Annotated in this window: 50 protein-coding genes and 1 tRNA gene (2 of these 51 cut by a window edge); 25 read left to right on the top strand and 26 right to left on the bottom strand. The window is 70.7% G+C overall.

Annotated features, from left to right (window positions below; translation table 11 throughout):
• On the bottom strand, window positions 1–888 hold the 5' portion of the coding sequence (locus ASF58_RS20915) for a PAS domain-containing protein (protein WP_055957074.1). It extends 189 nt beyond the left edge of the window; 888 of the gene's 1,077 nt are visible here — the first part of the coding sequence; it begins with the start codon at window positions 886–888; its stop codon lies off the left edge, out of view.
• Between the two features lie 1,174 nt (window positions 889–2,062).
• On the opposite strand from ASF58_RS20915, the gene ASF58_RS20910 reads away from it, so the two are divergent.
• Entirely contained in the window at window positions 2,063–6,928 is a 4,866-nt protein-coding gene (locus ASF58_RS20910; protein WP_055957174.1) for an NAD-glutamate dehydrogenase, read from the top strand.
• Between the two features lie 61 nt (window positions 6,929–6,989).
• Here the strand turns inward: ASF58_RS20910 and ASF58_RS20905 are convergent, their stop codons facing one another.
• Window positions 6,990–8,471 (bottom strand): PAS domain-containing methyl-accepting chemotaxis protein, encoded by a 1,482-nt coding sequence (locus ASF58_RS20905; protein WP_055957072.1) that lies wholly within the window; start codon window positions 8,469–8,471, stop codon window positions 6,990–6,992.
• A gap of 556 nt (window positions 8,472–9,027) precedes the next feature.
• Between ASF58_RS20905 and rpsU the strand changes: the two genes are divergently transcribed.
• On the top strand, window positions 9,028–9,342 hold the full coding sequence (gene rpsU, locus ASF58_RS20900) for a 30S ribosomal protein S21 (RefSeq protein ID WP_055957071.1): 315 nt from the start codon (window positions 9,028–9,030) through the stop codon (window positions 9,340–9,342).
• A gap of 141 nt (window positions 9,343–9,483) precedes the next feature.
• Here rpsU and ASF58_RS20895 read toward each other — a convergent pair whose 3' ends face one another.
• Window positions 9,484–9,876 (bottom strand): response regulator, encoded by a 393-nt coding sequence (locus tag ASF58_RS20895; RefSeq protein ID WP_055957069.1) that lies wholly within the window; start codon window positions 9,874–9,876, stop codon window positions 9,484–9,486.
• 471 nt (window positions 9,877–10,347) lie between these two features.
• On the opposite strand from ASF58_RS20895, the gene ASF58_RS20890 reads away from it, so the two are divergent.
• Both ASF58_RS20890 and ASF58_RS20885 read left to right on the top strand, forming a co-directional pair.
• Window positions 10,348–11,139 (top strand): class II glutamine amidotransferase, encoded by a 792-nt coding sequence (locus ASF58_RS20890; RefSeq protein ID WP_055957068.1) that lies wholly within the window; start codon window positions 10,348–10,350, stop codon window positions 11,137–11,139.
• A gap of 289 nt (window positions 11,140–11,428) precedes the next feature.
• Window positions 11,429–12,871: an NAD-dependent succinate-semialdehyde dehydrogenase gene (locus ASF58_RS20885; RefSeq protein WP_055957172.1), complete on the top strand. Its 1,443-nt coding sequence runs from the start codon at window positions 11,429–11,431 to the stop codon at window positions 12,869–12,871.
• 95 nt (window positions 12,872–12,966) lie between these two features.
• Here ASF58_RS20885 and ASF58_RS20880 read toward each other — a convergent pair whose 3' ends face one another.
• From ASF58_RS20880 to ASF58_RS20865, 4 genes are all read right to left on the bottom strand, one after another.
• The gene (locus ASF58_RS20880) at window positions 12,967–13,176 is read right to left on the bottom strand and encodes a SlyX family protein (protein ID WP_055957066.1); all 210 of its coding nucleotides are present in this window, start codon (window positions 13,174–13,176) and stop codon (window positions 12,967–12,969) included.
• The gene (locus ASF58_RS20875) at window positions 13,173–14,030 is read right to left on the bottom strand and encodes a rhodanese-like domain-containing protein (RefSeq protein ID WP_162242089.1); all 858 of its coding nucleotides are present in this window, start codon (window positions 14,028–14,030) and stop codon (window positions 13,173–13,175) included. The genes ASF58_RS20880 and ASF58_RS20875 overlap by 4 nt, the downstream gene beginning before the upstream one ends.
• A gap of 70 nt (window positions 14,031–14,100) precedes the next feature.
• Window positions 14,101–15,024, bottom strand: coding sequence for an AprI/Inh family metalloprotease inhibitor (locus ASF58_RS20870; RefSeq protein ID WP_055957065.1), 924 nt, complete (start codon window positions 15,022–15,024; stop codon window positions 14,101–14,103).
• Window positions 15,021–15,986, bottom strand: a complete 966-nt coding sequence (locus tag ASF58_RS20865) for a 2-hydroxyacid dehydrogenase (RefSeq protein WP_055957064.1) — start codon at window positions 15,984–15,986, stop codon at window positions 15,021–15,023. Before ASF58_RS20865 ends, ASF58_RS20870 begins: the two co-directional genes overlap by 4 nt.
• 252 nt (window positions 15,987–16,238) lie before the next feature.
• On the opposite strand from ASF58_RS20865, the gene leuC reads away from it, so the two are divergent.
• From leuC to ASF58_RS26280, 3 genes are all read left to right on the top strand, one after another.
• Complete coding sequence (leuC, locus tag ASF58_RS20860) at window positions 16,239–17,654, top strand: 3-isopropylmalate dehydratase large subunit (RefSeq protein WP_055957062.1); 1,416 nt, start codon at window positions 16,239–16,241, stop codon at window positions 17,652–17,654.
• 106 nt (window positions 17,655–17,760) lie between these two features.
• Window positions 17,761–17,845 (top strand) — tRNA-Leu (locus tag ASF58_RS20855).
• A gap of 898 nt (window positions 17,846–18,743) precedes the next feature.
• Window positions 18,744–19,346: a hypothetical protein gene (locus ASF58_RS26280; RefSeq protein ID WP_156375825.1), complete on the top strand. Its 603-nt coding sequence runs from the start codon at window positions 18,744–18,746 to the stop codon at window positions 19,344–19,346.
• Window positions 19,347–19,875: 529 nt separating this feature from the next.
• Here ASF58_RS26280 and ASF58_RS20850 read toward each other — a convergent pair.
• The 4 genes from ASF58_RS20850 to ASF58_RS20835 all read right to left on the bottom strand — a co-directional run bounded on the left by ASF58_RS20850 (window position 19,876) and on the right by ASF58_RS20835 (window position 23,382).
• Window positions 19,876–20,595 (bottom strand): acyltransferase family protein, encoded by a 720-nt coding sequence (locus ASF58_RS20850; protein ID WP_055957061.1) that lies wholly within the window; start codon window positions 20,593–20,595, stop codon window positions 19,876–19,878.
• A gap of 283 nt (window positions 20,596–20,878) precedes the next feature.
• Window positions 20,879–21,466 carry a DUF2721 domain-containing protein gene (locus ASF58_RS20845; protein WP_082513213.1) on the bottom strand — a complete coding sequence of 196 codons (588 nt, stop codon included), beginning with the start codon at window positions 21,464–21,466 and terminating at the stop codon, window positions 20,879–20,881.
• 656 nt (window positions 21,467–22,122) lie between these two features.
• The gene (locus ASF58_RS26275) at window positions 22,123–22,374 is read right to left on the bottom strand and encodes a hypothetical protein (protein WP_156375824.1); all 252 of its coding nucleotides are present in this window, start codon (window positions 22,372–22,374) and stop codon (window positions 22,123–22,125) included.
• Window positions 22,375–22,563: 189 nt separating this feature from the next.
• Window positions 22,564–23,382 (bottom strand): FkbM family methyltransferase, encoded by an 819-nt coding sequence (locus ASF58_RS20835; RefSeq protein WP_055957057.1) that lies wholly within the window; start codon window positions 23,380–23,382, stop codon window positions 22,564–22,566.
• Between the two features lie 362 nt (window positions 23,383–23,744).
• Here ASF58_RS20835 and ASF58_RS26270 point away from each other — a divergent pair, with 362 nt between their 5' ends.
• A complete protein-coding gene (locus ASF58_RS26270) occupies window positions 23,745–23,906 on the top strand; it encodes a hypothetical protein (RefSeq protein WP_156375823.1) in 162 nt (53 codons plus the stop codon).
• A 425-nt stretch (window positions 23,907–24,331) separates the two neighbouring features.
• Here the strand turns inward: ASF58_RS26270 and ASF58_RS20830 are convergent, their stop codons facing one another.
• The 3 genes from ASF58_RS20830 to ASF58_RS20820 form a co-directional block, all read right to left on the bottom strand.
• The gene (locus ASF58_RS20830; protein WP_055957055.1) at window positions 24,332–24,598 is read right to left on the bottom strand and encodes a hypothetical protein; all 267 of its coding nucleotides are present in this window, start codon (window positions 24,596–24,598) and stop codon (window positions 24,332–24,334) included.
• 168 nt (window positions 24,599–24,766) lie between these two features.
• A complete protein-coding gene (locus ASF58_RS20825; RefSeq protein ID WP_055957170.1) occupies window positions 24,767–24,949 on the bottom strand; it encodes a DUF3606 domain-containing protein in 183 nt (60 codons plus the stop codon).
• 105 nt (window positions 24,950–25,054) lie between these two features.
• Complete coding sequence (locus ASF58_RS20820) at window positions 25,055–25,330, bottom strand: hypothetical protein (protein ID WP_055957053.1); 276 nt, start codon at window positions 25,328–25,330, stop codon at window positions 25,055–25,057.
• Window positions 25,331–25,531: 201 nt separating this feature from the next.
• Between ASF58_RS20820 and ASF58_RS20815 the strand changes: the two genes are divergently transcribed.
• The 4 genes from ASF58_RS20815 (at window position 25,532) to ASF58_RS20800 (ending at window position 28,590) form a co-directional block, all read left to right on the top strand.
• A complete protein-coding gene (locus tag ASF58_RS20815; protein ID WP_055957052.1) occupies window positions 25,532–26,326 on the top strand; it encodes a transporter substrate-binding domain-containing protein in 795 nt (264 codons plus the stop codon).
• Window positions 26,327–26,470: 144 nt separating this feature from the next.
• The gene (locus ASF58_RS20810; RefSeq protein WP_055957051.1) at window positions 26,471–27,133 is read left to right on the top strand and encodes an amino acid ABC transporter permease; all 663 of its coding nucleotides are present in this window, start codon (window positions 26,471–26,473) and stop codon (window positions 27,131–27,133) included.
• Between the two features lie 9 nt (window positions 27,134–27,142).
• Window positions 27,143–27,799: an amino acid ABC transporter permease gene (locus tag ASF58_RS20805; protein ID WP_055957049.1), complete on the top strand. Its 657-nt coding sequence runs from the start codon at window positions 27,143–27,145 to the stop codon at window positions 27,797–27,799.
• Window positions 27,796–28,590 carry an amino acid ABC transporter ATP-binding protein gene (locus tag ASF58_RS20800; RefSeq protein WP_055957047.1) on the top strand — a complete coding sequence of 265 codons (795 nt, stop codon included), beginning with the start codon at window positions 27,796–27,798 and terminating at the stop codon, window positions 28,588–28,590. Before ASF58_RS20805 ends, ASF58_RS20800 begins: the two co-directional genes overlap by 4 nt.
• 16 nt (window positions 28,591–28,606) lie before the next feature.
• Here ASF58_RS20800 and ASF58_RS20795 read toward each other — a convergent pair whose 3' ends face one another.
• From ASF58_RS20795 to ASF58_RS20775, 5 genes are all read right to left on the bottom strand, one after another.
• Window positions 28,607–28,819 carry a hypothetical protein gene (locus tag ASF58_RS20795; protein WP_055957045.1) on the bottom strand — a complete coding sequence of 71 codons (213 nt, stop codon included), beginning with the start codon at window positions 28,817–28,819 and terminating at the stop codon, window positions 28,607–28,609.
• A 169-nt stretch (window positions 28,820–28,988) separates the two neighbouring features.
• A complete protein-coding gene (fdhF, locus tag ASF58_RS20790; protein ID WP_156375831.1) occupies window positions 28,989–31,760 on the bottom strand; it encodes a formate dehydrogenase subunit alpha in 2,772 nt (923 codons plus the stop codon).
• A 283-nt stretch (window positions 31,761–32,043) separates the two neighbouring features.
• Window positions 32,044–33,762, bottom strand: coding sequence for an NAD(P)H-dependent oxidoreductase subunit E (locus ASF58_RS20785; protein WP_055957042.1), 1,719 nt, complete (start codon window positions 33,760–33,762; stop codon window positions 32,044–32,046).
• Window positions 33,763–33,872: 110 nt separating this feature from the next.
• On the bottom strand, window positions 33,873–34,196 hold the full coding sequence (locus ASF58_RS20780; RefSeq protein WP_055957041.1) for a hypothetical protein: 324 nt from the start codon (window positions 34,194–34,196) through the stop codon (window positions 33,873–33,875).
• 91 nt (window positions 34,197–34,287) lie between these two features.
• Entirely contained in the window at window positions 34,288–35,109 is an 822-nt protein-coding gene (locus ASF58_RS20775) for a fumarylacetoacetate hydrolase family protein (protein ID WP_055957040.1), read from the bottom strand.
• A 183-nt stretch (window positions 35,110–35,292) separates the two neighbouring features.
• Here ASF58_RS20775 and ASF58_RS20770 point away from each other — a divergent pair, with 183 nt between their 5' ends.
• Genes ASF58_RS20770 through ASF58_RS20760 form a run of 3 tightly spaced genes read left to right on the top strand, consistent with a single transcriptional unit; the run spans window position 35,293 to window position 38,318 of the window.
• A complete protein-coding gene (locus ASF58_RS20770) occupies window positions 35,293–36,027 on the top strand; it encodes a GntR family transcriptional regulator (protein WP_055957037.1) in 735 nt (244 codons plus the stop codon).
• Between the two features lie 60 nt (window positions 36,028–36,087).
• A complete protein-coding gene (locus ASF58_RS20765) occupies window positions 36,088–37,398 on the top strand; it encodes an MFS transporter (protein WP_082513212.1) in 1,311 nt (436 codons plus the stop codon).
• A 38-nt stretch (window positions 37,399–37,436) separates the two neighbouring features.
• Window positions 37,437–38,318: an amidohydrolase family protein gene (locus ASF58_RS20760; protein ID WP_244477424.1), complete on the top strand. Its 882-nt coding sequence runs from the start codon at window positions 37,437–37,439 to the stop codon at window positions 38,316–38,318.
• A 14-nt stretch (window positions 38,319–38,332) separates the two neighbouring features.
• On the opposite strand, the gene ASF58_RS20755 is transcribed toward ASF58_RS20760, so the two are convergent.
• A complete protein-coding gene (locus ASF58_RS20755) occupies window positions 38,333–39,178 on the bottom strand; it encodes a transporter substrate-binding domain-containing protein (protein ID WP_244477423.1) in 846 nt (281 codons plus the stop codon).
• Window positions 39,179–39,267: 89 nt separating this feature from the next.
• On the opposite strand from ASF58_RS20755, the gene ASF58_RS20750 reads away from it, so the two are divergent.
• Window positions 39,268–40,602 carry an MFS transporter gene (locus tag ASF58_RS20750; protein WP_055957034.1) on the top strand — a complete coding sequence of 445 codons (1,335 nt, stop codon included), beginning with the start codon at window positions 39,268–39,270 and terminating at the stop codon, window positions 40,600–40,602.
• Window positions 40,603–40,723: 121 nt separating this feature from the next.
• Here the strand turns inward: ASF58_RS20750 and ASF58_RS20745 are convergent, their stop codons facing one another.
• Both ASF58_RS20745 and ASF58_RS20740 read right to left on the bottom strand, forming a co-directional pair.
• Window positions 40,724–40,972, bottom strand: coding sequence for a hypothetical protein (locus tag ASF58_RS20745; protein ID WP_055957032.1), 249 nt, complete (start codon window positions 40,970–40,972; stop codon window positions 40,724–40,726).
• 196 nt (window positions 40,973–41,168) lie between these two features.
• Complete coding sequence (locus tag ASF58_RS20740; protein WP_055957030.1) at window positions 41,169–42,107, bottom strand: glyoxylate/hydroxypyruvate reductase A; 939 nt, start codon at window positions 42,105–42,107, stop codon at window positions 41,169–41,171.
• A gap of 141 nt (window positions 42,108–42,248) precedes the next feature.
• On the opposite strand from ASF58_RS20740, the gene ASF58_RS20735 reads away from it, so the two are divergent.
• On the top strand, window positions 42,249–43,838 hold the full coding sequence (locus ASF58_RS20735) for an amidase family protein (RefSeq protein ID WP_082513211.1): 1,590 nt from the start codon (window positions 42,249–42,251) through the stop codon (window positions 43,836–43,838).
• Here the strand turns inward: ASF58_RS20735 and ASF58_RS20730 are convergent, their stop codons facing one another.
• From ASF58_RS20730 to ASF58_RS20715, 4 genes are all read right to left on the bottom strand, one after another.
• Entirely contained in the window at window positions 43,839–44,462 is a 624-nt protein-coding gene (locus ASF58_RS20730; protein ID WP_055957028.1) for a hypothetical protein, read from the bottom strand. It abuts the gene before it with no gap.
• A 74-nt stretch (window positions 44,463–44,536) separates the two neighbouring features.
• Complete coding sequence (locus tag ASF58_RS20725) at window positions 44,537–44,809, bottom strand: hypothetical protein (protein WP_055957026.1); 273 nt, start codon at window positions 44,807–44,809, stop codon at window positions 44,537–44,539.
• A gap of 537 nt (window positions 44,810–45,346) precedes the next feature.
• A complete protein-coding gene (locus tag ASF58_RS20720; protein WP_055957163.1) occupies window positions 45,347–46,348 on the bottom strand; it encodes an asparaginase in 1,002 nt (333 codons plus the stop codon).
• Window positions 46,349–46,447: 99 nt separating this feature from the next.
• Window positions 46,448–46,825, bottom strand: coding sequence for a helix-turn-helix domain-containing protein (locus tag ASF58_RS20715; RefSeq protein WP_055957024.1), 378 nt, complete (start codon window positions 46,823–46,825; stop codon window positions 46,448–46,450).
• A 134-nt stretch (window positions 46,826–46,959) separates the two neighbouring features.
• Here ASF58_RS20715 and ASF58_RS20710 point away from each other — a divergent pair, with 134 nt between their 5' ends.
• The 8 genes from ASF58_RS20710 to ASF58_RS20675 form a co-directional block, all read left to right on the top strand.
• Window positions 46,960–48,024: an SDR family oxidoreductase gene (locus tag ASF58_RS20710; protein WP_055957022.1), complete on the top strand. Its 1,065-nt coding sequence runs from the start codon at window positions 46,960–46,962 to the stop codon at window positions 48,022–48,024.
• A 26-nt stretch (window positions 48,025–48,050) separates the two neighbouring features.
• On the top strand, window positions 48,051–49,064 hold the full coding sequence (locus ASF58_RS20705) for an EthD domain-containing protein (RefSeq protein ID WP_055957020.1): 1,014 nt from the start codon (window positions 48,051–48,053) through the stop codon (window positions 49,062–49,064).
• A 132-nt stretch (window positions 49,065–49,196) separates the two neighbouring features.
• Window positions 49,197–50,816 carry a gamma-glutamyltransferase family protein gene (locus ASF58_RS20700; protein ID WP_055957018.1) on the top strand — a complete coding sequence of 540 codons (1,620 nt, stop codon included), beginning with the start codon at window positions 49,197–49,199 and terminating at the stop codon, window positions 50,814–50,816.
• Between the two features lie 135 nt (window positions 50,817–50,951).
• Window positions 50,952–52,442: an ABC transporter substrate-binding protein gene (locus ASF58_RS20695; RefSeq protein ID WP_055957016.1), complete on the top strand. Its 1,491-nt coding sequence runs from the start codon at window positions 50,952–50,954 to the stop codon at window positions 52,440–52,442.
• Window positions 52,443–52,458: 16 nt separating this feature from the next.
• Window positions 52,459–53,403, top strand: coding sequence for an ABC transporter permease (locus ASF58_RS20690; protein ID WP_055957014.1), 945 nt, complete (start codon window positions 52,459–52,461; stop codon window positions 53,401–53,403).
• Between the two features lie 319 nt (window positions 53,404–53,722).
• Entirely contained in the window at window positions 53,723–54,646 is a 924-nt protein-coding gene (locus ASF58_RS20685) for an ABC transporter permease (protein ID WP_082513210.1), read from the top strand.
• A gap of 2 nt (window positions 54,647–54,648) precedes the next feature.
• Complete coding sequence (locus ASF58_RS20680; protein ID WP_055957013.1) at window positions 54,649–55,707, top strand: ABC transporter ATP-binding protein; 1,059 nt, start codon at window positions 54,649–54,651, stop codon at window positions 55,705–55,707.
• On the top strand, window positions 55,704–56,133 hold the 5' portion of the coding sequence (locus ASF58_RS20675) for an ATP-binding cassette domain-containing protein (protein ID WP_055957011.1). 500 nt of this gene lie beyond the right edge of the window; 430 of the gene's 930 nt are visible here — the first part of the coding sequence; it begins with the start codon at window positions 55,704–55,706; its stop codon lies off the right edge, out of view. Before ASF58_RS20680 ends, ASF58_RS20675 begins: the two co-directional genes overlap by 4 nt.

Raw genomic sequence — 56,133 nt, 5'->3', positions numbered from 1 at the left:
GCCCGAGACCTCGGCGGCCGCCGCGAGGTCCGGGATCGACCAGTTGAGCATCGCCCGGGCGCTCCGGATCAGCGGCCCCGAAATGTCGAACAGCGCCAGGTCCCGGGGCTGGGTCATCACGCTGGCCGTGCTGGTCATGTCGATGACGAGGCCGATCCACTCCCGGACCGAGCGGTCGGGATTGAGCACCGGGACGGCCCGGCTGCTGACCCAGCGGTAATCCCCGTCGGCGCGCCGCAGGCGGTAATTGGCTTCGTAGGGTTCCTGCCGGCGGAAGGCCGTCGCCCAGGCGCTGGCCGCGCGCTCCCGGTCCTCGGGATGGATCGCCGAGGCCCAGCCGCCGGCATGCCACTCCTCCGGGGTCTGACCCGTCAGGGTGCACCAGCTCGGGGACGGCTGATGGACCCCGTCCGGGCTCATCAGCCAGACCACGGCCGCGATCGCCTGGACCAGACCCTCGTAGCGCGCCTGGTTGCGCAGGACCGATTGCGTGGTCTCATGCCGGCTGGTGACGTCCACGATCAGGCCGTCGGCCCGGACCGGACGGGAATCCGCCCCCAGCACCACGTTCCCCTTGAACTCGACCCAGCGCACGGTTCGATCCGGCCGAACGATCCGGAATCCGCGGTCGACCGGGATCCCGGTCCGCAGCGCGGCCGAGACCTCCTCGAAGATCGGGCTGTCCTCGGGATGGACGAGGGCGCGCAGCGCCTCCATCCGGGTGGTCTGCTGGGAGAGGCCGGTGAGCCGGGCGACGCCGTCCGAGAGCGAGAGCACGCCCGACCGGAGGTCGATGGACCAGAGCCCGATCTGCGCCAGTTCCTCGACCAGCCGGAGAATCTGCGCGAGCGAGGCGGGAACGGGCTGACGCGGTTCCTCTCTCGGCACAGAAATTCCGGAACGGATCAGACTGGCGGAAAACAAGGAATCATCTCTCATGACTACGTAAGTGCAGGCACACGTTGCCTGCACCTTGCTGGATTATGAGAGCCCATCGCGGCAAGTCCAGTTAAAAGCCGGGGCGCTACATTAAAAATCATTCACAATAGCTCTGATATGCTACAAGACCGAGGAGGTGTTGCCGCGCCGCAGAGGCGTTTCCCGGCCGCAGCATTGCCGCGGAGCGACGCGCTCGGCCTGAGCCGCAGGCGCCATGCCCTTGGATGTTTGTCTTCGATCGCAACGCGATACGCCGACGCGACGGCTGCCGGACCCGTCCCGGAGCCGCGTCCGCCCGGTGGCTGGTCCTGAACCGGCTCCCTTGCGTGCAGAGCCGTACGTCTGCTCCCGCCCCTTGCCGGAGACCGGGCTGCGCGCTCGGCGCGGGGTCGAATCGGGTCGGAGTCGGGCGGTGCATCGGGGGACGCGGTGTCCGCCCGATCGCGGTCGCAGGAATTCTCTCCTCGGGTGATCGCAAGCTCTTCGCGTCTCCCAACTTTCGCGGACGGATGAAGCCTTCGCAGACAGTCGGACATTGTAGTTGCGTGAAAATGACCATCTTCCAAGACTGAAAATGGCCGATAAAACCCTGGGTTGTCTTCAAGAATTCGTGAGAATTCGAGAATAGAGGACGGGAATAGCACGCATGGATAGGGTCGTTCGTCGCGGGTCGACTTGCCGGACGAGCCCACGCGTCGGGCTGTGGGACCCGCCCCGGATGGCCCGGATACGCTTCAGGCTTCGCGGGCGTGCTTCGGACCGCCTGCTCCAGACCGCTTGCTGCAGACCGCGTGCCGCGGCCACGGCCGCTCTCGGGCCGCACCCGTGCCGTGCGCGGCCCACAAAGCCTGACATCGACCGCCGGTCGTAGCCGCCCGGGCCCGATCCGGCCGTCCGGCCCTGGCAAGAGCCGGAGGCCGATGCTCAAGTGGGGCGCGGCGGCCACCGCGGGCGAATCGCGGGCCGGCAGAGAGATCGGCGACCCGACGATGCGATCCAGCCCCCGTCCCCCCGCCTCCCTCCGCCCAACGGGCCGGCCCCGCCCGAACGCCGCCGCGGCCTGCCGGGAGCGGGACCAGCCCCGCGCGAGCGCGCCGACGCCCGCCGCAAGGACACGATGACCATGGCCCTGGAACGGAACGCCGCCCTGTCCAGCCCCGAGGCCCGGGGTGCCCGCACGGACCTTCTCGGCGCCGCGGCCGACCGGGTCGCGGAGCAGGGCGGCCCCGGCGGCTTCGTCACCGACCTGTTCGGGCGCGTGCCCCCCGAGGACCTCGCGCCCTACACGGCGCAGGATCTCGCCGATCTCGCCCTGGCGGCCCGGGGGCACCTCGCCGCGCCCCGGCATCCGGGCGCAGCCGCCAACCTGTCCGTCAGTGACCGTGCCGTTCTGCGCGAGGGACGGATGCGCGACCTGACCATCGTCGAAGTCGTCAACGACAACCGGCCGTTCCTGCTCGATTCCGCCCTGGCCGAGCTGACGGAGCAGGGGTTGGCGCCCCACCTCGTCGCCCACCCGATCCTCGGCGTCGAGCGCGACGACGCGGGCGCCCTGGTCCGGGTTGTGGGGGAGACCACCGCCGACACGCAGGCGGGGTTCGCGCGGGAGAGCTTCATCCACATCCATCTCGACCGGCTCGATGCCGGCGAGGCCCGCACCCGCCTCGTCGAGGGCCTGGCCCGCGTGTTCCACGACGTCGCCTTGGCCACCGACGACCAGGACGCCATGGCCAGCCGGCTGGCCGGCCTCGCGGAGGCCTACGCCGCCGCCCCGCCGCCCCTGCCGTCGGAGGAGGTCGCGGAGGCGCGCGCTTTCCTGGCCTGGCTCGGCGCGGGGCACTTCACGGTGCTGGGCCTGCGGGAGCACAGCCTCTCCGGGGCGGAGCATGCCCTGGTGGAGGGCTCGGGCCTGGGGTTGCTGCGCGATCCGGCGGTGGCGGTGCTCCGGCGCGGCGGCGCCCTCGTGGACATGACGCCGGAGATCCGCGCCTTCCTCGAGGGTCCGCAGGCCCTCATCATCACCAAGGCCAGCGTGAAGTCCCGGGTCCACCGGGCCGCCCATCTCGACTACATCGCCTGCAAGCTGTTCGGCGCGGACGGCCGCCTGACCGGCGAGGTCGGCATCGTCGGCCTGTTCAACGCGAGCGCCTACACCCTGCCGACGCGGGAGATCCCGTACCTGCGCGAGAAGGTGGCGCAGGTGGCCCTGCGCGCGGGCCTCGATCCCACGAGCCATGCGGGGCGCGGCCTCCTCGACGTGCTGGAGACCTACCCGCGCGACGACCTGTTCCAGATCGACGCCGACCGGCTCTACCGCTTCAGCCTCGCCATCGCCCACCTCGCCGACCGGCCGCGCCTGCGGGTGCTGTCGCGGCCCGACCGCTTCGGCCGCTTCGTCTCGCTCCTCGTCTACGTGCCGAAGGACCGCTACGATTCCACCGTGCGGGCGCGGATCGGCGCCTACCTCGCCAGCGAATACGGCGGCCGGGTCTCGGCGGCCTACCCGTATTTCCCGGACGGGCCGCTCGCCCGCACCCATGTCATCATCGGCCTGCCCGAATCCGGCGCGCCCGAGCGCGATCCCGCCGCCCTGGAGGCCGGCATCGCCGCCCTGGTCCGCACCTGGGGCGACGAATTGCGGGCGGCCCTCGCCGAGACCCTGGACGGCGCGGAAGCCCGGATCCTGGCCGCCCGCTACGGCGAGGCCTTCTCGGCGGCCTATCGCGAGAGCTTCGCCCCCGCGGTCGCCATCGCCGACATCATGACCCTGGAGCGCCTCAGCCCCGAGCGGCCCCGGGCGGCCGATATCGGCCGGCGCGCCACCGACCCGGAGGCGCAGATCCGCCTGAAGGTGTTTTCGCGGGGCGCCTCGCTCTCCCTGTCCGAGCGGGTGCCGGTGCTCGAGAATCTCGGCTTCCGGGTCGTCAACGAGCGGACCTACCGCATCCTGCCCCCCGGGGCCGACGAGGCCGGCCGGGTCTGGCTGCACGACATGCTGCTGGAGCGCGCCACCGGCGCGGCCATCGATCTCGGCCGTCTCGAGACCCTGCTGGAGGAGGCGCTCCTGGCGCTCGGCACGGGGCTCGCCGAATCCGACGGCTACAACCGCCTCGTGCTGGAGGCCGAGCTGCCCTGGCGCGACGTCGCCCTGCTGCGCGCCCTCGGCCGCTACCTGCGCCAGCTCCGCATCCGCTACGGCCAGGACTACCTTGCCGCCACCCTCAGCGCGCATCCGGGCGTCGCCCGCGCCCTGGTCGCGCTGTTCCGGGCCCGGTTCGACCCGGCCGCCCCCGGCGACCGCGAGGCGGCCCAGGCCGAGATCCGCGCCGGGATCGAGACGGACCTCGCCGCCGTGACCAGCCTCGACGAGGACCGCATCCTGCGCCGCTTCGTCAACCTGATCGAGGCGGCCCTGCGGACCAACTTCTTCCAGGTCGCCCCGGGCGGCGGACGCCGGGAGGCCATCGCCTTCAAGTTCGCCTGCGCCAAGGTCAGCGGCATGCCGCTGCCGCGCCCGTTCTTCGAGATCTTCGTCTATGCGCCCCGGGTCGAGGGCGTGCACCTGCGCTTCGGCTACGTCGCCCGCGGCGGCCTGCGCTGGTCCGACCGGCCGGAGGATTTCCGCACCGAGGTGCTCGGCCTGGTGAAGGCCCAGCAGGTGAAGAACGCCGTGATCGTGCCGGTGGGCGCCAAGGGCGGCTTCTTCCCCAAGCGCTTGCCCCCGGCCTCGGACCGGCAGGCCTGGATGGCCGAGGGCACCGAGAGCTACCGGATCTTCATCCGCACGCTGCTCGAACTCACCGACAACATCGTCGGCGACGCCATCGTGCCGCCGGCCGACACGGTGCGGCACGATTCCGACGACGCCTATCTCGTAGTGGCGGCCGACAAGGGCACCGCCACCTTCTCGGACATCGCCAACGCCCTCTCGGCCGAGCGCGGCCACTGGCTCGGCGACGCCTTCGCCTCGGGCGGCAGCCAGGGCTACGACCACAAGGGCATGGGCATCACCGCCCGCGGCGCCTGGGAGGCGGTGAAGCGCCACTTCCGCGAGATGGACATCGACACCCAGAGCGACCCGATCACGGTGGCGGGCGTGGGCGACATGTCCGGCGACGTCTTCGGCAACGGCATGCTGCTGTCGCGCGCCCTGCGCCTCGTGGCGGCCTTCGACCACCGCGACATCTTCCTCGACCCGAACCCCGACGCGGCCGCGAGCTTCGCCGAGCGCCGGCGCCTGTTCGACCTCGGGCGCTCCTCCTGGCGCGACTACGACGCCGGCCTGATCTCGCCCGGCGGCGGCCTCTACGCCCGCAGCCTGAAGACCATCCCGCTCTCGCCCGAGATCCAGGCGGTGCTCGGCCTCGCCCAGGACACGGCGACGCCGGCGGAGCTGATGCAGGCGATCCTGAAGGCGCCGGTGGACCTGCTCTGGTTCGGCGGCATCGGCACCTATATCCGCGCCGCCGCGGAATCCGACGAGGAGGCCGGCGACCGCGCCAACGACGCGGTGCGCATCACCGGCGCGATGGTCCGGGCCAAGGTCATCGGCGAGGGCGCCAATCTCGGGGCGACCCAGCGCGGGCGCATCGAGGCGGCCCGCAACGGGGTCCGCCTCAACACCGACGCCATCGACAACTCCGCCGGGGTGAACACCTCCGACGTGGAGGTGAACATCAAGATCGCGCTGATGACCCCGGAGCGCGACGGCCGCCTCGACGGGCAAGCCCGCAACGCCCTCCTGGTGGCGATGACCGACGAGGTCGCCGCCCTGGTGCTGCGCAACAACCAGCTCCAGACCCTGGCGCTCTCCCTGGCCCAGCACCGGGGCCTGCCCGAGACGGGCTTCGCCATGCGGACGATGCAGGCCCTGGAGGCGGAGGGGCGCCTGGACCGCGGCGTGGAGCTGCTGCCGGACGATGCCGCCATCGCCGAGCGGATGCGCCGGGGGGAGGGGCTGACCCGGCCGGAATACGCGGTGCTCCTCGCCTACGCCAAGCTCGCCCTCTACGACGCGCTCCTGGCCAGCACGGCGCCGAACGACCCCTATTTCGACCGGGAGCTGCAGCGCTACTTCCCCGCCGCCCTGCGCCAGCAATTCCCCGACGCGGTGAACGGCCACCGCCTGCGCCGGGAGATCATCAGCACCGCGCTCTCCAACATCATCGTCAACCGCGGCGGGCCCTCCCTCGTCACCCGCCTCGTGGAGGAGACCGGCGCCGATGCGAGCGCCATCGCCAAGGCCTACGCCATCACCCGCGACGCCTACGGCCTGATGGAGCTGAACCTCGCCATCGACGGGCTGGCCGGCGCCATCGCCGGGCAGGCGCAGATCGCCCTCTACGCCGAGGTGCAGGACCTGCTCGTGGGCCGGATCGTCTGGTTCCTGCGCAACCTCGACCTCTCGGGCGGCGTCGCCCCCATCGTCGCCCGCTACCGCGAGGGCATCAGCGCCCTGCAGGCGGCCCTGCCGGAGGTGATGGGGGAGGCGGTGAACGGACAGCTGGCCGCGCGCGAGGCCGAACTCGTCGGCCTCGGCATGGCCGCGGCGCCGGCCCGCCGCCTCGCGGCGCTCACCGCCCTGACCTCGGCCCCCGACATCGTCCGGATCGCCGAGACCGGCGGCGGCGCGATGCCCGACATCGCCGCGACCCACTTCGCCCTGGACCGGGCCCTCCGGCTCTCCGAACTCGCGGCGGCCGCCCGGGCGGTCGCCACCGGCGACACCTACGACCGCATCGCCCTGGAGCGGGCCGTCTCGACCATCGCCACCGCCCACCGCCGGCTGACCGCCGAGGTCATCGGCACGGTGGGGGCCGGGCCCGAGGCGGTGACGGCCTGGAGCCGGAGCCGCGGCGCGGCCCTCGACCATGCCCGCGCCACCCTGGAGGCGGTGACGGCCTCGGGGCTCACGGTCTCCAAGGCGACGGTGGCGGCGAGCCTGCTGGCCGACCTGGCGCGTCCCAAGGGGGCGCCGGCCCAGGGCTGAGCGCCGGCCCAGGGCTGAGCGCCGGCCAAGGGCTGAGCGTCGGCGCGGGGGCGGGCGGCCCCTAGCGGGCGAGGACCCGGGCGGCGTCCTTGGTGGTCTCCACCGCGCGGGAGACCTGGCCGATCGAGTGGCCGATCGCCTGGATGTTCTGCGAGATCGCCGCGACCGCGCTGGCGGCGTGCTGCATGTTGCCCGACATGTCCTGGGTGACGACGCTCTGCTCCTCCACCGCCGCCGCCGTGCTGATGGCGTAGTCGCGCATCTGCGTCACGGAAAGCTGGATGGTCTGGAGCGACTCGCCGACCTGCTTGGACACCGCCTGCACGTTGTCGATCTCGCCGGTGATCTGCTCGGTGGCGCGGGCCGCCTGGTTGGCGAGGTTCTTCACCTCCTGGGCCACCACCGCGAAGCCGCGGCCGGCCTCGCCGGCCCGGGCCGACTCGATCGTCGCGTTGAGCGCCAGCAGGTTGATCTGGCCGGCGATGGTCTGGATCAGCCCGACGATGCCGCTCATCGCGCCGGCGGCCTGGGTCAGCTTCTGGGTCGCCTCGGCGGCGGCGACGACCTGGCCCTGGGCCGCCTCGGTGGCGACCCGCGAATGGGCCATGCTCTGCGAGATCTCGGCGACGGAGGCGGCGAGTTCCTCGGAGGCCGCCGCCATGGTCTGGACGTTGCTGGAGGTGGTGCTCGCCGCCGCGTCGGCCTCCCGCGTCTGGCTGTTCGTGAGCAGCACCGCGCCGTCGATCTCGCCGAAGTTCTGAGCGATCAGCCGGCGCAGGTCGTTGAGAAGCGTCACCTGCGCGGTGATGTCGGTGGCGAACTTGACGATCTTGTAGGGGTGCCCGCTGGCATCGAGGATCGGGTTGTAGGAGGCCTCGATCCAGACCTCGCGCCCGCCCTTGGCGACGCGCTTGTACTGGGCGGCCTGGTAGGTGCCCTGGCGCAGCCGGTCCCAGAACTCCGCATAGGCCGCGCTGTCGCGCTCGCCGGGCTCCACGAACATCCGGTGATGCCGGCCGACGATCTCCGGCAGGGTGTAGCCGACGGCGGCGAGGAAGTTCGCGTTGGCGTCGAGGACGGTGCCGTCGAGGTTGAAGGAGATCACCGCCTGGGCCTTGTGCAGGGCGGCGAGCTGGCCCTGCACGTCGGCGTCCTGCCTCTTCTGCTGCGTGATGTCGGTGGCGAACTTGACCACCTTGTAGGGCTTGCCGGCCCCGTCGAGGATCGGGTTGTAGGAGGCCTCGATCCAGACCTCGCGCCCGCCCTTGGCGACGCGCTTGTACTGGGCGGCCTCGTACTCGCCCCGGCGCAGCTTGGCCCAGAACGCGGCGTAGGCGGCGGTGTCGCGCTGGGCGGGCTCGACGAAGAGGCTGTGATGCTGCCCGCGGATCTCGGCCAGGTCGTAGCCGATGACGGCGAGGAAGTTCGGATTGGCACTGATCACCGTGCCGTCGAGGTTGAACTCGATGATGCCCTGCGACTTGTCGAGGGCCGCAAGCTTCGCGTCCGTCTCGGCGGCCGACTTCTTCCTTAGACCCAGCATCGAACGCCCCAGAATCAGAACCCCGGACGGGTTCAGGTCGCAGCATTCGATCGTCGCACCGGATGATCCTGCCTGCTGCGCAGAGAAACTGCGACACAAACATTAAAGATCGGAAAATCCGCGCAATCCGGCCGACGATTGGGCAACCATTCGCGCCCCGCACGAAGCAGGTTCTCCGCGCGAAACCTCGGGAAGGCGCGCGTCATCTTATGGAGCGCCCATCATTGCCGCACCGGACGCCGGCGACCACTTCGGAATCCTTGGGGCAGGCGCGCCCGGTGCTGCGTGCGTCTCTGGGGCGACAAGGCGCGCGGTTTGTCCCGCCGCCGCCGCGATAATGCGCCCCGGCCGCGGCAAGGCGTGTTGGAACTCGCGGGCGGTTGGTGTATGAGCCTGCCCCAAGTGCAGTTTCTGCGCCGATTCGAGGCCGTCTGACGGACGTCCCGCCCGGGTGAAATCCTGGGTCCGGGACGTTTTGCAGTTCGCGTCGCGGGGCTCCGGGAGGGTCTCAGGGTCGGCGCCGCCCAACAAACATCGTTTCAGAGGATTGAAACCGTTGCAGGTACTCGTTCGCGACAACAACGTCGACCAAGCCCTCCGCGTCCTGAAGAAGAAGATGCAGCGCGAGGGCATCTTCCGCGAGATGAAGCAGCGCAAGGCCTACGAGAAGCCTTCCGTCCGCAAGGCTCGTGAGAAGGCCGAGGCCGTGCGCCGCGCCCGCAAGCAGGCCCGCAAGACCGCGATCCGCGAGGGCCTGATCGCCGCGCCGAAGCCGAAGCCCCGTTTCGGTGCCGGTGCGCCGCGTCGTCCGGGCGGTTCGCCGTTCGCCCCGACCGCTCCGACCGTGCTGCCGCCCGCCGGCAACGCCTGACTCCAGCCGCGCGGAATTTTCGCGCGCGGACTCCCGGCGGACGACGGCAGCGCGAAATCGCGCCCGTCGCCCGTCATCGCCTACGAAAACAGCCCGGTCGCTCAGCGGCCGGGCTGTTTCGCGTTGAGCTGGCGAGACCCGTCAGGCGGCCCGGGCCGCCACCGTCGCGTGCTCGGCCTGGACCAGCACGTCGAGGGCGCGCCAGGGCTTCTGCATGTAGACCGCCTGGGCCGGCAGGGCCTCGCCGCCGCGGGCGTCGCCGCCGGAGGTGAGGACGACGCGGACGTCCGGCCAGCGCCGCTCGACGGCGCTCGCCAGGGCGATCCCGTCCATGCCGGCGCCCAGCCGGACGTCGGCGAAGAGCAGGGCGACGTTGCCGCCGGAGCGCTCCAGCACCGAGATCGCGGCCTCGGCCGTGTCGCAGGCGATGACGTCGAGGTCGCTTTCCTCCAGGACGGCGGTCGCGAGGTTGCGGACATCGGCATCGTCCTCGACCACGAGGGCGATCGGGCAGGGGGCGTGTGAGCGATCCATGAAGTCTCCTCAATCGGGCATCGGGCGTGGCGAACGCGGGGAATGGACGGGCGGGACGCGATACGCGGGCACAGGCCAGCCGTGTCCGGCCCGGCCTGATCCTTTCGGGGTACTGATTCTCTCGAAGTGATGCTGCGCCGCCACGGTACAGGGGGCAAGAGTTCGAATCGTTGTTCCGGCTATGCGGTTCCCGCATCGATGATCGGTTCCGGCGCCGCATTCCCGCCGGGCTCGCATGATGAATGCCCCGCAGGCCGCCGCCCGCCGGACTCGCCCGGGTCCGCGACGGTGCGCCTCTTGCATGGCTGGCTCGGCGCGAGGCCGGGACCGCGGTGGATGTTAACCATGCGTTCACCACGTTAGGCTGAACGTCGGGGGCGTGGGGATCGAAGAGGTTGCACGAGACGGACGCCGCCCTAGCGCGGCGACCGGGTCGGTCGCGTCGTTGAGATCAGGGGGTGTTTGTCCGTCATGTGCCGCTTTCTCGCCTATTCCGGTGAGCCGGTCTTCCTGACCGACCTCGTCTGCGCACCGACGCACTCGCTGGTCCACCAGTCGCTCCATGCGGCCGAGGCGAAGACGGAAACCAACGGCGACGGCTTCGGCATCGGCTGGTACGGGGAGCGGGTCGATCCGGGCCTGTACCGCGACGTCTGCCCGGCCTGGTCGGACGAGAACCTGGTCAACCTGTGCCAGCAGGTGCGGGCGCGGATGTTCTTCGCCCATGTGCGGGCCTCCACCGGCACCGCCACCACCCGGGCGAACTGCCACCCCTTCGCCCATGGCCGCCACCTGTTCATGCACAACGGCCAGATCGGCGGCTATCACCGCATCAAGCGCCGGATCGAGGCGCTGATCCCCGACGCGCTCTACGACGACCGGCGCGGCACCACGGATTCCGAGGCGATCTTCCTCCTCGCCCTGGCCAACGGCCTCGCCGAGGACCCGATCGGCGCCATGGCCCGGACGCTGGCCACCGTGCGCGAGCTGATGCGGGCGGCCGAGGCCACCGAGCCCCTGCGCTTCACCGCCGTGGTCACGGACGGCGAGACCCTGACGGCCTATCGCTGGGCCTGCGACGGCTCGCCCCCGAGCCTCTACTACCGCCAGACCGAGACCGGCCTCGTCGTCGTCTCCGAGCCGATCGACGGCTGTCGCGACGGCTGGAAGGTCGTCCCCAAGGGCGGCACGCTCCAGGCCCGCCGCGGCGGCCCGGTGACCCTCACCGGCCCCGAAGCGGTGGCCGAGCGCATCGCCGCCTGACGCGAGCCGCGCGCGGTCACGGCGGCCGCCGTGAGAGCGGCGGCCCTGAAACCGTCGGCGGCTCGGGATCGCACGCCGCCGGCGCGCCCCTCCGGGTCCGGAAACGCCTGCGGCGCCCCGGGATGACGGCTGGGTGGCATCCGCGATCGGATCGCCCGGGAGACGGGAGGTCCGGTCGGCTCGGCGTGATGGCGGCACGCGGCCGTCGACCCAGCCATCCCCCGACGTGGGTTGCGGCCCGCGCCTGAAGGGCGGACAACCCGGCATCATGGCCATGCGGGAGCCGCCGATGACGTATCCGAACGTGACGCTGCACATCGCCGGGGCCTGGACCGACGGGTCCGGCTCGGAGACTCTGCCGGTGCTGAACCCGGCCACCGGCGAAACCCTCGGCACCCTGGCGGTGGCGACGCGCGACGACCTCGACCGGGCGCTGGCGGCGGCCGAGCGGGGCTTTGCCGCCTGGCGCAAGGTCTCGGCCTACGAGCGCGCCAAGGTGCTGCGCCGGGCCGCCGACCTCCTGCGCGCGCGGGTGGAGGACATCGCCCGCCTCATGACCCTCGAGCAGGGCAAGCCCCTCGCCGAGGCCCGGGTGGAGATCCTGGCGGGGGCCGACGTCACCGACTGGTTCGCGGAAGAGGGGCGCCGCGCCTACGGCCGGATCATCCCGGCCCGCGCCGACGGCGTCGTGCAGATGGTGCTGCGCGAGCCGGTCGGCCCCGTGGCGGCGTTCACGCCCTGGAACTTCCCGATCAACCAGGCGGTGCGCAAGGTGGCGGCCGCCCTCTGCGCCGGCTGCTCGGTGATCCTGAAAGGACCCGAGGACACCCCGGCGAGCTGCGCGGCCATGATCCGGGCCTTCCTCGATGCCGGCGTCCCGGGCGACGTGCTCTCCCTGGTGTACGGCGACCCGGCCGCGATCTCGGGCTACCTCATCCCGCACCCGGTGATCGCCAAGATGTCGTTCACGGGCTCGACCCCGGTGGGCAAGGAACTCGCCGCGCTGGCGGGCCGGCACATGAAGCGGGCGACGATGGAGCTCGGCGGCCATGCGCCCGCGATCGTATTCGAGGATGCCGACGTCGACACCGCCGTGGCGGTGCTCGGCGCCAACAAGTTCCGCAATGCCGGCCAGGTCTGCGTCGCCCCGACCCGGATGCTGGTGCACGAGGCCGTCTACGACCGCTTTCGCGATGGCTTCGTGGCCTTCGCGGAGGGCCGCCGGGTCGGCGACGGGCTCGACCCCGAGACCACCATGGGACCGCTCATCCATGCCCGGCGCCTGGAGGCGATGGAGACCCTCTGCGCCGACGCAGTGGCGCAGGGCGCCGCGCTCCGCACCGGCGGCAAGCGCATCGGCAACCGCGGCAACTTCTTCGAGCCGACCGTGCTCTGCGACGTGCCGTTGACCGCCCGGATCATGAACGAGGAGCCCTTCGGCCCGGTGGCGCTGATCCAGCGCTTCTCCGACGACGCGGACGCCTATGCGGAGGCCAACCGGCTCCCCTATGGCTTGGCCGCCTACGCCTATACCCGCTCGGCCTCCCGCGCCGTCGAGATCGCGGCCCGGGTCCAGAGCGGCATGGTCGGCATCAACCATCACGGCCTCGCTTTCCCGGAGACGCCCTTCGGCGGCGTCAAGGATTCCGGCTACGGCAGCGAGGGCGGCTCGGAGGCCCTGGAGGCCTACCTGACCACGAAGTTCGTCAGCCAGGCGCGCGTCGGGGGGTAGGGGGCGTACGGGTCCGGGATCGCGGTTCGACCCTCCCCCCGCAGAGCGGGGAGGGTTGTCGCTGCCGCCGGCGCGCCGGCGCGGACGATCACCCCTCAATAATGCGGCGGCGGCGGCTCCGGGGCCCCCGAGCCCGGCCGGTTGGCGGCGGCCTCGACCTCTTCCACCAGCTTGGCCATCTGCCGGGTGAGGGCGTCGATCTGGCGCCACTGGGCCGTGATCGTGGTGTTGAGGTCGTCGATCACCACGTCCTGCTCAGTCAGGCGCATCTCCAGGGCGTCGATGCGGGCGGAGAGATCGGTCATCGCGGCGTCTCGGAAATCGGAGTCTCGGGGATCTTGAGCTTGGAGATCGGGGGCTTGGAGACCGGAGTCTTGGAGATGGGGGTCTTGGAGATCGAGGATTCGGACATCAGGGTTTCGGGCGCGTGGTCGGGCCGCTCGACCAGGGCCGGGCCGAGGGCGATGCGGCCGTCGAAGACGAAGCAGTCGCCCGTCCAGCGGTTCTCGGAGTCCGGCACCGTCTCCAGGTAGCGCAGGATGCCGCCTGCGAGGTGGCGCACGTCGGCGAAGCCCTTGGCGCGCATGTAGGCGCCCGCCTTCTCGCAGCGGATGCCGCCGGTGCAGAACATGGCCACGCGGGGATGCGCCGCCGGGTCGAGGCCGTCGACGTAGGCGCGGAAGTCGCTGAACCGGGTGATCCCCGGATCGACCGCGCCGGGAAAGCTGCCGAGCGCCACCTCGAAGGCGTTGCGGGTGTCGATCAGCAGGAGGCCCGGCGTCTCCAGCAGCGCGTTCCAGGCCTCCGGCGCCACGGGCGTGCCGGCGCCGGTGGCCGCATCGGTGGCGCCGTCGTCGAAGGTGACGATCTCGCGCTTCACCCGGACCTTGAGCTGGCGGAACGGCGGCGCCTCGGCCTGCGAGCACTTGCAGTCGAGCTCGGCGAGCCGGCCGCCGAAGAGCGGGCCGGTGCGCAGCGCCACCAGGAAGGCTTCGATCGCCGGGGCCGGGCCCGCCACCGTGCCGTTCACGCCCTCCGGCGCCAGCAGCAGGGTGCCGGTGAGGCCGAGCTCCGCGCACAGGGCCTCGAGGGGGGCCTGCAGGGCGGCGACGTCCGGCAGGGCGACGAACTGGTACAGGGCGGCGACGGTCAGCGGCATCGGGGGCGATCGGCAGGCGAGGAACAGGGGACAGGAACTGGGTTCAGGGGCAGGGTCTACGGCACAGGGCTCACGGGGCGGCGGGATCGACCCGGCGCAGCACGAAGGTGGTGCCGACCTCCGGGTCGCGGCGCCAGCGCCCGTCCCCGGCGGCCACCAGGTTCACCATGTGGCCGCGGCGGGCGTTCAGGGTCAGGTGCCCGTTGGCGAAGCGCCAGGAGACGGGGTCGAACACCGTCAGGCCGCCGTCGCGGCAATTGTCGAGGATGCGCACCGGCGCCGGCGCGGTGCCCGGCGTCAGCTCGATGCGGCAGACATCCTGCTCACGGTAGCGGTCGAGGGCGTAGGTACCGGGGGCCGGGCCCTCGCCGGCGGGCACGGCCGCGGGCGCCGCGGCGCTGCGCGCATCCGGGGCGGCGCTGCCGGCCCCGGCATCGCCGGCCCCGGCGTAGCCGGCACCGGGGCTGGTGGGGACCGCGTCGGTCGGCGGCACCATCGCGACGATCTGGAGCGGCACCAGGCTGAAATGCTCGTCGGCCGCGGCGGCCACGAGGCTGCGGGCATCGACCCGGGTGCTGAACTGCAGCACCGGCCGGACGTCCTTGTCGACGAGGCGCAGGTTGCCGTCGGCGAAGAGCCAGCCGGCGATGTGGTTGAGGATCGGCAGGGCCCGGCGGCACCCGGCCGGGAAGGACAGCCGCCGCCCGGCGGGCCCGCTCGCGCCCGACAGGGTCAGCACGCAGCGCCGGGTGCTGCCGTCCCGCGACAGGTCCCAGGTGCCCGGCACCCCCGCGATGTCGCGGGGCAGGCTCGCGACGAACGGTTGCTCGGGTGCGGCGGCCGCCGGCGCGGGCGCCTCCTGCGGCCGGGCGCTCTCCTGCGCGGGGGCGGTCTCCTGCGCCGGGGCGCTGTCCTGGGCGACGGCGGCCTCCTGGGCGAGGGCCGATGTCGCCAGCGCCAGGGCGAGGGCGGCGGTGTGGCGCGCGCGGATCATGCCCGGGCCGTCCAGGGCGTCTCCGGCACCGGGGTGAGGGGGCCGCGTCCGTCGAACCAGGCGACGAGGTTGTCCACCACGAGCCGGCCCATGGCGGCGCGGGTCTCGACCGAGGCCGAGCCCACATGCGGCAGGAGCACCACGTGGTCCATGGCCACGAGCGCGGGCGGCACGTGCGGCTCCCGGGCGAAGACGTCGAGGCCGGCCCCCAGGATGGTGCCGGCCTGGAGGGCCCGGATCAGCGCCGCTTCGTCGATGAGGCTGCCGCGCGCGACGTTGACGAGGAGGCCCTGCGGTCCCAGCGCCTCCAGCACCGCGGCGTCGACGATCCCGTGGGTCTCCGGCCCGCCCGGGGCCACCACCAGGAGCACGTCGGACGCCTCGGCGAGGCCGAGCAGGGTGGGGTGATAGGCGTAGGGCACGTCGGCCTGGGGCCGGCGGCCGTGATACGCGATGGCGACGCCGAACCCGTCCAGGCGCCGGGCGATGGCCCGCCCGATCCGCCCGAGGCCGAGGATGCCCACGGTGCGGCCGCGCAGGGTCGGGGTCAGCGGGTAGGTCCGCTGCGGCCAGTGCCCGGCGCGCAGGTGGCGGTCGGCCTGGGGGATCTGGCGCACGGTGGCCAGCAGCAGGCCGAGGGCGAGGTCGGCGACCTCGTCGGTAAGGACGTCCGGCGTGTTGGTGACGACCACGCCCTGCGCGGCGGCCGCCGCCGTGTCGATGGTGTCGTAGCCGACGCCGAAGCTCGCGACGATCTCGAGGCCGGGCAGGCGCGCCAGCAGGGCCCGGTCCACCGGCGCCTGCGCCCCCGTGGCGAGGCCGCGGATGCGCGGGCCGGTCTCGGCCAGGAAGGCTTGCGGATCGGGGACGGTGTCGAGCCGGTGCAGGGTGAAGCGCGCGGCGACGGCGTCCATGACGTCGGGATGCATCGCCTTGAGCATCAGGATGTCGATGGGCGGCATGGGGGTCTCGGTGACGATCGGGATCTGGCGGAAGCCTCGGGGCTCCGTGCCGACAGCTTTAGGCCGCGGCTCCGGACCGGTCCAGTGACCTTGACCAGTGACCTTGAGCGACCCGCGCCCGGCCCCATGCGGGCGCCTCCGGGCTGCCATCCGCCCGGCGCAGTCGGGTCCCCACTTTCGCTGCGCGCCTTGGAACACTACTAAAGGGACACCGCACTCCGTTTCCCGACGAACAACCAGAACAGCCACGCCATGACAGCGCCGCGCACCCTCTACGACAAGATCTGGGACGACCACGTCGTCGATGTCGAGCCCGATGGCTCCACGCTCCTCTACATCGACCGCCACCTCGTCCACGAAGTCACCAGCCCCCAGGCCTTCGAGGGCCTGCGCGTGGCCGGGCGCCGGGTGCGCCACCCTGAGAAGACCCTCGCGGTGGTCGATCACAACGTGCAGACCTCCGACCGCCGCTTCGGCATCGAGGACCCGGAGAGCCGCATCCAGCTGGAGGCGCTGGCCGAGAACGTGCGCGACTTCGGCATCGAGTTCTACGACGCCCTCGACCGGCGCCAGGGCATCGTCCACGTCATCGGGCCGGAGCAGGGCTTCACCCTGCCGGGCCAGACCATCGTCTGCGGCGACAGCCACACCTCGACCCACGGCGCCTTCGGGGCGCTCGCCCACGGCATCGGCACCTCGGAGGTGGAGCACGTGCTCGCCACCCAGACGCTGCTGCAGAAGAAGGCCAAGAACATGCGCGTCAGCGTCGACGGCACCCTGCCGCCGGGCGTGACGGCCAAGGACATCATCCTGGCGATCATCGGCGAGATCGGCACCGCCGGGGGCACCGGCTACGTCATCGAGTATGCCGGCTCGGCGATCCGCGCCCTCTCGATGGAGGGCCGGATGACCATCTGCAACATGTCGATCGAGGGCGGCGCCCGCGCCGGCCTGGTGGCGCCGGACGCCACCACCTACGCCTATGTCGAGGGCCGGCCGAAGGCGCCCCGGGGCGAGGCCTTCGCCCGCGCCAAGGCCTACTGGGAGAGCCTCGTCACCGACGCGGGCGCCCATTTCGACCGCGAGGTGCGCCTGGACGCCGCCAACCTGCCGCCGATCGTCAGCTGGGGCACCAGCCCCGAGGACGTGGTCTCGATCTCCGGCGCCGTGCCCGACCCGTCGCGGATCGCGGACGAGAACAAGCGCCAGTCGAAGGAGAAGGCCCTGAGCTACATGGGCCTGACCCCCGGCACCAAGATCACCGACATCACCCTCGACCGGGTCTTCATCGGCTCCTGCACCAACGGCCGCATCGAGGACCTGCGGGCGGTGGCCCAGATGGTCGAGGGCCGGAAGGTCCACGCCAACGTCTCCGCCATGGTGGTGCCGGGCTCCGGCCTGGTGAAGCAGCAGGCGGAGGCCGAGGGGCTCGACCAGATCCTCAAGGCGGCCGGGTTCGACTGGCGCGAGCCGGGCTGCTCCATGTGCCTCGGCATGAACGCCGACCGCCTGAGCCCGAACGAGCGCTGCGCCTCGACCTCGAACCGCAACTTCGAGGGCCGCCAGGGCCATCGCGGCCGCACCCACCTCGTCTCCCCCGCCATGGCGGCGGCGGCGGCCGTGGCCGGGCGCTTCGTCGACATCCGCGAGTGGCGCCGCGAGGCCTGAGCCACAATCGAATGGCCGGCCGAAAAATCCGCTGCGATCCGGATTGACGGCCGGCCCCACCCCGCCTAAACGAAACCCCGTCGGCGCCGCAGAGCGGCCCCGGCGAGCCCAGGTGGCGGAATTGGTAGACGCGCTGGTTTCAGGTACCAGTCTTGCAAGAGGTGAAGGTTCGAGTCCTTTCCTGGGCACCACTTGATTTCCAAGCTTTGAAATCGAGACGTTTTCCGCAGTTTCCCCTGTCCTGTGTCGACCGGTACAGGATCGTTCAAACCCGACGCACCCGCGCGATTTGATCAGCGGTTCGCGTCCCGGTCGCACTCTCCCGATCGCTCGACGTTCATCCAGACAGCTCCGCGCCGTGCTGCTGTCGCACCGGGCTGTGTGACGCGGCTCGGCGCCGCTGAGCCCGTCCGCGGCCGCCGGATGCTCGGAGCGGGTTCGTCGCACCCAACTCCTGACCACGCGCGCTGAAGGTGCCGCCGCAGTTTGGGACGGCGGGGCCCTGGACTCGTCCGCGGTGCGGGGCGCACTCACCTGTCCCCCAGGCGGTTCGGCCGAGGCGGGTTTCGGAGGTCCAGCCAGCCGCGCCCCTGCGGCCGTTCACGCGACCGGCTGCGGCCTGCTGCGTCACTTCATGACCGCTGAGGGCGCATTCGACGGTCGCTAGGGCTGCCATGATTCCGTTCGCAGCCCAGACCCAGGCCGCCCCTGAAGCGGTCTCGACGCAGTCGATCCGGCCGACCGAGACGCCATCATCCGTTGCCGCGTAGTCGCGCCGCGCATCGGCTCGGCCGGGCCATGTACGAGCCCATGTGATGGTCATCGCTACAGCGTTTTCTACAGCATGAACTCATCCGCCATGCCGCTCCAAGAGCGCCGGCAGCATGAGTTCGTCCAATCCATCATAGGACCGATTCGCGGTGGGCTCTGATGCCATTTTCTGGCCATAGGTCAAACCGGAAACGTAAGTTTCAACTCGAACTAGAAAAAGCGGTGCCGATTGAAGGACTTGAAGCCTCGATTTAACGCTTACAAAGCCATTATCTATCGCTCTGATGTACCGGCAAATTCGAATGAGTGAGGCGATCGGTGGCCCTGCAAACAAATTCCCATCAGATCTATGCTAATCTTATGAATGAAATCCGGGTCCGGATCAATTTCCTCGGAAGTATGATAGCTAGTAGGGATACTTGGCCGCCGCGACTATTTCAAGAATTCGCTTACTTGCAATTGCGAATGCTGTGCGAACAGATTGCGTTGGGGTGTCTTATCGCCCATGGGGATATTAAAGATAAAGGGACACTAAGAGAATGGCATACGCCGCGGATAATGCGAGAAATGGAAAAGTTAAACCCTGATTTCTATCCAAAAGGTATAAGGGTAAGGCGAGAAGGCGAAAATTTTGCTCTTGACGAATACCTAGTGCCACAACTCAAAAGGGAAGAACTCATCAAGTTATGGCAAATTTCCGGCAACTTTCTTCATAGAGGAAGTGGTAAAACTTTAGTAAATGAATCTCCTGAAGGTCCAGAAGTTGATATCGACGAAATACTTTCTTGGTCAAATAAGATATTGAACCTTATGGAACAGCATATTATCTCTTCATCGGATAAAAAGTCGCACTTGGTTGTGGCGCTATCTAGTGAGGATCACGGAAGGCAATCCTTGATAACTATCCTTGCTTCTCCTTGAGATATTGCGAGTGAACGGTGGAGGGGCATTGGTAAGGAACAGTTAGTAGCGGTCCTGAAGCTCGATCGGTGCGAGAGGCTCGAGAAAAAGCCTATCGCGATCAAAGGCACTGTTTATCCCGCACATGAGCCGATTGCGTCTGAAATCACTGGCTTATTCGATAACTTTCCTGGCCACCACTTGATTTCCGACTTTTGAAATCGAGACGTTTTCTGCAGTTTCCCCTGTCCTGTGTCGACCAGTACAGGAGCGTTCGGAACCTGACGCACCCGCGAGATTTGCTCAGCGGTTCGCGTCCCGTTCGCGATCTCCCGATCGGTTGGCATTCATCCAGGCAGCTCCGGGCAGTGCTGCCGTTGCATCAGATGCGTGACGCGGCTCGGCGCTCAGGCTCGGGTGGCCTTGCCGACCCCTCTGCTTGCACACCCGCGGAGCGGTACGAGACGGCGGCATCTTCGAGAGCCGGCGACCACCGCCAGTTACGCCCAATCATCCCACGCAAAGTCCAAGTTCCATCGCGTGACCAGCCTCAGCGTTCTATGAGCCGGGCTGGGGCGAGGCTGCCCGCCGGCGACGGCACGCGTGCCGTGAGCGATCGCAGCCGAATGAGGATGGGTTTCTCGTTGAACCAGGAGATGGCTCCCCCGCCGACGGAACAGGCCAGCCGAGAGGCGGCCAGGGAGGGCATCCATCCGGATGGCCACGCCCCCAGCCGGTCCCATGCGTGTTTGAGGGCCGTCAAGATGAAGCCGTGGACCAGATAGATGCTGGAGGAGGCGTCGCCCAACAGGCTCGTGGTCTGGCTGACGCGGTCCGAGGGACGCCGTGGCCCGGCGAACAACAGGGCGACCGCGACGATGATGCCGGCGCCGATCATCGCGAGGAGTTCGCTATCCAGGGCGCGCGTTTCGACCAGACGCGCCTGACCCGCCACGACGCGGACGAGACAGGCGACGACGGCCGTGAACGGCCTGGACGGATGCGTGAGACCCCCGGTTCGACCGTCGATCTCGCTCAACAGGGCGCCCAGAAAGATCATCCAGACGATCTTCTGCGTCTGGAACGTCAGGATCGGCGACGATGACACGGGGTGGGGAAGCCGTGACGGCAGGAGCGCGAGAGCCCCGAAGGCGCTCGTTCGGTGCGCCACGCCCTTGCGCCGCGGGAACGCGAGCGAAACCGCGAACAGCGCGTAGAAGAACATCTCGTACTGGGCAGCGGAGTCTTGCGTTGGGCGCGGTCCGGCCATGGCAGGCTCCGCACCACGGCCCGGCGATGACGTCTCGGCTGCCGGCTGCCAGCGACGCGGCGGCGCCCTCTCCGCAGCGCCAGGGGCTGCCGGGGCAGGGCGATCCGAGGCACGCGGCCGGCCTGAGGCGTCTCCGGTTCAGGCGGCAGGCGCCGCCCGGAGGTCGGCGGAGGTCAGAGCATCCGCGCGTGCGCGACGCTCGCGCTCCCCGCTTCGTCTCCTGCTCCAAGCCTCCAGTCTCCAAGCCTCCAGACTTTGAGTCTCCAGGCGCCGGAGGATCGCCTCAGGACCGCGTCGGGACCCGGTCCTGCCCGCGTCGGTGCGGATCGTTGATGTCGCCGGCACCCTGGTCGATGCCATGCGCCAGCTCCGGGATGTCCAGAAGTTCCGTGTGGATCTGCCGGCGGATGATCCGACCTTCCATGATGACCATGGCGGCCCCGACGATGACGAGGATGAGCCCGAGCGTCGCCGTGCCCATGCTGACGAGCTTCAGGGCTTCGCTGTCCTGGAACACGAGCGAAAACCCACCGAAGATCATCGTCGAGATCAGCAGCATGGCCGAGATGAGCCCGCAGCCGATCGCCCGGTTCATCAATTCGCAGCGGCGCTTGTAGTTGAGGATCTCATCCCGCATGTTCGCCTTTCTGCTGTCGGAAAGGTCTGGGGATCTGAACTTCTCGATCAAGTCGCGATAGCGATCGATGGCCGCATCGTAGCGGGTCTGTAGGAACGCTACAAAGATCCAGGCCGCGAAAATAATCGAGGCGGCTGGTCCAACCGTCGTCAGCACCTTGGCAAGGTCAAGGTTCATCGAGATCCAACTTTCTTGGGGCAATTTTCTTGGGGTAACGTTCTTGGGGTCTGTCATTTGTCTCTGACACACCCTCCATCAAACCTGTCGCGCACGACCGTGTTCCCCGTCTGGGCCTGCTGACCGGCTGAGACGGAACGTCCGCTGCGGCGCCGACGACCGAGGTCGGAGCGCGGGCCTTCCCGAACGGTACCGGATGCGCCCCTGAGGCGCGGTGGAACGCGCGGGTTCGCGATGGGGCGGGTCATCCTGTGATCGCGAACCGAGGAGGCCGGGCGTCAGGTCGGCCGGGGGCATGGGCGTGGCGAAGCCCGGCGGTCCGGTGACCGGGGCCGTCATCTGCCGGGCAAGGTCGCAGACTCGGAGGCCTTCAGGTGGATCCGACGTCGCGCTGCGCGGTCGGCGCCGCCGGGCGGGCCCCCGGCGCCGTCCGACCACCGCGCCCCCGCGATGGATCGGTTCCTGCATCGCGGACGTTCCCCGTTCTGCGTCACCGCATGAGGATGCCGCGATGTCGTTGTTGCTCGAAGCCGCCGACGATCCGGAGGCGGACGATTGGGACGCGATGGCGAAGGCGGCGCGGGAGGCCATCGATCTGCGCCTGCGCCTCCGCAACGGCGAGGATGTCGCGCGTTTCTGGTCCGCCGTGGCGAAGCTTTACGCCCGGGGCCTGCCGGAGATCGCGGCCGTGGCTCCGGTGGCGGGCGTCGCCCTCACTCCGAGTCCAGACCGTACTCTGCCCGAAGTGCTGCCCGCCGGCCGCGCAGCGCCAGCGCCTTGATGGCATGGTTGCGGCTCGTCGTCAGAATGGCGGTCGCTGTCGTGGGCTGGGCGTCGCGCATCGTGTCGGCCAGCGCAGCCAGCTCCGACGCGGCCGCTTCCTCGGCGGCGATGCCCGCCTGAAGGGTGTCGAGCACGGCCTGCACCATGGGAATGACCTGCGGGTAGCGAACCTCATCTCTCATCCAGGGTCCCTTTCTGCCTGCATCCCGTCGCGCTCGAGAGGGGTCGGGCGCGGCCGGCGCGCCTGCGATCGCGCGTGTCCTGCCACAGGGTAGCGTCCTGGGCTCCCGGGGCAAGCGGGTGCGGTGGGTAAGGGTGCCGCGGCCCGGCGGTTCGGCGCCGGCTCGGGCAGGAGGGGGCGCCGCCCGGCCTCAGCGCAGCCGGACCGCCTGGATGATCTCCGGCTTCGACGCATGCACCGCCACGAAATTCGGCGGCCCCTGGAAGGTCTCGTCGCGCGGGTTGTAGCTCTTGAAGGCGACGCCCCGGGGCATGACCGGGCCGAGCACGAAGCCGTGGCCGGTCAGGACGCGCCAGAAGTCGAGGAGCAGGAACTTCGCGTAGATGTTGATCATGCCGTACTCGAACTGGATCACCGAGATCCGCCCCTCGGCCAGCATGCGGGAGAAACCCTCCAGGACGAGGTGCTCGGCGCCCTCGACGTCGAGCTTGAGGAAGTCGATCCGGGCGATGGATCGGTCCGCGCAGTAATCGTCGCCGCGGATGACCCTGACGCTCTGCCGGGTCCAGCTGCCCTTGTTGATGGCGGTGCCTTCGATCAGCGAGCTCAGGCCGTCCTTGCGCGGGTTGACGTGGATCTCCACGGTGCCGGGCTGGTCGGACAGGCCGAAATCGTTCGCCACCACCCGGTCGGAGCGCACGTTGGCGACGAACCGGGCGTAGGTCTCGGGGACGAGTTCGAAGGCGTGGAGCTCCGCGTCCTTGAACCGGGACAGGCAGGCCTTGGCGTATTCGCCCTTGTTCGCGCCGACATCGAAGATGGTCTTCGTCTCGAGCCGGGCGAGCTTGTCCAGGAGCCTGTACTCGCCGTTGCTCTTCATGTCGTAGTTCAGATTGTTGTAGCTCTTCGTATAGGCATTCGCCGTGTGGTACAGGGCCGTCGAGAGCGGGCCGAAATTCTGTGAGATCAGGCGATTCACGCCTCGGACGGCACGATCCAAGAGGCTCATTCGTGGGATCTCCGAACAGATCGCAGGAGGGCGGGCGCGGCGCGCCCGGCGACCTTATGGGCCCGGTCCGGCAACGTCACGGCCCTTTTCGCGGCGCAGCGCGCGTCCGCTGGCGTCGCGCGCGCCGGGCGGCGGCCGTGATCGAAGCCCCTCAGTCTCGACCGCAGCCGCTCGCGACGTGCAGTTGAGCGGCTCGAGGACATCGCTTCGAGACTGCATTCGCAGGCGCAAGCCTAGTCCTGCCGCAGTTCTGCCGCAATTGTTGCTGTGCGAGGTGTGTCCTCGCAATTTTGAATAAACTTTGAAACGGTTCCGGCGCGACGGCGTTACGGACACATCCACCACTCACATCGGACATGCTCATGGCGGAACAAGCCCTGGCCACGGCGGTCGACATCACGACCGCAGAGGGCAAGCCCAAGCGCGACTACCTGACCCCCATCGTCCTGGGGTCGCTCGCCGTGATGGAGTTGGGATGGGTCGGGCTGTTGGGCTGGGGCGCGCTCTGGCTGGTCGGCGCTTAGCCGCGGGCGCTCACCGGCGCCTCGTCGGGCCAGAGCGGTGCGCGTGCGGCCAGTTCCAGGACCAGCGCAAAGCACGCAAGATGGATCGTGACGTAGGCGAACATGGCGTCTTGCGCTTCCTCTCCGCGCACGGCCGGCGCGGCTGTGCAGTATGCTGCAATGAGCGGGAGAAATGCGCAACGTGTATTGCGCGATCAAACCTCTGAACGTGCAGGCTGTGCTTTTACGACAACCCTAACAAACTTTTGATGGTGGATTGCCGGCCCGGCGCAGCGTGAATCCAACACATCGGCGTGATCAAGACTCTGTCAGGACTCGGACCGGTCGCTGTCCGTCCGCGGAGGTCGGGGGCGGCAAGAGCCTGGTGCTGGCAAGACTTGTCCCTCCCGATGCTGGCCCCCGCCCGAATGGGCCATCCGCCGGGCTCAGTGCCGCGTGTCGTCCGTCGGGTCGGAGACGGGTTCGATCCCGAGGGCCTCGCTCAGGGGGAACTCCAGCACGATCTCGCCGGTCTCGTCCTCCACGAACAGCACCGCGCGCAGGAGCTGCGGGTCGCTGTCCGCGCCCTGGAGAAGCTGCTGGGCCAGGATCTGGGCCGCCGTCCAGGCGGCGTCCGGGCTCGCCAGATCCCGGCCGTCCGGGTCCACCACCACATCGTCCCCGATATGCGTATGGAAGAAGTAGCGTGGCATCGAAACCGGCTCCCGTCGGGGGCAGCGAGCCGCGCGCGTGACCCGCGCGGAACCCCCGGCCTCAAGATGGGGACGCGCGTCGGCGCAGGGCAGGGGGGCGTGGGCCGATCTCGAGCGCTTCATGCCCGGGCTCGCGCGTCACGTCCGCGCTAGCGCTTCACATCCGAGTTAGCGCTTCTTGCCCAGTTCGGCCGCGATGTCCTTCGTCATCCGGCCGACCTTGCGGTGGGCGGCGGCGAGTTGGTCCTGGGTGACACCCCAACGCTTCATCCAGAACTCCACCGCCTTGCGCTCCGAGAGGTCGAGGCGATCCTTGTCGATGAAGCCGCGTTTGTCCTTGAGACCAGCCATGAGCATTCCCGTCCGCGCGGCCGCCGGGCCGCGCGGAACCGATATGGGGTGGGGGACCGGCCCGGGCGAGTCTGCGGCGCGCGATGGCGCGCGCCGCGTCGCGCCTCAGCGGGTGGGCGCGCTCGTGCCCTTGCCGGCGGCGCCCGGCGAGGCGCCCGATCCGGCATCGTTGGCGCCGGTGCTGTTGGAGGTGCCGGACCGGCTCTTGTCGCCCGTCGAGGGGCCGCTGCCGGCCGCGCCCGGGGAGGAGCCGGCGCCGGCATCGTTCGGGCCGGTGGTGTTCATGGTCCCGGACTTGGTGGTGCCCGAGCCACCCTCGGCCGCCAGGGCGACCGATCCGAGGGCGAGGGTACCGGCGAGGGCGAGGGCGAGGATCTTCATGGCATTTCTCCCGATTGTTTGGCGTGACTCACGCTTTCGTCAACGCCACGCTGCCGTCCAAAGTTCGGGATGAGGCGGGGACGAGAGCCGGCCGACGGGAGCGCCGAGGCTCCATCGCTGTGGACAGGCCAGCATCCGTCTGGCGTGCTGCACAAAAATTGCACAGGCAGGGGCACACGTTTCCGGAAAGTCGATTCACCGATGCCGCTCACCAAACGCCGCCTCCTCGTCGCCCTCGGGCTCGGAGCCGCCCTGCTGTCCGCCGCGGGCGCGCAAGCGCAGGACGCGCTGGCCGAGATCACCCGGACCAAGGTGGTGAAGATCGGCATTCCCACCGATTACCCGCCGTATGGCTTCGTCGGCCTCGACCTGCAGCCCATGGGCCTCGACGTCGACATGGCCAACCTGATCGGGGCGAAGCTCGGCGCCAAGGTCGAGCTGGTGCCGGTGGTGAGCGCCAACCGGATCCCCTACCTGCAGACGAAGAAGATCGACCTCATCGTCTCGACCCTCGGCAAGAACGAGGAGCGCATGAAGATCATCGACTTCAGCGCCGCCTATGCGCCGTTCTACCAGGGCGTGTTCGCCCTGAAATCGACCAGCATCAAGAGCTTCGACGACCTCGCCGGCAAGTCGGTGGCGGTGACCCGCGGCGCCATGGAGGACGAGATGCTGGGCAAGGTCGCGCCGGCCTCGGCCCAGATCCAGCGCTTCGAGGATCAGGCCGCGACCACCGCGGCCTTCGCGGCGGGCCAGACCCAGGTGATCGCCACCAGCGTCTCGAACATCGGCGTGCTCAGCCGCAAGAACCCGAATCTGGGCGTCGAGTACAAGCTCCTCCTGCGCGACAGCCCCTGCTTCGTGGGAATCGCCAAGGGCGAGGACGCCCTCCTGGCGAAGGTCAACGCGATCGTGTTGGCCGCCAAGGCGGACGGGACCCTCGAGGCTCTGTCGCAGAAATGGCTGAAGCGCGGGACCGGCGACCTGCCGCTCTGATCCGCCGCGCCGAGCGGTCCGCCCTGGCGCGGGCCGCTCGGCGAACGCTGCCCGCCGGGTCGCTCCGCCACCAAGGCTCCCTCTGCCGCCAAGACTCCCTCCGCCACCAAGGCTTCCTCCGCCACCAAGGCGCCCCCCATCACCATGCCGCTGCAGCTCGATTTCACGAGTATCCTGGTCCAGTGGCCGCTGCTCCTGCGGGGCGCGGCCTGGACCGTGGGCCTCACCGCCGTGGCGACGCTCCTGGGCGCTGCCCTGGCGATCGCCTGCGCCTGGGCGCGCTCCAATGGGCCGGCGCCCCTGCGCTGGCTCGTGGGGACCTATGTCGAGCTGATCCGCAACACGCCCTTCATTGTGCAACTGTTCTTCATCTTCTTCGGCCTGCCGGAGATCGGCATCCGCCTGTCGCCGGCGACGGCCTCGATCCTGGCCATGACGATCAATCTCGGGGCCTACGCCACCGAGATCCTGCGGGCGGGCATCGAGGCGACGCCGCGCGGGCAGATCGAGGCGGCCGAGAGCCTCGCGCTCACCCGGGCCCAGATCTTCACCCGGGTGGTGCTGCCGCCGGCCCTGCGCAAGGTCTGGCCGGCCCTCGTCAGCCAGATCGTCATCGTCATGCTCGGCTCGGCCGTCTGCGGCCAGATCTCCACCGAGGAGCTGAGCTACGCCACCAACCTGATCCAGAGCCGCAACTTCCGCGCCTTCGAGACCTACATCGTCGGCATGCTCGCCTATCTCGGCCTCGCGATCCTGGTCCGGACCCTGCTCAACTGGGCCGGCCCGCGCTTCCTGTTCGGCCGCTAGGACATCGCCATGCCGGACTTCACCCTCTGGGACATCCTGCGCAACCTCGCCCTCGCGGCGCGCTGGACCGTGGCCCTCTCCCTCGCGGCGTTCCTCGGCAGCGCGGTGGTCGGGCTCGGCCTGCTGCTCGTCCGGCTCGCCGGCGGGCCCTGGCTCGGACGCGCCGTCGGCGCCTACGTCCAGCTGTTCCAGGGGACGCCGCTGCTGATGCAGCTGTTCCTGCTCTATTTCGGCCTCGCGGCGGTCGGGTTCGACACCTCCGCTTGGCTCGCCGCCTGCGTTGCCCTCACGCTCTACGCTTCGGCCTACCTCACGGAGATCTGGCGCGGCTGCGTGGCGGCGATCCCGCGCGGGCAGTGGGAGGCCTCGGCGAGCCTCGCCCTCAGCTTCGGCCAGCAGTTCCGCCACATCATCCTGCCCCAGGCCCTGCGGATTGCGGTGGCGCCTACGGTCGGCTTCCTGGTGCAGGTGGTGAAGGGCACGGCGCTCGCCTCCGTGATCGGCTTCGTCGAGCTGACCAAGGCGGGCGGGATGATCGCCAACGTCACCTACGAGCCGATGCTGACCTATGGCTGCGTCGCGCTGCTGTACTTCGTGCTGTGCTTTCCCATTAGCCTCTCTGCCCGCCTCCTCGAAAGGAAACTCGCGATGAGGACCCCCGCATGAGCGCCGCCCCGAACGCGACGCCGGCCGGTGCGGGCCAGCCCCACACCCAGGTCGGTGCGCCGATCCTGCGCATCACGGCCCTGCGCAAGTCCTACGGCACGCACGAGGTGCTGCGGGGGATCGACCTCGACGTGGCGCGGGGCGAGGTGGTGGCGATCATCGGCAAGAGCGGCTCGGGCAAGAGCACGCTCCTGCGCTGCATCAACGGCCTGGAGGTGTTCCAGCACGGCTCGCTGATCGTCGACGGCCGCCATCTCCTGCACGACAACCCGAAGGCCATGCGGGAGCTGCGCCAGGGCGTCGGCATGATCTTCCAGAACTTCAACCTGTTCCCGCACCTCTCGGTGGGGCGCAACGTGATGCTGGCCCCGCACCTCGTGAAGCGGCGGCCGGGGCCGGAGAACGCGGCCCGCGCCCGACAGCTCCTCGCCCGGGTCGGCCTCGCCGAGAAGTTCGACGCGATGCCGGACAAGCTCTCCGGCGGTCAGCAGCAGCGGGTGGCGATCGCCCGGGCGCTGGCCATGGACCCGGCGATCCTGCTCTGCGACGAGATCACCAGCGCCCTCGACCCGGAGCTGGTCGGCGAGGTCCTGCGCGTGGTGGAATCCCTCGCCGAGGAGGGCATGACCCTGCTGATGGTCACCCACGAGATGAGCTTCGCCCGCAAGGTCGCCGACCGGGTGATCTTCATGCACCAGGGGCTCGTCCACGAGATCGGGCCGCCGGCCGAGATCTTTAGCGCACCGCGCAGCCCGGAGCTGCGCCAGTTCCTGTCCTCGCTGCAGGACTGAGGGCGCGGGGCCCGGCTCAGGCCGCCTGGGCGGGCTCGATATCCTCGCGCGAGGGCTCGTAGGCGCACCAGTGGCAGTAGCCCTTGTCGGCAACCTTCGGCGCGTTGCGCTGCGAGCAGCGGGGGCAGACCAGCACGGACAGCGTCTTGCCGCGCAGGTGGGCGAGGCCGCGGCCCCGGAAGGTGACGGCCACCGACTCTCCGGCATGGGAATCAGGGCTGGGGGACATCGGGGCTCCTCGGATCGCGCTGGACGAGGACCAACGGCCAACCTCCGCATCGGTTCAGGACTGTCCCCAGGCGGATGCCGACCCGACCCTCCAAAAAGAGGGGCCGGAGGCGACGCCGGGGAGCGTCGCCTCCGGCCCCCGGCCGTCGCGTGGTGCGGTGGAGCCCGCCTTATTCGGCAGCGATCTGCCGCGGCCGGACCGCCTCGACCCGGGCGGCGCAGAACTTGAACTCCGGGATCTTGCCCATGGGATCGAGGGCCGGGTTCGTCAGGAGGTTGGCGGCGGCCTCGGCGTAGCAGAACGGCATGAAGATCATGCCCACCGGCACGTCGCGGTCGGACCGGACCTTGAGCTCCACCGCGCCGCGGCGGGTCTCCAGGCGCATGGTGTCGCCGGGCTCGAGGCCGAGGCGGTAGAGCTCCCGCGGCGCCATGAAGGCCACCGCCTCCGGCTCCAGGGCGTCGAGGACGCCCGAGCGCCGGGTCATCGAACCGGTGTGCCAGTGCTCCAGCACGCGGCCGGTGGAGAGCACCATCGGGAACTCGGTGTCGGGCACCTCGTCCGGCGGCACGATGTGGGCCGGAACGATCTTGGCCCGCCCGCTCGCCGTCGGGAAGCCGGCGTAGAAGATGATCTCGTTGCCGGGCTGGTCGGGACCGTCGACCGGGTAGGTCACGGCACCCTCGCGCTCCAGCCGCTCCCAGGTGATGTTCTTCAGGGAGGGCATCACCTGCGCCATCTCGGCGAAGATGTCGGCCGGGCCCGTATAGGTCCAGTCGAGGTCGAGGCGGCGGGCGAGCTCCTGCAGGATCCACCAATCCTGGCGGGCGTCGCCCGGCGGCGGCACGACGGGCTTGGCGATCTGCACGCGCCGGTCGGTGTTGGTGAAGCTGCCCGCCTTCTCGGCGAAGGCGGAGGCCGGCAGCACCACGTCGGCGTGGAAGGCGGTCTCGGTCAGGAACAGGTCCTGCACCACGAGGTGGTCGAGCATCGCCAGGGCGTGCCGGGCGTGGTTGAGGTCGGGGTCCGACATCGCGGGGTTCTCGCCCTCGACGAACATGCCCTTGATCTCGCCCGCGTGGATGGCGCGCATGATCTCGACCACGGTCAGGCCGTTCTTCGGGTCGAGGGACTGGCCCCAGAACGTCTCGAACAGGTCGCGGACGGTCTCGTTCTCCACCGACTGGTAGTCCGGATAGACCATCGGGATCAGGCCGGCGTCGGATGCGCCCTGGACGTTGTTCTGGCCGCGCAGCGGGTGCAGGCCGGTTCCGGGGCGGCCGATCTGGCCCGTGGTGAGGGCGAGCGCGATCAGGCAGCGCGAGTTGTCGGTGCCGTGGACGTGCTGGCTGACGCCCATGCCCCAGAAGATGATCGAGGCCCGGGAGCGGGCGTAGAGGCGCGCGACCTCGCGCAGGGTCTCCGCGTCGATGCCGCAGACCGGGGCCATCTTCTCCGGCGTGAACTCGACGATGCGCTCCTTCAGGGCCTCGAAGTTCTCGGTGTACCCGGCGATGTACTGCTCGTCGTAGAGCTTCTCCGTCACGATGACGTTGAGCATCGCGTTGAGCATCGCCACGTCGGAGCCCGGCTTGAAGGCGAGGTGCTTGTAGGCGTGCCGGGACAGGACCTGCCGGCGCGGATCCATGATGATCAGCTTGGCGCCGCGTTCCTTGACCGCGTTCTTGATGAAGGTCGCGGCCACGGGGTGGTTCACCGTCGGGTTGGCGCCGATGATGACGATGACCTCGGCATCGAGGGCCGCCGAGAACGGAGCCGAGACGGCGCCGGAATTCAGGCCCTCCATCAGGGCCGCCACCGAGGAGGCGTGGCAGAGCCGGGTGCAGTGGTCGACGTTGTTCGAGCCGAAGCCGAGGCGCACCAGCTTCTGGAAGAGGTAGGCCTCCTCGTTCGAGCCCTTGGCCGAGCCGAAGCCCGCCAGTGCCTTGCGGCCGACCGTGTCGCGGATGTGCTTGAGGCCGCCGGCGGCGCGCTCCAGCGCCTCGTCCCAGGTCGCCTCGCGGAAGTGGGTCCAGGGGTTGGCCGGATCGACCTGGTCGTTGGCGTCCTTGGCCACGTTGTCGAGGCGGATCAGGGGCTTGGTCAGCCGGTGGGGGTGGTGGACGTAGTCGAAGCCGAAGCGGCCCTTCACGCAGAGGCGGTTCTGGTTGGCCGGTCCGTCACGCCCCTCGGCGTAGACGATCTTGTTGTCCTTGACCTTGTAGGAGACCTGGCAGCCGACGCCGCAATAGGGGCAGAGCGAATCCACCTCGCGGTCGGGATAGACGGTGCGGGTCTGGCTGTCGTCGAGGTAGGCCGCGGGCATCAGCGCGCCGGTCGGGCAGGCCTGGACGCACTCGCCGCAGGCGACGCAGGTCGACTGGCCCATCGGGTCGTCGAAGTCGAACACCGGCCTGGCGCTGGCCGAGCGGTAGGCCATGCCGATGACGTCGTTGACCTGGACCTCGCGGCAGGCGCGGACGCAGAGGTTGCACTGGATGCAGGCGTCGAGGTTCACCCGCATGGCCGGGTGGCTCCAGTCGCCCTCCCAGCGCTGGGCGGCCGGGAAGCGGCTCTCGGTGACCTCCACGTGGTCGGCCTGCGCCCAGAAATGCGAGGTCGGATCGTGCGAGATCTCCCGGGCCGGCTGGTCGGCGACGAGGAGCTCCATGACCATGGCGCGGGCCTTGGTCGCCCGCTCGGAGGCGGACTTCACCTTCATGCCGACGCCCGGCACCCGCTTGCACGAGGCGGCGAGCACGCGCTCGCCCTCGATCTCGACCATGCAGGCGCGGCAATTGCCGTCCGGCCGGTAGCCCGGGGCGGGCTTGTGGCAGAGGTGGGGGATGTGCGTGCCGAGGCGCTGGGCGACGGCCCAGATCGTCTCGCCCGGGGCCGCCTCGACCTGCTGCCCGTCGAACTCGAAGATCACGCCCGGGATGCCGGCCGGCATCTCCTTGAGGCCGAAGGTGCCGCTCGGGGCCGGACCTGCCTGGCCGCCCGACTGGGTGCCCTCGGAATAGGTGCTCCCGGCGCCCGGGTTGGCGCCGTCCGCCTTGCCGCCCGCATCCTGGGGGCCGGTCGGGGTGGTGGCGTGGGCTCCGCTGAGACCACTGTTCTGTGTGCCGCTGCTCATGGTTCCGCTCCAGTCATGGCGCAGGAAAATCGGGGTCGGGCCGCTGCCGCGAGGGGGGCAGCCGCACCGTCGGGTCGGGGACGGATCGCTATTCGGCCGCGATCCGCTGCGGCGACGGGAACAGGTCCGGGAAGTACTTGATCACGGTGGTGAGCGGGTTCGACGCCGCCTGGCCCAGGCCGCAGATCGAGGCGTCGCGCATGCACTGCGAGAGTTCGCCGAGGAGATCGGTGTCCCACACGTCGTTCTCCATCATCACGCGCGCCTTCTGCGTGCCGGAGCGGCAGGGGGTGCACTGTCCGCAGGACTCGTCCTCGAAGAACCGCATCAGGTTCAGGGCCGCGCCGCGCACGTCGTCCTGGTCCGACAGGACGATGACGGCGGCCGAGCCGATGAAGCAGCCGTACTTTTCGAGGGTACCGAAATCGAGCGGGATGTCGTCCATGCTGGCCGGCAGGATGCCGCCCGAGGCGCCGCCGGGCAGGTAGGCCGCGAAGCTGTGCCCGTCGCTGATCCCCCCGCAATATTCCTCGATCAGCTCGCGGATGGTGAGGCCGGCCGGGGCGAGCTTGACCCCCGGTTCCTTCACGCGGCCCGAGACCGAGTAGGAGCGCAGGCCGACCCGGCCGTTGCGGCCGTGGCCCTTCCACCACTCCGCGCCCTTCTCGACCAGGTCCCTGACCCAGTAGAGGGTCTCGACGTTGTTGATGAGCGTCGGGCGGTTGAACAGGCCGACCTGGAACGGGAAGGGCGGCTTGTGCCGCGGCAGCCCGCGCTTGCCCTCCAGGGACTCGATCAGCGAGGATTCCTCGCCGCAGATATAGGCGCCCGCGCCCCGGCGCAGATGGATGCGCGGGCCGCCGGCCGGAAGCCGGGCGATCTCGCGGGCCAGGATCTCGCGGGAGATCGGGTACTCGTCGCGCAGGTAGATGTAGACGTTGGCCGCCTCCACCACGTGGGCGCCGATCAGCATGCCCTCGAGGAAGCGGTGCGGATCTTTGTTGAGGTAGAGCTGGTCCTTGAAGGTGCCGGGCTCGCCCTCGTCACCGTTCACCGCCATGAGGCGGGGACCGGGCTCGCCGCGCACCGAGCGCCACTTGCGCCCGGTGGGGAAGCCGGCGCCGCCGAGGCCGCGCAGGCCGCCGTCGTCGAGGACCTGCAGGATGGCGTCGATGCTGAGCTCGCCCGCGCGCAGCCGGTCGAGGACGGCGTAGCCGCCGCCCGCCCGGTAGGCGTCGTAGTCGGGATAGGCCGGCAGGTGGGCGTGAGTGTCGCCGGCCTGGACCGCCGCCGTGACGCTGGCGACGTCGGCCTTGTGCAGGAAATTGTGGCCGACCTCGACCGCCGGGGCATGGTCGCAGAGGCCGACGCAGGGCGCGCGCACCACGCGCACCCCGCTGCCGAGGGTCGCGCGCAGGGCTTCCAGCAGCGGCTCGGCGCCGAACATCGCGCAGGTGAGGCTGTCGCAGACGCGCACGGTGAGGGCCGGCAGGTCGGCATCGCCATCCTTCAGCACGTCGAAATGCGCGTAAAACGTCGCCGTCTCGAACACCTCGGCGAAGGCCAGGCCCATCTCGTCGGCCAGAGCCGCCAGGTGAGCGGCGCTGATCTGCCCGTAGGTGTCCTGGACGAGGTGCAGGTGTTCGATCAGCAGGTCGCGCTGCCGCGGCCGATCGCCCAGCAGGCGCTCGATCTCGACCTTGGCCACGGGCTCGACCTGCCGTCCCTTGGGGACGGGCCGGGCCCGGTTGCGTCCCTTGCCAGGGTGCTCGAAGCGGCGAACCTCGCCGATGTCATGCGCGCTCATGCGTTCATCCTACCCCTTTGGTATTCAAAATACCAGATTCTGCGCAGTGTTCTTATAGGCCTCCCCATAGCAGCACATGAGAAAAATTCGGAAGTGAAATTGGTCGCGCGTCACTGGCCGCCGAACGCACGCAGCGGCCGTCCGGCTTCCGAGCGCTGAACGAAGGATGGCGGAGCCCCGGCCGGCAGTGCGGCGAGGCGGGGGCCGACCACGGCGTTGATCTCGAGCTCGAACGCGTCCAGGGCCTCGTTCACCCGCGCCACGGCGGCCGCATCGAGGGAGTCCGCCTGCGGACGGTCGAGGCCGGCCCCGCGCAACGCGTTCCGCACCGTGTCCAGCAGCTCGGGCGTCAGCGGCGGGGCCGCCTCGTCGGCGTAGCCCCGGGCGACGATCTCGGCCCAATCGGCTGTGGAAGAGGTGTGGGATTCTGTCATCGCTGCGGCTCCAAGTCGCGAGTGTCGGAGCATCAACGCGCGGCGCGGCCATTCAGCCGCGCCGCGTCGTCATCGCGGCAACGACAGGCCGTCAGGCCCGGTCGGTGATGCGGATCGACAGGTCCGGCAGGCCGGCGATCTGTCCGAGGAGCACGTCGCCCGGCACCACCGGCCCGACATTCTCCGGCGTGCCCGAGTAGATCAGGTCGCCGGCCTTCAGCTCGAAGGCCTCGGACAGGTTGGCGATCTGCTCGGCCACCGACCAGATCATCTGCGACAGGTCGGCGTCCTGGCGGACTTTGCCGTTGACGCTGAGGCGGATCGCGCCGCGCTCCGGATGACCGATGGCCGAGACCGGATGCAGGGGGCCGATCGGCGCGGCGTGGTCGAAGCTCTTGCCGATCTCCCACGGCTTCTTCTGGTCGCCCATGCCGCGTTGCAGGTCGCGCCGGGTCATGTCGAGGCCGATCGCGTAGGCGTGGACGTGGTCGAGGGCGGCCTCCTTCGGAATGTTGCGGCCTCCCGACCTGAGGGCGGCGACCAGCTCGAGCTCGTGGTGGTAGTTCCGGGTTAGGGACGGGTAGGGATGGTCGGCGACCCGACCGACGGGCACGACCTGGATCGCGTCCGTGGGCTTCTGGAAGAAGAACGGCGGCTCGCGCGTCGGGTCCGACCCCATCTCGCGGGCATGTGCGGCGTAGTTGCGCCCGATGCAGTAGATCCGCCGCACCGGGAACACCTCGGCGCTGCCGACGATGGGGATCGTCACCTGGGGCAGGGCGAACAGCGGCCGGGGCGTGGCGCCGCCCGAGGCCGGCTCGGCTTCCTCGGCCGGTGCCCGGCCGGACAGGAGAGCGCTTCCGGCGGCGGCCGCTGCCGCGACCCTGAGGGCGTTGCGTCTGTTCGTGGTCATGAGCCGATGCCTCGTGGTGAGCCGTGATCGCGCTGTCGCGCGTCCCTTCCAACGCGCCGCAGCCCCGCGCGTCCCGCGACAGGGATCGATCCGAGCGGACGGCACCCGGCGCGATCGTGCAGGGTGGTTGACAGCTAGCGGCGGTGCATGCTTCATAATTCATATAGATGAATAGAGGACTGCATGTCACTGCTGGCTGACGCAGATCCGCGGTTGTCGCGCTACCAACAGCTGCGCGACGTCATCGTGGCCCGCATCGTCGACGGCTCCTGGCGGGCCGGCGACGCGATCCCGACGGAGGCGGAGCTGTCGCGGGAGGCCGGCATCGCTGTCGGGACCGTGCGCAAGGCCATCGACCTTCTCGTGGCCGAGGGCATCCTCGACCGGGTCCAGGGCCGCGGTACCTTCGTGCGCCGCCCCTCCCTCGACCGCTCCCTGTTCCGCTTCTTCCGCCTCACGGATGGCGATGGGCGCCAGGCGGTACCCCAGGCCCGCATCCTCTCGCGCAGCCGGGCGCCGTGCCCGACCGAGGCGGCGGAAGCCCTCGGCCTGCCCCCCGGCGCGCTGGCCCTCCGCCTGGAGCGCCTGCGCCTCGACGGGGCGACGCCGCTGCTGGCCGAGGAGATCTGGCTGGCGCTGGACCGGTTCGCGCCCCTGGAAGACCTCGCCCCGGACGCTTTCGGCGACCTGCTCTACCCGCTCTACGAGCGCCTGTGCGGCGAGGTCGTGGCCATGGCCGACGAGACCCTGACCGCCTCCGGCGCCTCGCCCGCACTCGCCGCCCGCCTCGGCCTCCCGGCCGGCGCCCCCGTCATGGTGATCGAGCGCATCGCCCGGGGCTACGACCGGCACCCGATCGAGTGGCGCCGCTCCCACGGCGCCGCCGAGCGCTTCCGCTACCGCGTCGAGATCCGCTGACGCCCGACCATCGTCCCGGCAACCCGCCTCGAAGAGCGGAGCGCATGAGGAAACGCCGCCATGTTGGACTGGTACCGCTCCGGCACGCCGACGGAGCGCAAGACGTTCTGGGCCTGCTTCGGCGGCTGGGCCCTCGATGCCCTCGACGTCCAGCTCTTCTCGCTGGTCGTGCCGACGCTCCTCGGCCTGTGGCAGATCAGCAAGGCCGAGGCCGGGCTGATCACCAGCGTCACCCTGGTGGCCTCGGCGCTGGGCGGCTGGATCGGCGGGGCGATCTCGGACCGCATCGGCCGGGTCCGGGCCCTCCAGGCGATGATCCTGTGGTTCGCCGTCGCCACCGGCCTCTCGGCCCTCGCGCAGGACTACACCCAGCTGCTCGTACTCAAGGCGTTGCAGGGCCTCGGCTTCGGCGGCGAATGGGCCGCCGGCGTCGCCCTGATGAGCGAGGCGATCCGGCCGCAGCATCGCGGCAAGGCGCTCGCCAGCGTGCAGAGCGCCTGGGCCGTGGGCTGGGGCGCCTCGGTCGGCGTGTTCACCCTGGCCGCGGCGCTGCTCCCGCCGGACATCGCCTGGCGCGCGGTCTTCGCCGTCGGCCTCGCCCCGGCGCTCTTGGTGGTCTGGGTGCGCCGGAACGTACCCGAGCCCGGGGTCGTGCCGGCGGCGCCGTCGCACGGCGCAGGTCCGCGCCCCTCCGTCCTGACGACCGCCCTGTCGATCTTCGCGCCGGAGCACCTGCGCGTCACCCTGGTCGGGCTCCTCCTCGGCACCGGGGCCCATGGCAGCTACTACGCGGTGACGAGCTGGCTGCCGACCTACCTGCGCACCGAGCGCGGCCTGTCCGTGCTCGGCACCGGCGGCTACCTCGCGGTCATCATCGTGGCGTTCTTCTGCGGCTGCCTCGCGGCCGCCGCGTTGCTCGACCGGATCGGCCGGCGCCTGACCGTGGGGCTCTTCGCCGCCGCCTGCGTGGTGGTGGTGCTGGCCTACGTGTTCCTGCCCTTCGGCGACACCGCGACCCTGCTCCTCGGCTTTCCCCTCGGCTTCTGCGCTGCCGGAATTCCGGCCTCGCTCGGGGCGCTGTTCTCCGAGCTCTATCCCGGCGGCCTGCGGGGGACCGGTGTGGGCTTCTGCTACAATGCCGGCCGGATCGTCTCGGCGGGCTTCCCCGTCCTCGTGGGCCATCTCAGCGAGCGCATGAGCCTCGGCGCCGCCATCGGGATCGATGCGGCCGTCGGCTACGGCCTCGTGGTCCTGGCGGTGCTGATGCTGCCCGAGACCCGCGCCAAGGACCTCGGCGAGACCGCCGCCCCGCGCGCCGTCGCGCTCCCCGGGGCCGCCGGCCGGCGCCTGCCGCAGAAGGCCACGCCATGACCCTGACGCGACGCCTCTTTCAGACGGGAGCCTTGTCCATGGTGGGCGGATCGGTGCTGGCGCGGCGGGGTGCGGCGCAGGATGGGCCCGAGACCCTGCAGGCGGTCGACACCCACGCCCATGTCTTCCGGCGCGACTGGCCCCTGGCCGATACCCGCCGCTACGCGCCCGGCTACGACGCCACCCCCGAGGATTACCTCGCGGTGCTCGACGCGCACGGCATCGCCCAGGCGGTCCTGGTCCAGCCGAGCTTCTACGGCGACGACAATCGCGGCCTGCTCGACGCCCTGGCCCGCGCGCCGCAGCGCCTGCGCGGCATCGCGGTGGTCCGCCCCGACGGACCGCCCGAGACCCTGAAGGCCTTCGCCGCCCAGGGCATCGTCGGCATCCGCCTCAACCTGATCGGTGTCGCCGACCCGGATTTCGCGGCGCCGTCCTGGCAGCGGCTCCTGCGGAGCGTGGCCGATCTCGGCTGGCAGGTCGAGGTCCAGGCCGAGGCGCGGCGCTGGCCGAGCCTGCTGCCGCCCCTCCTCGACAGCGGCGTGCGGGTGGTGGCCGACCATTTCGGCAAGCCCGATCCCGCCCTCGGCATCGACGATCCGGGCTTCCGGCACCTCCTCTCGGCGGGGCGAACGGGCCGGGTCTGGGCCAAGCTGTCGGGGAGCTACCGCAACGGGCCGGGCGAGACCGGCGAACGGATCGCCCGGGCGGCGCTGCCCCTGCTGAAGGACGGTCTCGGCCTGAAGCGCCTGGTCTGGGGCAGCGACTGGCCGCACACCCAGTTCGAAGGGGTCGCCTCCTACGACCGGGTCCGGGCCCAGCTCGACGGCTGGCTGCCCGACCCGGCCGAGCGCCGCATCGTCCTGCAGGAGACGCCGCGCGCCCTGTTCGGACTGCCGGCCGGGCGGGTCCCGACGTGAGGGATGCGCGCCGGTCAGGGCGCCGGCGGGGCGACGACCGCGTCGGCCTGCCCGCTCGCCGCCAGGGCCCTGGCCACGAAGCCCGAGGCCTTCTGGGCCTCGATGAAATCGCGCAGGGCCGCGGCGACGCCGGGACGCGCCTTCGGGCTCGCCACGGCCTGCTCGATCACCATGAAGCGGCCGGGCAGGATGCGCAGGCCGGCATGGTCGCGCACGTAGGTCTCCAGCGGCTGGCGCACCGAGGCCAGGACCTCGGGCCTGTCGCGCAGGAACAGGGTCAGCGCCGCGGCCGAGGTCGGCGCATAGACGCGCTCGGCCGCCGTGAGGTGGCGCCCGAGATAGAGGTCGTAGGCCGTGTTGCGGCCGACCGCGATGCGGATGCCCGGCCGGTCGACCTCGGCATTGTCGGTGAGAGGCGACTCGTCCCGGACGAGGTAGGCGCCCTCGATGATGACGTAGGGCGGGCTGAACGCGATGCTCTGCCCCCGCTCCGGGTCGATCGCCAGGAAGGCGACGTCCCAGCTTCGCGCGCCGCCGAGGGCCGCCACGACGGCGCCCGCCGTGTCGAAGGTCTCGAACGCCACCGGCAGGCCGAGCCGGCGACCGAGTTCACGGGCGAGCTCCGCCGAGACGCCGGCCGGCTGGCCGTCGCTGCCCCGCTGCGCCAGCACCGGGTTCCCGTAGTTGATCGCCGCCCGCAGCGTCCCGGTGGGGGCGATCGCGGCAGGCAGGGCGGAGGTCGGGTCGAGGGCCATGGCGGTGTCCTTCAGGGGCGACAGGAAGAACGCGAGGGCGGCGAGGTTCAAGGCGGCGAGGGTCGCCCGCCGCCGCCCGCGCCGATCCCGCAAGGCCGTCTTCACGCATCCGTCCATTCGGCCCTCGCAGCGGGGCGCCGGGCCGGCGCATCCGCCCCGGCCACCCGATCCCCGATTGTCCCGGAGCCACCACGATGAACGCCATCCCCGTACGGCCCGACTCCCCGCCCGACGAGGCGGTGGTCATGCGCAAGGTCGGGCTCCGGCTCGTGCCGTTCCTGATCCTCTGCTACTTCATCGCCTATATCGACCGGGTCAATGCCGGCTTCGCCGCCTTGACCATGAACAAGGATGTCGGCCTGAGCCAGGCCATGTTCGGCATCGGCGGCGGGCTGTTCTTCCTCGCCTACGTGCTGTTCGAGGTGCCGAGCAACATCGCCATGGAGCGCTTCGGCGCCCGGGTCTGGATCGCCCGCATCATGGTGACCTGGGGCCTCGTCGGGGCGGCGATGGCCTTCGTGACCGGTCCCTGGACGTTCTATCTCGGTCGCTTCCTCCTCGGCGCGGCGGAGGCCGGGTTCTTCCCGGGCGTCATCCTGTACCTGACCTACTGGTTCCCCAAGGCCTACCGCGCCCGGATCGTCGCCACCTTCATGGTGGCGATCCCGCTCTCGAGCTTCCTCGGTTCGCCGCTCTCCGCCGCCCTGCTGCAGATGGACGGCATCGCCGGCCTGCGGGGCTGGCAGTGGCTGTTCCTCATGGAGGCGATCCCGGCCGTGCTCCTCGGCCTCGCCGCCCTGGCGCTGCTGCCGAGCCGTCCGGCCGACGCCGCCTGGCTGACGCCCCGGGAGCGGGCCTGGCTCACCGACCGCCTCGCCGCCGACCGCGGCGGCGGCGCGAGCCCCGTAGCCGACCACCTGCCCCTGTGGAAGGTGCTGTCGAACAAGTACGTCTGGGCCCTGGCACTGATCTATTCCGGCAGCTCGGCCACCAGCAACGCCCTGTCCCTGTGGATGCCGCAGATCCTCAAGTCGTTCGGCCTGTCGAACCTCGAGACGGGCTTCCTCAACATGATCCCGTTCGGCATCGCCTCGGTGTTCATGATCCTGTGGGGCCTGCGGGCCGACCGGTCGGGGGAGCGGGTCTGGAGCACGGCGCTGCCGCTCGCCGTCACCGCCGCCTGCCTGCTCGCCACCTCGCTGACGAATTCGCTGACGGTGACGCTGGTGCTGCTCAGCCTCGTCCTGATGGGCAACTACGCCATCAAGGGCCCGTTCTGGGCACTGGCCACCGAGTGGCTCTCGGCCGGCACCGCCGGGGCCGGGATCGCGGCGATCAACACCCTGTCCCACCTCGGCACCGGCAGCGCGACCTGGCTCCTCGGCGTCATCAAGGACGCGACCGGGAGCTTCCCCCTGGCGCTGCTGCCCCTGGTGTTCCTCACGGCCTCCGGCAGCGTCATGGTGGTCGCCCTCGGGCGCGCCGCCCGCAGGCGGGTCGGCCTGCGGGAAGCGGCGGGGGTGTCCTAGAGCTTCTCAGGGATCGGTCGGAACCGGTGATCCCGAAGAGACAAACGCCAAGACCGGAACTGAGGGTCTGTCTGGCTCAGGATGAGCCTGACAGACCCTAGGGCCGGCCGGGCCGACGGGACTACTTTTTGTCCTGGCTGTGGCCGTGGGCATGGCCGTCCGTGTCGGAATGCAGCGGCTTGCCGTCGGGACCCTTCTCCTGCGCCTCCCGCACCCGGGGATCGTCGCTGTGGTTCGGTCCGCCGGAGACGGAGCCGAGGTTCGGCTTCACCTGCTCGGGGTTCGACGCGTTGCCGTGTCCGTCGACGGCGAGGGCCGGGGCCGCCGCGAGCAGGCCGGCGGTGAGGAGGGCGAACATCGTGGTCTTCATCGGTCTGTCTCCAAGGTCGAAACGGCGTGGGCCGCTTCGAAGCAGGAGATAGCCAAGCCGTTTGTCTCGCCCGTGCCGCCCCTGTGACGAAGCATGTCAGCGTCCCGCCCCGCGGCGCGGCCCTGTCGCGGGGCTGCGGGCCCCCGGTTTCCGGGCGAGTCCGCGGCTGATGCGCCTGACCGGGATGCGCAGCCTGTCAGTAGCCGCGCGTCCGGTCGATCCCCGCCGGCGCACGGCCCGTGCGGCGAAACTCCGCCACCGCCTCGGCGACGAGCGCGGCGGCCGAGGCCATCTGCGTCGGAGCCGCGACGTGGGGCAGGATCGTGATCGCCGGATGGGTCCAGAGGCGGTGATCCGGCGGCAGGGGCTCCTCCGGGAACACGTCGAGGATCGCGTGGCCGAGGGCGCCCGTCGCCAGGGCCGCGAGCAGATCGTCCTCGACGACGTGCGCGCCGCGCCCGAAATTGACCAGGGCGGCGCCCGGCGGCAGCTGGCGGAACGCGTCGGTCTTCAGGATGCCGCGGGTGTCGGGGGTCAGGGGCAGGAGGTTGACCAGGATGTCGGCCGTCGCGAGGCTCTGCGCGAAACCGTCCGGGCCGCTCGCGACCGGAATCGTCCCGTGCGCGGTGCCGGACCGGCTCCAGCCCCGGACGGGAAAGCCGAGGGCGCGCAGGAGGTCGGCCGCGGCTCGTCCCATCTCGCCGAGGCCGAGGATCGTCACGCGGCGCTCACCGGCCGGGCGGACCGGGTGCTGGCGCCACGTCCCCGCGCGCTGCTGCGCGGCATAGAGCGGGAAGTCGCGGTGCAGGTGCAGGACCGCCGCCGCCACCGCCTCCGCCATGGCGCGCGCCAGGGTCGGGTCGATGAGTCGCCGCACGGGCACGTCGGGCAGCGTGTCGTCGAGGACGAGACGGTCGACGCCGGCCCAGAGGCTCTGGATCCAGCGCAGGTTCGGCAGGCCCGCGAGGGACCCCAGCGGCGGGTTCGCCACGATGGCGATCTCCGCCGCGCCCACCGGGGCACCGTCGGAGACGGACGCGATTCGCTCTCCCGGCATGGCTGCGCCCAGGGCCTCGCGCCAGGCTGCCTCTTCCGCGGCCGGAAGGCTGGTGACGAGAAGAAGGGGGGAGGGCATGAATTCGGATCTCCTCGGGGCCGGCGCGCATCGTCCGGCGACGGGATCACCCGCGATCGGCCCGGCGTCAACGCAGCGGCTTGACCATCGCGGTCCGAAGCCTGCCTGATCGCGGGCCGTCTCGATCAGCACCGGAATGCCATGCCCCCGATCGCCCTCGCCAGATCCGCCTGCCTCGTCGCTCTCGCCGGCGCCGTCCTTGTCCAGGCCGACCCCGTCGCGGCACAGGCGCCGGCTCCGGCCCCCTTCCGGGTCGAGGACGCGACGATCGCCGGGGTCCGCGAGGCCCTCGCCTCCGGGCGCATCACCTGCCGCGGTCTGGTCCAGGGCTATCTGGACCGCATCGCCGCCTACGATCAGGCCGGCCCGAAGCTCGCGGCGATCCGGGCGCTGAACCCGCAGGCCCTGGCGCAGGCCGAGGCCTACGACGCGGACCGGGCAGGGGGCGCGGCCAAGCCCCTCGGCTGCGTGCCCCTGCTGCTGAAGGATAATTACGACACCGCCGAATTGCCGACCACCGGCGGTTCGGCCGCCCTCGCGGGAGCGCAGCCGGCGCAGGATGCCACCGCGGCGGCGCGCCTGCGCGCCGCCGGCGCCATCGTGCTGGCCAAGGCGAACATGCAGGAGCTCGCCCTCGGCGGGGTCTCGGTGAGTTCGCTGGGCGGCCAGGTCCGCAACCCCTACGACCTGACCCGTACCCCCGGCGGCTCCAGCGGCGGCGTCGGCGCGGGCATGGCCGCCGGCTTCGCCCTCGGGGGGCTCGGCAGCGACACCGTGAATTCGATCCGCTCGCCCGCCTCGGCCAACAACCTCGTGGGCCTGCGCGTCACCCAGGGGCTGATCAGTCTCGCGGGCATCATGCCGGTCTCGAAGACGCAGGACGCCATCGGGCCGATCACCCGCACGGTGGCGGATGCGGCGGCCCTGCTGCAGGCCATGGCCGGCACCGACCCGGCCGATCCCCTCACCGCCGCAGCCGCCGGCAAGGTCGCGCCGAGCTACGCCGCTGCGCTGAAGCCCGATGCCCTCAAGGGCGCGCGCCTCGGCGTCGTCCGGGTCCTGTTCGGGACCAAGCCGGAGCATGCGGAGGTCAACCGCGTCATGCAGACCGCCCTCGACGCCCTGGAGGCGGCGGGCGCCACCCTGGTGCGGATCGACGACCCGGCCTTCGAGGCCGACGCCCTCAACCGCGAGGACGACGTCCAGACCTACGAGTACAAGGCGCTGATGAACGGCTATCTGGCCTCGATCCCCAATGCGCCGCACAAGGACCTCGCCGGCATCCTGGCCTCGGGCCAGTTCCACCGCGCCGCCCTGGAGTCGTTCCTCAAGGCCGCCGAGGCGCGCCGGGACGGCATGGCCGAGCCCGAGTACAAGGCCCGTCTCGGGCGGATCGCCGCCTTCAAGGCCCATGTCGCCGAGGTCTTCGCGGCCCAGAAGCTCGACGCCCTGGTCTACCCGCTGCAGAAGCGGCTGGTGGTGCCCATCGGCGAACTCAACCAGGCGGATCGCAACGGGATCGTCGCGGGGCTGACGGGCTACCCGGCGATCGACGTCCCAGCGGGGTCCTCCGAGGCCAGCGCGACCGCGCCCGCGGGCGTGCCGGTCGGCATGGACCTGCTCGGTCAGCCCTGGAGCGAGGCGAAGCTCCTCGGTCTCGCCTACGCCTTCGAGCAGGCGACCAACCTGCGTCGTCTGCCGGCGAGCACGCCGCCGCTCGAGGCGCGCTGATCAGGCCACGAGGGTCGGGGCCGGCACGAGGTCCCGTACCCGCCACATCGCGCGGGCGAGGTGGGAGCGATAGGGTGCGAAGGGCTGGGTGAACGCCTGCGTGTCGGTGCAGCCCGTCAGGCGTCGGAGGCTGCCGACGGCGGCGACGTCGCCGGCCGGCCAGATGTCCGGATCGTGATAGTGGAAGATGCCGATCACGTCGGCCGTCCACTGTCCCACGCCCTTGATGCTGCGCAGGATCGCCGCGCGTTCCGGGTGGGGCAGGGTGGCGAGGGTGGGACCGAATAGGCCCGCCTCGTCCGCGGCGCGGATGGCCTGCACGGCCCGCACCTTGGCGCCCGAGAGCCCGCAGCCGCGCAGGGTCTCGGCATGCGCTTCGACGAAGAGGTCGCGGGGTACCCCGTTCCGCAGGCGTGCCGCTTCTTCGACGCGGGCCCAGATCGCCGCTGCGGCACGGGTCGAGAGTTGCTGGTTCACGACTTCCAGGGCGAGGCGGTCCGCGACATGGGCGTGGGTCGGCGGATCGATCGGCACCGGCCCGAGATGCGCGAGGGCGTCGTGAAGCGATGCCGACAACCCCCGGGCGGTGGCCAGGAGGTGCAGGTGCGGTTCAGGGTCGGACATCGTGCGGTTCGGCGGGGACGGGGCGAACGGACAGGGAAAGGCCTCGGCCCCGCGAAGGGGCCGAGGCGGTTGGCTCAGCGGTCGCGGCGCTCGCGCGTGATCGTGGTGCGCTCCTCGCGACGCTCGATACGGTCGTCGCGACGATCCGGATCGACACCGAGGACCCCGCCGACCGTGCCGGTGGCCGCGCCGACGGCGCCGCCCACCACGCCGCCGATCGGGCCAGCTGCACGGTTGCCGTCCTCGACGCCACGCTCGGCGCCCCGGATGGTGCCCTGGGCCTGCGCCGTGCCCGCGAGGGCGACAGGGGTGAGCAGGAGGGCGGTGGCGATGACGAATGACTTCATGAAAGGAACCTCGCGTCGATGGTTTCGGATGGCCGGTCACGCCGTCGCGACCGGTTCGGCATGTCCCATCAACGGCCGAGACGCCGAAAGGTCGCAGAATTCGTTGGACGAGGCGCGGGAGAGCGTGGTTTCAGCGGGCGCGCCGATGTCGGTTCGCAAGTCTTCCTGGCTGCCTCGCCCCATCGGCATCAGGGTGTCTGGCTTGGCCGGGAACGAGGCTGCCGGGCAGGAACGCGCCGTTCTTCCCTGCGCCTCTCTCGGACGCTCCCCTGGTCACGCGGAAAGGCGTAGCGCTCCGCCCCGGCGGGTCTCGGGCCTGCTCGAGAACTGTCGAGCCCGAGGGGAGAGGGTGGAGGTGCGGGTGGCTGAGCCGTCCGCGACGGACGGAGGCTTGCGGAACCATCCCCACGCCTGAGCTCGCCCCGCGCGGGGAGAGGGACGTGCCATGACGTCGAACCGGCCGCTCGGCCGATCCAGAGATCGCGATGGGCGTGCCCCGCGTGACATCCGCGGCCGTCGGGCGGCGCACCACCGAACTCAGTACGTCGCGAACATCGCGGCGATCTCGACCGGATCGCGGCTGCGGGTCAGCGCCAGCGCGAGCAGGATCCGCGCCTTCTGCGGCGTCAGGTTGTCGGCGCTGAGGATGCCCCGCTCGCGCAGGCGCGTCGTGACAGGCACCACGCCGCTGCCGGCGCGGGTGGACTGGACCACCACCACCCCGGCGGCCACCGCCTCGGCCAGGGCGTCGGCCTCGCTCGGGGGCGTCATGCCGGGGGCGAGGCCCGCCGAGACGATGCCCAGCGCACCGGCCGCCACGAAGGCGCGCACGGCGGTGCCGTCCGCGTCGGCATAGGCGTAGGCGACGTCGACCCGGGGCAGGGCGGCCAGCCCGTCCAAGGCGAACGGCGTATCCGGGGCATGCCGGCGCTCGGGGCGGCGGTAGTAGCGCACATGCGGTCCGTCGACGTGGCCGAGGACGCCGAAATCCGGCGTGCGGAAGGTCTGCAGCCGGCCGACCGAGGTCTTCGTCACCTCGCGGGCCGCCTGGATCTCGTCGTTGAGCACCACCAGCACCCCGCGCCCGCGCGAGGCCGGGTCGGCGGCGACCCGCAGGGCCGCGACGAGGTTGAGCCCGGCGTCGCTCGACAGGGCGCTGATCGGACGCTGGGCCCCGACGAGGACGACCGGGCAGGCCACCGTCAGGGTCAGGCCGAGGGCGTAGGCGGTCTCCTCCAGGGTCGCGGTGCCGTGCCCGATGACGATGCCGGCAAGGTCGGGATGGGCCTCGGCGAGCTCCGCGCAGAGGGCGGCGAGGGCGCGCCACTCGGCGAAGCCGATGGCGGGGCTCGGCACCGCGCGGAACGGTACCGCGATCACCTCGGCGACGCGGCCCGCCTCGGGCACCCGCTCGAGGATCGCGTCGGCCGCGAGGCGTTGCCCGGTGGCGGTGTAGTCGAGGACGTCGAGGGAATCCCAGCCGAGGGACGAGATCGTCCCGCCCGTGCCGATGAAGGCCACCTTGGATCGTGTCGCCATCGTGTCGTCGTCTCCGTCCACCTGCGCGCATCAGCGGGCGCCCGTGAGGCGCCCCGGCGGGCCCCCATGCAGGAGACTTGCCGGAGCGGGCCTCGCCCGTCAGCGGCGGGAGGTCGGACGGGGCTTCAGGTCGTCAAGGGCATCGGCATTGGCCCGACCCCAGGCGTAGAGAAGCTCCACCGGCTCGACGAAGCGGCCGCCGAGGGGGGTGAGGCGATACTCCACCGCGGGCGGTACCGTGCCGGCCACGTGCCGGGTCAGGAGCCCGCTCGCCTCCATGTCCCGCAGGGTCTGGGTCAGCATCTTCTTCGAGATGCCCGGCAGGCTGCGCTGGAGGATACCGGTGCGGGCCCGGCCGGCATGGCGGGCGTGCAGGGTGTGCAGCACCATGCTGGTCCACTTGGTCGCGAACAGTTCGAGCACCCGGCGCGGCGCGCAGTCCTCGCGCCAGGCCTCGTCCGCGCTCAGCCTCTCCATGGTCGTCGCCCCCTGGGTGGGTACCGTTGGGTGCCTAGGACCCCAATCGGTGCCGTCTGGTCAGGGGCGGACTGTCTCCATAGGTCGGTCGTCAGATCAAGCCAGAGACTTCCATGACCAGGACGGAGACTTCCATGACCAGGACGGCCCTCATCGCCGGCGTCAGCGGCATCGTCGGTAACAACCTCGCCCGCCACCTCGTCGCGGAGGGCTGGTCCGTGGCCGGCCTCGCCCGGCGCCCGCCGGCCGACATCGCCGGCGTGACCCCGGTGGCCGCCGACCTCCTCGACCCCGAGAGCCTGCGCGGCGCGCTGGCGGACGTCCGCCCCACCGACGTCTTCATCACGACCTGGCTGCGCCAGGAGACGGAGGCCGAGAACATCCGCGTCAACGGCGCGATGGTGCGCAACCTCCTCGACGCCCTGCGGCCGAACGGGGGCGTGGACCATGTCGGCCTGGTCACCGGCCTCAAGCACTATCTCGGACCGTTCGAGGCCTACGGGAAGGGCACGCTGCCGGCCACGCCGTTCCGCGAGGACCAGGGCCGCCTCGACGTCGAGAACTTCTACTATGCGCAGGAGGACGAGGTCTTCGCCGCCGCGGCGCGGGACGGCTTCGGCTGGAGCGTGCACCGGCCTCACACCATCATCGGCTACGCGCTCGGCAACGCCATGAACATGGGCGTGACCCTGGCGGTCTACGCCACGCTCTGCCGCGAGACCGGCCGCCCGTTCCGCTTCCCGGGCTCGGCCGCCCAGTGGAACGGGCTCACCGACATGACGGATGCGCGCATCCTCGCGCGCCAGCTCGCCTGGGCCGCGACCACGCCGGCGGCCCGCAACGAGGCCTTCAACATCGTCGATGGCGACGTCTTCCGCTGGAGCTGGATGTGGGGCCGGATCGCCGACTGGTTCGGCGTGGAGCCGGCGCCCTTCGACGGCGCGATCCTCCCCCTGGAGCAGCAGATGGACGGGGCCGCCCCGCTCTGGGCCGAGCTCGCGGCCCGGCACGGCCTCAAGGAGACCGATCTCGGACGCCTCGCCTCGGCCTGGCACACGGATGCGGATCTCGGCCGGCCGATCGAGGTCGTCACCGACATGAGCAAGAGCCGGCGCCTCGGCTTCCTCGACTACCAGGCCACCGACGACGCGTTCTTCGACCTGTTCGCGCGCCTGCGGGCCGAGCGGGTCATTCCGTGACATCCGCCCCCGGCGAAGGAGCCCGCATGACAGACCGGACCGCCCCGGACCTCGCCCGCTCGGACATGCTGCAGCGGCCGCCCCACGGAGCGGCCACCCGCGCGACGACGAAGCCCCTGATCGTCACCCCGACCTTCGTCTCGCGCAGCGACGACTCCCCCCTGGAGCGGCGCCCGCGCGACCCGGGATCGAATGTCGGCCGGGACGGGCGGGCGGTGATGCGCCCCGACCGTCATCCCGAGGCCGTGGCGCTGGAGCCCGATCCCAACCTCGCCTTCGAGCACTGGGACGCGTACTGGCGGAAGGTGCACGGGCCGAAATTCGCCTACGCGGAGCCCGGGACCCAGAACGACCGCGTGTTGCGCTACGATCAGGTCCACCGGGTCGCATCCGGGCCATCCTCGGGCTTCCGGCCGCCCTACCGGGCGATGGTGGAGGCCGAGGGCAGGCTGGTGTCCGATCCGGCCGCGCGGGTGCCGGCCTACCAGCGCCCGAGCTTCGACGGCTTCGCCTACATCGCCTACGCGGAGACCGACGACATCGCGGCGGTGCTCGGCCAGGAGCAGTACGCGGCCCGCATCGTCGCGGACGAGCGGACCGCCTTTCGCATGGTCACCCGCGCGGTGGCGCGGGAATACATCCTCATCCCGAGCGCGCGCCACCGCGACCCGGTCAGCCTCGTGAAGATCCACCGACGCCGGGCGCACCTCTCCCGCACCGCGTTCCAGGAGGCTTGGCTCGGGGCCCAGGCCGATCTGGTCTGCGCCCAGGAAGCGACCACGCAGTACGTTCGCCGCTATTCCCAGCTGCATCCGTTCGGGTCGACCCAGGCCGATCCCGAGGGCTCCAAGATCGACGGAATTTCGGTCCTGTCCTTCGACTCCCTCAACGACGTCGAAGATTACCTGGTGACGCCCGACCATGCGGTGATCGAGGCGGCGGAGAATGCACTCGCCGATCCGGAGACATCCGAGTTCTGGACGGCGATCAACTACAGCGTCATCAACCGCCTGATGCCGGAACTGGCGACGGATCGCTGAGGAAGAGCCGCCGCGGCGGCTCACTCACCTTGCCGGAGCTTCGATTTCGCGCGTCGAAAATTCTTCGACTTGGCGGACCCGGCGTTTGTCTCCATCATCGCCGGATCCCCCGATGCGTGAGGCCGCGATCCGATGAAGCCGTTCGACTGGACCACCGGCTACCCCACCGTGCGGATGCCGATCTTCGGCCGCAACATGGTCTCGACCTCGCACGCCCTCGCGGCCCAGGCCGGCATCCGCATGCTCTGGCAGGGCGGCAACGCAGTGGACGCCGCCATCGCCACGGCGGCGGCCAAGACCATCACCGAGCCCTGCAGCAACGGCCTGGGCTCGGACGCCTTCTGCATCCTGTGGGACGGGCGGCAGCTGCACGGCCTCAACGCCTCCGGCGGGGCACCGGCGGCCTGGACCCCCGACTACTTCACCCGGAAATACGGTGCGGCCGAGCGGCCGCCCATGCGAGGCTGGGATTCCGTGACGGTGCCGGGCGCCGTCGCGGCCTGGATGGCCCTGAGCGAGCGCTTCGGGAAGCTGCCCTTCGCCGACCTTCTGCAGCCCGCCATCGACATCGCCGAGCGCGGCTACCTCGCGCCGGTGGTGGTGCAGCAGAAATGGGCCGCGGCTGCGCGGGTCGCGGACCTCGTGCGGCAGCCGGGCTTCGCCGAGACCTTCCTGCCCCACGGTCGCGCCCCGCACGTGGGCGAGCGCGTCACCCTGCCGGGCATCGCCCGCGCCCTGCGGGCGATCGCGGAGACGAAGGGGCGCGCCTTCTACGAGGGCGAGATCGCCGAGGCCATGGCTCGGCACGCCGCCGCCCATGGGGGCGCCATGACGATGGCCGATCTCGCGGCCTTCCGGCCCGAATGGGTGACGCCGACGGCCAAGGACTACCGGGGCTATAAGCTCCACGAAATCCCGCCGAACGGGCAGGGCATCGCCGCCCAGATCGCCCTGGGGATCCTTGAATCCTTTGATCTGGCGGGTCTGGCCCCGGATGGCCCGGAGGCGCAGCACCTCCAGATCGAGGCGATGAAGCTCGCCTTCGCCGACACCTACCGCTACGTCTCCGACGCGCGCTCCATGGAGGTGACCCCGGAGGCGATGCTCGATCCGGCCTACCTGGCGGCGCGGGCGAGGCTGATCGACCGGCACCGTGCCCAGGAATTCGGCGCCGGCAACCCGGTCCGGGGCGGCACCATCTACCTCACCGCCGCCGACGAATCCGGCATGATGGTGAGCTTCATCCAGTCGAACTTCATGGGCTTCGGCTCCGGCGTGGTCGTGCCCGAATGGGGCCTGTCCCTGCAGAACCGCGGCTACGGCTTCGTTCTGGACGAGGCCAGCCCCAACGTGGTGGCGCCCGGCAAGCGGCCTTTTCACACCATCATCCCGGGTTTCCTCACCCAGGGCGGAGCGCCGGTGATGAGCTTCGGCGTCATGGGCGGCAACATGCAGCCTCAGGGCCATCTGCAGACCCTGGTACGGATGATCGACCACGGCCAGAACCCGCAGGCCGCCTGCGACGCGCCGCGCTGGCGCTTCAATGCCGGGCTCGAGATCAACGCCGAGGCGGCGATGCCGGCCGCGACCCTGCAGGGCCTGGTGGAGCGCGGCCACCGGGTCGACGTGATCGAGGACAGCTACCAGGATTTCGGGGCCGGCCAATTCATCTGGCGGATGGGCGACCCCGGCACCGAGGGGTATGTCGGCGCCAGCGATCCCCGTCGCGATGGACAGGTGGCGGTCTGGTGAGGCCGGGTCGTTGCCAAGCGGTTCGCTGGCACAGATAATGTATACACTTTCGAACGTCTTCCCGGTTCGCGCCGATCCGCCCTCCCGTGCGGCGGATCTGCGATCCGGACCGATCCCAGTTCTGAAGGAAGCTTGATGCTGCGTCTGTTCGCTGCCGGCCTCGTCGCGGGCATTGCCGCGCTCTCTCCTGTCCAGGCGCAGACCCTGCGCTTCGGCCTGATGGAGGACCCGGACGCCCTCGACCCGACGCTGGCGCGCACCTTCACCAGCCGCATGGTCTTCGCCGCGATGTGCGACAAGCTCGTGGATATCGGGCCCGACCTGAAGCCGGTGCCGCAGCTCGCCACCAGCTGGAGCCTGTCGGAGGACCAGAAGACGCTCACCATGACCCTACGGCCGGGCGTGCGGTTCCATGACGGCGAGAAGCTCGACGCGGCGGCGGCGAAGTACAGCATCGAGCGCCACCTGAAGCTGCCCGGCTCGCAGAGGCGCGGCGAGATCGCGCCGATCGACCGGGTCGAGGTCGTCGACGACCTGACCTTCAAGATTTTTCTCAAGACGCCGTTCGCGCCCCTGATGGCGCAGTTCACGGATCGGGCCGGGATGATGGTCTCGCCCAAGGCCGCCGAGCGCCTGGGCGACAAGTTCTCCACCGCCCCCGTCTGCGCCGGGCCGTTCAAGTTCGTCGAGCGGGTGCCGCAGGACCGGATCGTGGTCGAGCGCTTCGACGATTACTGGAACAAGGACCAGATCCACCTCAAGCGCATCGAGTTCCGGCCGATCCCCGACGGCACCGTGCGGTTGACCAACCTGCGGGCCGGCCAGCTCGAGCTCCTGGAGCGCCTGACCCCCACCGACCTGCCGCAGGTGACCCGCGACCCGAAGCTCAAGATCGGCTCGACCATCGAGCTCGGCTTCCAGTCGATCGTCTTCAACCCGAACAGGGCCGGCTCGGCCGTGGCCGACCCGCGCGTGCGCGCCGCCTTCGACCTCGCCATCGACCGCAACGCCCTGAACCAGGTGGTGTTCAGCGGCGAGTTCCTGCCCGGCAACCAGTGGGTCTCGCCCAAGCACCCGGCCTACGTGAAGGACTATCCCCTGCCGAAGCGGGACGTCGCCAAGGCCAAGGCCCTGCTGGCGGAGGCCGGCATCCCGAAGCCGTCCGTCACCCTGACGGTCTACGCCAACAACGAGGCGCCGCAGGTGGGGCAGGTCATCCAGGCGATGACCCGCGAGGCCGGCTTCGACGTGAAGCTCCAGGCCACCGACTTCACCACCGCGCTGGACGCCGCCGACAAGGGCAACTTCGACGCCTACCTCTATTCCTGGAGCGGCCGGCCCGACCCGGACGGCAACACCTTCAGCTTCCTGGCCTGCAAGACGCCCCTGAACTACGCCCGCTACTGCAACCCGGAAGCGGATGCGGCGCTCGCCGCCGAGCGCGCCACGGTCGATCCGGCCCAACGGGCCGAGGCCTGGAAGCATTTGGCCGACCGGGTCATGGCCGACCGGCCGCTGATCTACCTGTTCCACCGCAAGCTGTTCTGGGCCTACAGCAACAAGCTCACCGGCTTCACGCCCTATCCCGACGGCCTCGTGCGCTTCACCGGCCTGACGCTGAACTGAGGCGGGAGCCCGGCCGATGCTGCGCTTCCTCGTCCAGCGCCTGGCGCTCGCGATCCCCACCCTGGTGATCGCCTCGATGATCATCTTCACCCTGCAGCAACTGCTGCCGGGCGACACGGCCACCGCCCTGTCGGGCGAGGAGCGCGACCCCGAGGTCATCGCCTTCATCCGGCAGAAGTACCACCTCGATCAGCCGCTTCCCGTGCGCTACGCCCTCTGGGCCGGCGGCGTGCTCCAGGGCGATCTCGGCGAGTCGATCCGCCTGCAGAAGCCGGTCATCGACCTCGTGATCGAGAAGCTGCCGGTCACCCTGGAGCTCGCTTGCCTCGCCATGCTGGTGGCCCTGGTGATCGGCGTGCCGATGGGCATCCTCTCGGCGGTCAAGCGCGGTACCGCCGCCGATACCCTGGCCAACGGCATCGCCCTGTGGGGCCTGTCGGTGCCGAACTTCTGGCTCGGCATCCTCATGATCCTGCTGTTCTCGGTCCAGCTCGGATGGCTCCCGGCCTCCGGCTACGTCTCGCCCTTCGAGAGCCTGTCCGAGAACCTGCGCTCCATGGCGATGCCGGCCTTCGTCCTCGGCAACGCCATCGCGGCGGTGATGATGCGCCACACCCGGGCGGCGATGCTGGGCGTGCTCGGCTCGGACTACGTCCGCACCGCCCGGGCCAAGGGCGTCTCGCCCTTGCGCCTGATCCTGCGCCACGCCCTGCCCAATGCCGCGATCCCGATCATCACCCTGGGCGCCCTCGAATTCGGGCAGCTCCTGTCCGGCGCCGTGCTCACCGAGCAGGTCTTCTCGGTGCCGGGCTTCGGCAAGCTGATGGTCGATGCCGTGTTCAACCGCGACTACGCCACCGTGCAGGGCGTCGTGATCTGCACCGCCACCACCTACGTCCTCCTCAACCTCGCGGCCGACCTCCTCGCGGCCTTCGTCAACCCGAAGCTGAGGCGCGCGTGAGCATGGCGGCACTTCCCCTGCACCGGCATTCCCCCGATTCAAGCGCGGGTGTCCCCCGTTCCGGGCAGGGTGATCGCGCGCACGCGGCATTCTCCGAAAACAGGCCTTGCGGCACCGCGTCGTCCCGGGGCCGCGCAGCGGGGCCCGGGATCGGGACACGCAGGTGGTGCGAGGTTTCAGGCCGTCGGCGTCCCTGGAGGCCGGGCTCGCCTGCGGCGCCCCGGAACGACGCGATGCCCGGATCTGGGATCGCCTTCGCTTCCGGCAGCGCGAGCCCGACGTACCGACCCCGCCGGGACGACATGCGTCGGAGGCGTCGATGACCAAGGCCGTCACCGCTCCGACCGTCATCGCTCCGACCGGCGTCGCCCTGCCGTCTGCCGCGCCCCCGCTCCGCAGCGAGCCCGGTCCGATCCGCGCATTCTGGGCGCGCCTGACCGCACGGCGGACCGCCATGGTCGGCCTCGTGATCGTGGTGGCGCTGATCCTGATGGCGGTCTTCGCCGACTGGATCGCGCCCTACGATCCCATCGCCACCGACTGGGGCGCCATCCGCGCCGCGCCCAGCTGGGCGCACCCGTTCGGCACCGATGAGGTCGGGCACGACGTGCTCTCGCGCATCGTCTTCGGGGCGCGGGCCTCCCTGGGGGCGGGCCTGACCTCGGTGGCCCTCGCGGTGGCCCTCGGCCTGCCGTTCGGGCTGCTGGCCGGTTATGCCGGGGGCGTGATCGACATGGTGATCATGCGCCTGACCGACGCGCTGCTGGCGATCCCGTTCCTGATCCTCGCCATCGCGCTCGCCGCCTTCCTCGGCCCGAGCCTGACCAACGCCATGGTGGCGATCGGCCTGTCGGCGACCTCGACCTTCGTGCGCCTGACGCGGGCGCAGGTGCAGGCGGTGGCGGCGGAGGAGTTCGTCGAGGCCGCCCGTGCCGTCGGCAATCCGCCCTGGCGCATCGCCATCCGCCACATCGTGCCTAACATCGTGCCGGCGATCCTGGTCCAGGCGACCCTGACCATCGCGGCCGCGATCATCGCCGAGGCCAGCCTGTCCTTCCTCGGCCTCGGACAGCAGCCGCCCGAGCCGTCCTGGGGCTCCATGCTCAACGTCGCCAAGAACTTCCTCGAGCAGGCGCCCTGGATGGCGATCTGGCCCGGCGCCTCGATCTTCCTCGCGGTGCTGGCCTTCAATCTGCTCGGCGACGGCCTGCGCGACGCCCTCGATCCCCGGCAGAGGACCTGACGATGGTGCGAGAAGCTCCGGCGCAGGAAGATTCGGCGCAGGCGAAGCCGATTCTGCTCGACGTCCGTGACCTCGCCGTCGCCTTCGACAGCGAGGGCGGCGCGGTCCACGCGGTCAACGGCGTGTCCTATACCCTCGCCGAGGGCGAGACCCTCGGCATCGTCGGCGAATCCGGGTCCGGCAAGAGCGTGCACGTGCTGGCGATGCTGGGCCTGATCCCGCGTCCGCCCGGCCGCATCACCGGCGGACAGGTGCTGTTCGAGGGCCGCGACCTCCTCGCCCTGCCGGAGCGCGCGCTGCGGACGGTGCGCGGCGGGCAGATCGGCTTCGTGTTCCAGGACCCGATGAGCTCGCTCAACCCCGGCATGACGGTGGCCGCGCAGATCATCGAGCCCCTGCGCATCCATCTCGGGCTCGACGGCCGCGCCGCCCGCGCCCGGGCCCGGGACCTCCTCGACCTCGTGCGCATTCCCCAGGCCGGGGCGCGCCTCGACCAATATCCGCACGAGTTCTCCGGCGGCCAGCGCCAGCGGGTGATGATCGCCATCGGCCTGTCCTGCCGCCCGAAGCTGCTCATCGCCGACGAGGCGACGACGGCCCTCGACGTCACCGTGCAGGCGGAGATCATCGCCCTGGTGCAGGAGCTGAAGCGGGAGATCGGCATGGCGATCGTCTGGATCACCCACGATCTCGGCGTGGTGGCGGGCATCGCCGACACCGTGCAGGTGATGTATGCCGGCCGCATCCTCGAGCGCGGCCCGGTGGACGACATTTTCCGCGATCCCCGGAGTGCGTATACGCTCGGGCTCCTGCGCTCGCTGCCGGATCTGAGCCGCGGCCGGGCCGGGCGCCGGCGCCTGCACCAGATCGAGGGGGCGCCCCCCGACATGCGCTACCCGCCGCCGGGCGACCCCTTCGCCGCGCGCAACGTCTACGCGACCGCGCGCTGCCTCGCCGAGGCGCCGCCCCTGGTCCAGGCCCCCGGCGCCGCGCCGGGCCACCTCGTGGCCGCCTGGTACGATCTGCCGGCGCGCCTCGCCGCCGAGGAGGCCGCCCGATGAGGCCCGAGCCCGCCGACCGCTACCCGCTGCTCTCGGTACGAAATCTCCGCAAGCACTACCCCTTGCGCAGCTGGTGGGGCGGAAAGGGCTCGGTGTTCCGGGCGGTGGAGGATGTCAGCTTCGACATCCGGCCCGGCGAGACCCTCGGCCTCGTGGGCGAGTCCGGCTCGGGCAAGTCCACCATCGGCCGCGCCGTCACCATGCTGAACCCGCCCAGCGCCGGCACCGTCGCCTTCGAGGGCACCGACCTCGCCAAGCTCTCCGCCGGAGAGATGCGCCGGATGCGCGCCCGCATCCAGATGGTGTTCCAGGACCCCTACGCCGCCCTCAACCCGCGCATGAGCATCGGTGACTACGTGGCCGAGCCGTTCCGGCTGCACCGGCCCGGCATGGCGCGGGCCGAGCGCCGCGACGAGGTCGAGGGCC

This window comes from Methylobacterium sp. Leaf125 (assembly GCF_001423085.1).
Classification (GTDB): domain Bacteria; phylum Pseudomonadota; class Alphaproteobacteria; order Rhizobiales; family Beijerinckiaceae; genus Methylobacterium.
Note: the sequence above shows the minus strand (reverse complement) of the source record. Positions and strands in the feature narration are given on the sequence as shown.

Bases quoted from the DNA above. Each gene is read 5' to 3' on its own strand.
- ASF58_RS20780 (WP_055957041.1), bottom strand. From the start codon at position 34,196: ATGACAGAATCCCACACCTCTTCCACAGCCGATTGGGCCGAGATCGTC.
- ASF58_RS20800 (WP_055957047.1), top strand. From the start codon at position 27,796: ATGAGCGCCGCCCCGAACGCGACGCCGGCCGGTGCGGGCCAGCCCCAC.
- ASF58_RS20715 (WP_055957024.1), bottom strand. From the start codon at position 46,825: ATGGAGAGGCTGAGCGCGGACGAGGCCTGGCGCGAGGACTGCGCGCCG.
- ASF58_RS20905 (WP_055957072.1), bottom strand. From the start codon at position 8,471: ATGCTGGGTCTAAGGAAGAAGTCGGCCGCCGAGACGGACGCGAAGCTT.
- ASF58_RS20870 (WP_055957065.1), bottom strand. From the start codon at position 15,024: ATGATCCGCGCGCGCCACACCGCCGCCCTCGCCCTGGCGCTGGCGACA.
- ASF58_RS20775 (WP_055957040.1), bottom strand. From the start codon at position 35,109: ATGACCACGAACAGACGCAACGCCCTCAGGGTCGCGGCAGCGGCCGCC.
- ASF58_RS20890 (WP_055957068.1), top strand. From the start codon at position 10,348: ATGTGCCGCTTTCTCGCCTATTCCGGTGAGCCGGTCTTCCTGACCGAC.
- ASF58_RS20835 (WP_055957057.1), bottom strand. From the start codon at position 23,382: ATGAGCCTCTTGGATCGTGCCGTCCGAGGCGTGAATCGCCTGATCTCA.
- ASF58_RS20740 (WP_055957030.1), bottom strand. From the start codon at position 42,107: ATGCCCTCCCCCCTTCTTCTCGTCACCAGCCTTCCGGCCGCGGAAGAG.
- ASF58_RS20865 (WP_055957064.1), bottom strand. From the start codon at position 15,986: ATGCCGCCCATCGACATCCTGATGCTCAAGGCGATGCATCCCGACGTC.
- ASF58_RS20745 (WP_055957032.1), bottom strand. From the start codon at position 40,972: ATGAAGACCACGATGTTCGCCCTCCTCACCGCCGGCCTGCTCGCGGCG.
- ASF58_RS26270 (WP_156375823.1), top strand. From the start codon at position 23,745: ATGGCGGAACAAGCCCTGGCCACGGCGGTCGACATCACGACCGCAGAG.
- ASF58_RS20850 (WP_055957061.1), bottom strand. From the start codon at position 20,595: ATGGCCGGACCGCGCCCAACGCAAGACTCCGCTGCCCAGTACGAGATG.
- ASF58_RS20720 (WP_055957163.1), bottom strand. From the start codon at position 46,348: ATGGCGACACGATCCAAGGTGGCCTTCATCGGCACGGGCGGGACGATC.
- ASF58_RS20830 (WP_055957055.1), bottom strand. From the start codon at position 24,598: ATGCCACGCTACTTCTTCCATACGCATATCGGGGACGATGTGGTGGTG.
- ASF58_RS20880 (WP_055957066.1), bottom strand. From the start codon at position 13,176: ATGACCGATCTCTCCGCCCGCATCGACGCCCTGGAGATGCGCCTGACT.
- ASF58_RS20885 (WP_055957172.1), top strand. From the start codon at position 11,429: ATGACGTATCCGAACGTGACGCTGCACATCGCCGGGGCCTGGACCGAC.
- ASF58_RS20805 (WP_055957049.1), top strand. From the start codon at position 27,143: ATGCCGGACTTCACCCTCTGGGACATCCTGCGCAACCTCGCCCTCGCG.
- ASF58_RS20795 (WP_055957045.1), bottom strand. From the start codon at position 28,819: ATGTCCCCCAGCCCTGATTCCCATGCCGGAGAGTCGGTGGCCGTCACC.
- ASF58_RS20680 (WP_055957013.1), top strand. From the start codon at position 54,649: ATGGTGCGAGAAGCTCCGGCGCAGGAAGATTCGGCGCAGGCGAAGCCG.
- ASF58_RS20895 (WP_055957069.1), bottom strand. From the start codon at position 9,876: ATGGATCGCTCACACGCCCCCTGCCCGATCGCCCTCGTGGTCGAGGAC.
- ASF58_RS20770 (WP_055957037.1), top strand. From the start codon at position 35,293: ATGTCACTGCTGGCTGACGCAGATCCGCGGTTGTCGCGCTACCAACAG.
- ASF58_RS20875 (WP_162242089.1), bottom strand. From the start codon at position 14,030: ATGCCGCTGACCGTCGCCGCCCTGTACCAGTTCGTCGCCCTGCCGGAC.
- ASF58_RS20710 (WP_055957022.1), top strand. From the start codon at position 46,960: ATGACCAGGACGGCCCTCATCGCCGGCGTCAGCGGCATCGTCGGTAAC.
- ASF58_RS20690 (WP_055957014.1), top strand. From the start codon at position 52,459: ATGCTGCGCTTCCTCGTCCAGCGCCTGGCGCTCGCGATCCCCACCCTG.
- ASF58_RS20725 (WP_055957026.1), bottom strand. From the start codon at position 44,809: ATGAAGTCATTCGTCATCGCCACCGCCCTCCTGCTCACCCCTGTCGCC.
- ASF58_RS20785 (WP_055957042.1), bottom strand. From the start codon at position 33,762: ATGAGCGCGCATGACATCGGCGAGGTTCGCCGCTTCGAGCACCCTGGC.
- ASF58_RS20845 (WP_082513213.1), bottom strand. From the start codon at position 21,466: ATGACAGACCCCAAGAACGTTACCCCAAGAAAATTGCCCCAAGAAAGT.
- ASF58_RS20815 (WP_055957052.1), top strand. From the start codon at position 25,532: ATGCCGCTCACCAAACGCCGCCTCCTCGTCGCCCTCGGGCTCGGAGCC.
- ASF58_RS20735 (WP_082513211.1), top strand. From the start codon at position 42,249: ATGCCCCCGATCGCCCTCGCCAGATCCGCCTGCCTCGTCGCTCTCGCC.
- ASF58_RS20705 (WP_055957020.1), top strand. From the start codon at position 48,051: ATGACAGACCGGACCGCCCCGGACCTCGCCCGCTCGGACATGCTGCAG.
- ASF58_RS20695 (WP_055957016.1), top strand. From the start codon at position 50,952: ATGCTGCGTCTGTTCGCTGCCGGCCTCGTCGCGGGCATTGCCGCGCTC.
- ASF58_RS20685 (WP_082513210.1), top strand. From the start codon at position 53,723: ATGACCAAGGCCGTCACCGCTCCGACCGTCATCGCTCCGACCGGCGTC.
- ASF58_RS20730 (WP_055957028.1), bottom strand. From the start codon at position 44,462: ATGTCCGACCCTGAACCGCACCTGCACCTCCTGGCCACCGCCCGGGGG.
- ASF58_RS26275 (WP_156375824.1), bottom strand. From the start codon at position 22,374: ATGAGAGATGAGGTTCGCTACCCGCAGGTCATTCCCATGGTGCAGGCC.
- ASF58_RS20910 (WP_055957174.1), top strand. From the start codon at position 2,063: ATGGCCCTGGAACGGAACGCCGCCCTGTCCAGCCCCGAGGCCCGGGGT.
- ASF58_RS20700 (WP_055957018.1), top strand. From the start codon at position 49,197: ATGAAGCCGTTCGACTGGACCACCGGCTACCCCACCGTGCGGATGCCG.
- ASF58_RS20750 (WP_055957034.1), top strand. From the start codon at position 39,268: ATGAACGCCATCCCCGTACGGCCCGACTCCCCGCCCGACGAGGCGGTG.
- leuC (WP_055957062.1), top strand. From the start codon at position 16,239: ATGACAGCGCCGCGCACCCTCTACGACAAGATCTGGGACGACCACGTC.
- ASF58_RS20820 (WP_055957053.1), bottom strand. From the start codon at position 25,330: ATGAAGATCCTCGCCCTCGCCCTCGCCGGTACCCTCGCCCTCGGATCG.
- ASF58_RS20760 (WP_244477424.1), top strand. From the start codon at position 37,437: ATGGTGGGCGGATCGGTGCTGGCGCGGCGGGGTGCGGCGCAGGATGGG.
- ASF58_RS20765 (WP_082513212.1), top strand. From the start codon at position 36,088: ATGTTGGACTGGTACCGCTCCGGCACGCCGACGGAGCGCAAGACGTTC.
- ASF58_RS20825 (WP_055957170.1), bottom strand. From the start codon at position 24,949: ATGGCTGGTCTCAAGGACAAACGCGGCTTCATCGACAAGGATCGCCTC.
- ASF58_RS20810 (WP_055957051.1), top strand. From the start codon at position 26,471: ATGCCGCTGCAGCTCGATTTCACGAGTATCCTGGTCCAGTGGCCGCTG.